49 protein-coding genes (2 of these 49 cut by a window edge) are annotated in these 56167 nt (G+C 67.0%); 26 read left to right on the top strand and 23 right to left on the bottom strand.

What is annotated here, in order from left to right; all coding sequences use genetic code 11:
* Together Herbaro_RS10830 and Herbaro_RS10825 are read right to left on the bottom strand one after the other, a co-directional pair.
* A protein-coding gene (locus tag Herbaro_RS10830) for a SurA N-terminal domain-containing protein (protein WP_275013828.1) crosses the window boundary here: on the bottom strand, positions 1-1339 show its 5' portion. 581 nt of this gene lie to the left of the window's left edge; 1339 of the gene's 1920 nt are visible here — the first part of the coding sequence; its start codon is at positions 1337-1339; the stop codon falls past the left edge of the window.
* Between the two features lie 211 nt (positions 1340-1550).
* Positions 1551-2063: a TonB C-terminal domain-containing protein gene (locus Herbaro_RS10825; RefSeq protein WP_275013827.1), complete on the bottom strand. Its 513-nt coding sequence runs from the start codon at positions 2061-2063 to the stop codon at positions 1551-1553.
* Between the two features lie 333 nt (positions 2064-2396).
* Here Herbaro_RS10825 and Herbaro_RS10820 point away from each other — a divergent pair, with 333 nt between their 5' ends.
* The 4 genes from Herbaro_RS10820 (at position 2397) to Herbaro_RS10805 (ending at position 7795) form a co-directional block, all read left to right on the top strand.
* Entirely contained in the window at positions 2397-3557 is a 1161-nt protein-coding gene (locus Herbaro_RS10820; protein WP_275013826.1) for a putative 2-aminoethylphosphonate ABC transporter ATP-binding protein, read from the top strand.
* A gap of 16 nt (positions 3558-3573) precedes the next feature.
* Positions 3574-5343, top strand: a complete 1770-nt coding sequence (locus Herbaro_RS10815) for a putative 2-aminoethylphosphonate ABC transporter permease subunit (RefSeq protein ID WP_446719319.1) — start codon at positions 3574-3576, stop codon at positions 5341-5343.
* Positions 5344-5413: 70 nt separating this feature from the next.
* Positions 5414-6448 (top strand): putative 2-aminoethylphosphonate ABC transporter substrate-binding protein, encoded by a 1035-nt coding sequence (locus Herbaro_RS10810; RefSeq protein ID WP_275013825.1) that lies wholly within the window; start codon positions 5414-5416, stop codon positions 6446-6448.
* Between the two features lie 150 nt (positions 6449-6598).
* Positions 6599-7795, top strand: coding sequence for a TIGR03364 family FAD-dependent oxidoreductase (locus tag Herbaro_RS10805; protein WP_275013824.1), 1197 nt, complete (start codon positions 6599-6601; stop codon positions 7793-7795).
* Between the two features lie 222 nt (positions 7796-8017).
* Here Herbaro_RS10805 and Herbaro_RS10800 read toward each other — a convergent pair whose 3' ends face one another.
* From Herbaro_RS10800 to leuC, 3 genes are all read right to left on the bottom strand, one after another.
* Positions 8018-9340, bottom strand: coding sequence for a 2-hydroxycarboxylate transporter family protein (locus Herbaro_RS10800; protein WP_275013823.1), 1323 nt, complete (start codon positions 9338-9340; stop codon positions 8018-8020).
* Between the two features lie 90 nt (positions 9341-9430).
* Positions 9431-10078, bottom strand: a complete 648-nt coding sequence (gene leuD / locus Herbaro_RS10795; protein WP_275013822.1) for a 3-isopropylmalate dehydratase small subunit — start codon at positions 10076-10078, stop codon at positions 9431-9433.
* Positions 10065-11504 (bottom strand): 3-isopropylmalate dehydratase large subunit, encoded by a 1440-nt coding sequence (gene leuC, locus Herbaro_RS10790; RefSeq protein ID WP_275013821.1) that lies wholly within the window; start codon positions 11502-11504, stop codon positions 10065-10067. The genes leuD and leuC overlap by 14 nt, the downstream gene beginning before the upstream one ends.
* 131 nt (positions 11505-11635) lie before the next feature.
* Here leuC and Herbaro_RS10785 point away from each other — a divergent pair, with 131 nt between their 5' ends.
* Together Herbaro_RS10785 and Herbaro_RS10780 are read left to right on the top strand one after the other, a co-directional pair.
* Complete coding sequence (locus Herbaro_RS10785) at positions 11636-12526, top strand: LysR family transcriptional regulator (protein ID WP_275013820.1); 891 nt, start codon at positions 11636-11638, stop codon at positions 12524-12526.
* A gap of 340 nt (positions 12527-12866) precedes the next feature.
* Positions 12867-14534, top strand: coding sequence for an MFS transporter (locus Herbaro_RS10780; protein WP_275013819.1), 1668 nt, complete (start codon positions 12867-12869; stop codon positions 14532-14534).
* A 101-nt stretch (positions 14535-14635) separates the two neighbouring features.
* Here Herbaro_RS10780 and Herbaro_RS10775 read toward each other — a convergent pair whose 3' ends face one another.
* Positions 14636-15592, bottom strand: coding sequence for a LysR family transcriptional regulator (locus tag Herbaro_RS10775; protein WP_275013818.1), 957 nt, complete (start codon positions 15590-15592; stop codon positions 14636-14638).
* A gap of 177 nt (positions 15593-15769) precedes the next feature.
* Here Herbaro_RS10775 and Herbaro_RS10770 point away from each other — a divergent pair, with 177 nt between their 5' ends.
* The 7 genes from Herbaro_RS10770 to Herbaro_RS10740 all read left to right on the top strand — a co-directional run bounded on the left by Herbaro_RS10770 (position 15770) and on the right by Herbaro_RS10740 (position 24921).
* On the top strand, positions 15770-17071 hold the full coding sequence (locus Herbaro_RS10770; protein ID WP_275013817.1) for a CitMHS family transporter: 1302 nt from the start codon (positions 15770-15772) through the stop codon (positions 17069-17071).
* Positions 17072-17102: 31 nt separating this feature from the next.
* Positions 17103-18482: an acyclic terpene utilization AtuA family protein gene (locus Herbaro_RS10765; protein WP_275013816.1), complete on the top strand. Its 1380-nt coding sequence runs from the start codon at positions 17103-17105 to the stop codon at positions 18480-18482.
* Positions 18469-18777, top strand: a complete 309-nt coding sequence (locus Herbaro_RS10760) for an AtuA-related protein (protein ID WP_275013815.1) — start codon at positions 18469-18471, stop codon at positions 18775-18777. The genes Herbaro_RS10765 and Herbaro_RS10760 overlap by 14 nt, the downstream gene beginning before the upstream one ends.
* A 305-nt stretch (positions 18778-19082) precedes the next feature.
* Positions 19083-20294, top strand: a complete 1212-nt coding sequence (gene purT, locus Herbaro_RS10755) for a formate-dependent phosphoribosylglycinamide formyltransferase (protein ID WP_275013814.1) — start codon at positions 19083-19085, stop codon at positions 20292-20294.
* Between the two features lie 297 nt (positions 20295-20591).
* Positions 20592-22211 (top strand): L-aspartate oxidase, encoded by a 1620-nt coding sequence (gene nadB, locus Herbaro_RS10750; RefSeq protein ID WP_275013813.1) that lies wholly within the window; start codon positions 20592-20594, stop codon positions 22209-22211.
* 94 nt (positions 22212-22305) lie between these two features.
* Positions 22306-22584 carry a putative quinol monooxygenase gene (locus tag Herbaro_RS10745; RefSeq protein ID WP_275013812.1) on the top strand — a complete coding sequence of 93 codons (279 nt, stop codon included), beginning with the start codon at positions 22306-22308 and terminating at the stop codon, positions 22582-22584.
* Between the two features lie 111 nt (positions 22585-22695).
* Entirely contained in the window at positions 22696-24921 is a 2226-nt protein-coding gene (locus tag Herbaro_RS10740; protein WP_275013811.1) for a patatin-like phospholipase family protein, read from the top strand.
* Between the two features lie 6 nt (positions 24922-24927).
* Here Herbaro_RS10740 and Herbaro_RS10735 read toward each other — a convergent pair whose 3' ends face one another.
* Together Herbaro_RS10735 and Herbaro_RS10730 are read right to left on the bottom strand one after the other, a co-directional pair.
* Positions 24928-25746 (bottom strand): alpha/beta hydrolase, encoded by an 819-nt coding sequence (locus Herbaro_RS10735; protein ID WP_275013810.1) that lies wholly within the window; start codon positions 25744-25746, stop codon positions 24928-24930.
* A complete protein-coding gene (locus Herbaro_RS10730) occupies positions 25743-27062 on the bottom strand; it encodes an MASE1 domain-containing protein (RefSeq protein ID WP_275013809.1) in 1320 nt (439 codons plus the stop codon). Before Herbaro_RS10730 ends, Herbaro_RS10735 begins: the two co-directional genes overlap by 4 nt.
* A gap of 165 nt (positions 27063-27227) precedes the next feature.
* On the opposite strand from Herbaro_RS10730, the gene Herbaro_RS10725 reads away from it, so the two are divergent.
* The 3 genes from Herbaro_RS10725 to Herbaro_RS10715 all read left to right on the top strand — a co-directional run bounded on the left by Herbaro_RS10725 (position 27228) and on the right by Herbaro_RS10715 (position 31281).
* A complete protein-coding gene (locus Herbaro_RS10725; RefSeq protein WP_275013808.1) occupies positions 27228-27734 on the top strand; it encodes a sigma-70 family RNA polymerase sigma factor in 507 nt (168 codons plus the stop codon).
* Between the two features lie 2 nt (positions 27735-27736).
* Positions 27737-28714: a FecR domain-containing protein gene (locus Herbaro_RS10720; protein ID WP_275013807.1), complete on the top strand. Its 978-nt coding sequence runs from the start codon at positions 27737-27739 to the stop codon at positions 28712-28714.
* Between the two features lie 83 nt (positions 28715-28797).
* Entirely contained in the window at positions 28798-31281 is a 2484-nt protein-coding gene (locus tag Herbaro_RS10715; protein ID WP_275013806.1) for a TonB-dependent siderophore receptor, read from the top strand.
* Positions 31282-31456: 175 nt separating this feature from the next.
* On the opposite strand, the gene nadC is transcribed toward Herbaro_RS10715, so the two are convergent.
* From nadC to Herbaro_RS10700, 3 genes are read right to left on the bottom strand one after another with little or no spacing between them, the layout of a single operon-like run.
* Complete coding sequence (gene nadC, locus Herbaro_RS10710; protein WP_275013805.1) at positions 31457-32365, bottom strand: carboxylating nicotinate-nucleotide diphosphorylase; 909 nt, start codon at positions 32363-32365, stop codon at positions 31457-31459.
* The gene (gene nadA, locus Herbaro_RS10705; protein WP_275013804.1) at positions 32362-33501 is read right to left on the bottom strand and encodes a quinolinate synthase NadA; all 1140 of its coding nucleotides are present in this window, start codon (positions 33499-33501) and stop codon (positions 32362-32364) included. The genes nadC and nadA overlap by 4 nt, the downstream gene beginning before the upstream one ends.
* A 22-nt stretch (positions 33502-33523) precedes the next feature.
* Complete coding sequence (locus Herbaro_RS10700) at positions 33524-35125, bottom strand: ABC-F family ATPase (protein ID WP_275013803.1); 1602 nt, start codon at positions 35123-35125, stop codon at positions 33524-33526.
* A 241-nt stretch (positions 35126-35366) separates the two neighbouring features.
* On the opposite strand from Herbaro_RS10700, the gene Herbaro_RS10695 reads away from it, so the two are divergent.
* Complete coding sequence (locus tag Herbaro_RS10695) at positions 35367-35933, top strand: DUF1439 domain-containing protein (RefSeq protein WP_275013802.1); 567 nt, start codon at positions 35367-35369, stop codon at positions 35931-35933.
* Between the two features lie 12 nt (positions 35934-35945).
* Here Herbaro_RS10695 and ldcA read toward each other — a convergent pair whose 3' ends face one another.
* From ldcA to queE, 4 genes are all read right to left on the bottom strand, one after another.
* A complete protein-coding gene (ldcA, locus tag Herbaro_RS10690; RefSeq protein ID WP_275013801.1) occupies positions 35946-36986 on the bottom strand; it encodes a muramoyltetrapeptide carboxypeptidase in 1041 nt (346 codons plus the stop codon).
* Positions 36983-37516: a tRNA adenosine(34) deaminase TadA gene (tadA, locus tag Herbaro_RS10685; protein WP_275013800.1), complete on the bottom strand. Its 534-nt coding sequence runs from the start codon at positions 37514-37516 to the stop codon at positions 36983-36985. The genes ldcA and tadA overlap by 4 nt, the downstream gene beginning before the upstream one ends.
* Before the next feature lie 5 nt (positions 37517-37521).
* Positions 37522-37968 (bottom strand): 6-carboxytetrahydropterin synthase QueD, encoded by a 447-nt coding sequence (queD, locus tag Herbaro_RS10680; RefSeq protein WP_275013799.1) that lies wholly within the window; start codon positions 37966-37968, stop codon positions 37522-37524.
* A 78-nt stretch (positions 37969-38046) separates the two neighbouring features.
* Positions 38047-38682, bottom strand: coding sequence for a 7-carboxy-7-deazaguanine synthase (queE, locus tag Herbaro_RS10675; protein ID WP_275013798.1), 636 nt, complete (start codon positions 38680-38682; stop codon positions 38047-38049).
* A 257-nt stretch (positions 38683-38939) separates the two neighbouring features.
* On the opposite strand from queE, the gene Herbaro_RS10670 reads away from it, so the two are divergent.
* The 5 genes from Herbaro_RS10670 (at position 38940) to Herbaro_RS10650 (ending at position 43368) form a co-directional block, all read left to right on the top strand.
* Positions 38940-39512 (top strand): TetR/AcrR family transcriptional regulator, encoded by a 573-nt coding sequence (locus tag Herbaro_RS10670; RefSeq protein WP_275013797.1) that lies wholly within the window; start codon positions 38940-38942, stop codon positions 39510-39512.
* Positions 39513-39634: 122 nt separating this feature from the next.
* Complete coding sequence (locus tag Herbaro_RS10665) at positions 39635-40498, top strand: oxidoreductase (RefSeq protein WP_275013796.1); 864 nt, start codon at positions 39635-39637, stop codon at positions 40496-40498.
* A 45-nt stretch (positions 40499-40543) separates the two neighbouring features.
* Positions 40544-41263: a Rossmann-fold NAD(P)-binding domain-containing protein gene (locus Herbaro_RS10660; RefSeq protein WP_275013795.1), complete on the top strand. Its 720-nt coding sequence runs from the start codon at positions 40544-40546 to the stop codon at positions 41261-41263.
* Between the two features lie 147 nt (positions 41264-41410).
* Positions 41411-41986, top strand: coding sequence for a TetR/AcrR family transcriptional regulator (locus Herbaro_RS10655; RefSeq protein ID WP_275013794.1), 576 nt, complete (start codon positions 41411-41413; stop codon positions 41984-41986).
* Between the two features lie 143 nt (positions 41987-42129).
* Positions 42130-43368 carry an MFS transporter gene (locus Herbaro_RS10650; protein ID WP_275013793.1) on the top strand — a complete coding sequence of 413 codons (1239 nt, stop codon included), beginning with the start codon at positions 42130-42132 and terminating at the stop codon, positions 43366-43368.
* 15 nt (positions 43369-43383) lie between these two features.
* Here Herbaro_RS10650 and Herbaro_RS10645 read toward each other — a convergent pair whose 3' ends face one another.
* The 4 genes from Herbaro_RS10645 to Herbaro_RS10630 all read right to left on the bottom strand — a co-directional run bounded on the left by Herbaro_RS10645 (position 43384) and on the right by Herbaro_RS10630 (position 48401).
* Positions 43384-44289: a DUF72 domain-containing protein gene (locus Herbaro_RS10645; RefSeq protein ID WP_275013792.1), complete on the bottom strand. Its 906-nt coding sequence runs from the start codon at positions 44287-44289 to the stop codon at positions 43384-43386.
* Positions 44290-44354: 65 nt separating this feature from the next.
* Positions 44355-46760, bottom strand: a complete 2406-nt coding sequence (locus tag Herbaro_RS10640) for a TonB-dependent siderophore receptor (protein WP_275013791.1) — start codon at positions 46758-46760, stop codon at positions 44355-44357.
* Between the two features lie 68 nt (positions 46761-46828).
* Entirely contained in the window at positions 46829-47863 is a 1035-nt protein-coding gene (locus Herbaro_RS10635) for a FecR family protein (protein WP_275013790.1), read from the bottom strand.
* Between the two features lies 1 nt (position 47864).
* Entirely contained in the window at positions 47865-48401 is a 537-nt protein-coding gene (locus tag Herbaro_RS10630) for a sigma-70 family RNA polymerase sigma factor (protein WP_275013789.1), read from the bottom strand.
* Between the two features lie 230 nt (positions 48402-48631).
* On the opposite strand from Herbaro_RS10630, the gene Herbaro_RS10625 reads away from it, so the two are divergent.
* Positions 48632-49378, top strand: a complete 747-nt coding sequence (locus Herbaro_RS10625; RefSeq protein ID WP_275013788.1) for an SDR family oxidoreductase — start codon at positions 48632-48634, stop codon at positions 49376-49378.
* Positions 49379-49395: 17 nt separating this feature from the next.
* On the opposite strand, the gene Herbaro_RS10620 is transcribed toward Herbaro_RS10625, so the two are convergent.
* Complete coding sequence (locus tag Herbaro_RS10620; protein WP_275013787.1) at positions 49396-50778, bottom strand: NAD-dependent succinate-semialdehyde dehydrogenase; 1383 nt, start codon at positions 50776-50778, stop codon at positions 49396-49398.
* A 156-nt stretch (positions 50779-50934) separates the two neighbouring features.
* Here Herbaro_RS10620 and Herbaro_RS10615 point away from each other — a divergent pair, with 156 nt between their 5' ends.
* Together Herbaro_RS10615 and Herbaro_RS10610 are read left to right on the top strand one after the other, a co-directional pair.
* Positions 50935-51843 carry an AraC family transcriptional regulator gene (locus Herbaro_RS10615; protein WP_275013786.1) on the top strand — a complete coding sequence of 303 codons (909 nt, stop codon included), beginning with the start codon at positions 50935-50937 and terminating at the stop codon, positions 51841-51843.
* Positions 51844-51908: 65 nt separating this feature from the next.
* Positions 51909-52307 (top strand): DUF1801 domain-containing protein, encoded by a 399-nt coding sequence (locus tag Herbaro_RS10610; RefSeq protein WP_275013785.1) that lies wholly within the window; start codon positions 51909-51911, stop codon positions 52305-52307.
* An 87-nt stretch (positions 52308-52394) separates the two neighbouring features.
* Here Herbaro_RS10610 and Herbaro_RS10605 read toward each other — a convergent pair whose 3' ends face one another.
* A complete protein-coding gene (locus Herbaro_RS10605; protein ID WP_275013784.1) occupies positions 52395-53297 on the bottom strand; it encodes an alpha/beta fold hydrolase in 903 nt (300 codons plus the stop codon).
* Between the two features lie 152 nt (positions 53298-53449).
* Between Herbaro_RS10605 and Herbaro_RS10600 the strand changes: the two genes are divergently transcribed.
* Positions 53450-53812, top strand: a complete 363-nt coding sequence (locus tag Herbaro_RS10600; RefSeq protein ID WP_275013783.1) for a cupin domain-containing protein — start codon at positions 53450-53452, stop codon at positions 53810-53812.
* A 213-nt stretch (positions 53813-54025) separates the two neighbouring features.
* Here the strand turns inward: Herbaro_RS10600 and Herbaro_RS10595 are convergent, their stop codons facing one another.
* Positions 54026-54952, bottom strand: coding sequence for a hypothetical protein (locus Herbaro_RS10595; protein ID WP_275013782.1), 927 nt, complete (start codon positions 54950-54952; stop codon positions 54026-54028).
* A gap of 70 nt (positions 54953-55022) precedes the next feature.
* On the bottom strand, positions 55023-56167 hold the 3' portion of the coding sequence (locus Herbaro_RS10590; protein WP_275013781.1) for an OsmC domain/YcaO domain-containing protein. It continues 1081 nt past the right edge of the window; the window shows 1145 of its 2226 coding nt (coding positions 1082-2226); its start codon lies off the right edge, out of view; its stop codon occupies positions 55023-55025.

Genomic DNA, 56167 nt, shown 5'->3' with positions numbered 1-56167 from the left:
TGTTGTACGGCGCCGCGCCGGCGGCCGGGTTGGGCACGCGCATCAGGCCGCTGGCGGTCTGGATCTTCAGCTTGAGCTTGTCGGAGACGGCCTTCAGGCTGTCGCCGTTTTCATAGACCAGGTTGCCGAACTGGTCGGCCAGCTCGGAATACTTCTTGGCCGCGATCTGCTTCTTGATCTCGCCGGCGATCTCATCCTTCACGGCTTCCAGCGGCTTGACGGCCGCGGGCTTGATGCCGGTCACCTCGATCACGTGGTAGCCGAAGTCGGACTCCACCGGATCGCTGATCTCGCCCTGCTTCAGGCTGAAGGCGGCATCCTCGAAGGACTTGACCATCGCGCCGTGGCCGAAGAAGCCGAGGTCGCCGCCGTTTTCGGCCGAGCCCGGATCCTGGGAATTGGCCTTGGCCAGCCTGGCGAAGTCCGCCGGGTTCTTGCGCAGCTGCGCCACCAGGCCATCGGCCTTGGTCTTGGCGGCGGCCTTGTCGGCTGCCGAAGCATCCTTCTTGACCGCGATCAGGATATGGCTGGCGCGACGCTGCTCGTCGGTCGAATACTGCTTCTTGTTCTGCTCGTAGTAGGACTTGACGTCGTCGTCGGTCACCGCCGACTGCGCGGCCACGGCAGCGGCGTCCAGCACCACGTATTCGATGCTGGCGGTCTCCGGCGTTTCGAAGCGGCGGCCGTTCTTGTCATAGTAGGCCTGCAGCATTTCGTCGGTCACCTTGACCTGGGCGGCATAGGCATCCGGCTTGAAGTTCAGCATCTGCACCGTGCGCTCCTGGTCGTTCAGGTCCGACAGCTTGTCGGACACCGTGCGCGGCGCGAAGGCGGTAGTCTGGATCGCGGCGTTGAGCTGCTGCAGCGCCATCTCGCGACGCAGGCCGGCTTCGTAGCTCTTGGGGGTCAGGCCTTGCGCGGCCAGCAGCACGCGGTACTGCTCGTTGTCGAACGAACCGTCCGGCTTGGTCAGGCCCGGGATCTGCAGGATGCTCTGCTGCAGCACCTGGTCGGGCACCACCAGCTTGTTGGCCACCACTTCGGCGCCCAGCGCGCGTTGCGCGATCAGGTTGTCCAGGATGGCGCGGCGCGTCTCGGCCGTGTCAAACAACTTGGCGTCGAACTGGTTGCCGTAGACCTGGCGCATGCGATCGAGCTGCTGGCGATGCGCGGCATCCCATTCTTCCTTGGTGATGGTCTGGCCGGCCACCTTGGCCACGCCGTTGTCGTCGGTCAGGCGGCTGTAGCCTTCCAGGCCGAAGAACGCGAACGACGGGAAGATGAACAGCAACAGCAGGAACTGCATCAGGCGCTGGTGGGTACGAATGAATTCAAACATGAATAGCCAATCAATAAACGATCCGGTCAATGAAGGTGCGTCCCTTCGCCGCTCCCGGTCCGATGGACGCGGGTAATAAAAAAGGCGAACTCGCGTTCGCCTCGATGCGGCGGAGCGGAAAACCGCCCAGGCAGGCACTCAGTCGTGCACGCGCGACATTATACACATGCCAATGCCTTGCGGCATCTTGCGCGGCCCGCGCGCGGCATGCTCAGCGGTCGATCTGCGCCAGCGCCACGCTGCGCAGCTGGAAGCGGCCGTCATTGTTGAACAGCCAACTCTCCGAGAGCTCGATGCGGCCATGGCTCAGCAAGGCCTCCGGCGGCTTGGGGAAAGGCGCGGTGCTCTTCAGGCTGCCCATGGCGCTGGCCTCGGCGTGCTTGTCCTTGTTGCTGCGCAGGATCTCGCTCTTGACCAGGTTGCCGTCGCGGTCGACGACGTACTTGATCACAATCACCGAGCGCAGCAAGGCCTGCGGCCGCTCCACGTAGACGCTGGTGAAATTGACCTGCGAGATGCGCTTGGCCAGGTCGACCTTGTAGCCGTCCACGGTGGTGGCGGTGGAGGTGCCGTCCTCGGTGGTCTTCTTCTGCTCGATGATGGACTTGGCCAGCTCGTCACGCTGCTCCTTGGTGCTTTCCGGCGCCGAACAGGCCGCCAGCAGCAGCGCGATGCCCAGGCCGCCGCGCGCCAGGCGGCGCGCCCCGCTTGCTTGATTGATCATTGTTGTTCTCCTCGTTACCCCGTTTCACCGACCGCCGGCGGCTTGCGCAACGGCAAGCTTGCCTTGCGTTCAATGCCTTCTTCTGCTGCTGGAAATTCGACCATTTTCCGTCCTCGCGATTCCCTCCTCGTGGCCCGCCGCGATGCGTAAAAAGCATCATCCATAACTCCAGGCTATAGATCGGATATCGCCCCGCTATTGCAGGGGGGACTGTCATCCAGCAGTCATATTTGCTACGTAACATCCGCTTGCCTTGAGACCGGCAACGCCTCGCAAATGCGCTACGGCACTGCGTTCCGGCAACAGAAGAACATTCGGCAGCGTAGCGGCGACATGCCGCGCCAACAGCGAGACCACTTCCAGATGACGCAGACCACCTCCCCCGCATCGGCCCACCGGCATCACGGCCATGAAGATGGCAACGACGCCTTCCTCTCGGTGCGCGACATCGAGAAACGCTTCGGCGCCTTCAGCGCGCTGGACCGCGTTTCGCTGGAGGTCAGGCAAGGCGAGATGGTCTGCCTGCTGGGCCCCTCCGGTTGCGGCAAGACCACCCTGCTGCGCACCATCGCCGGCCTGGAGCGCCAGGATGCAGGCCGCCTGTACGCCGGCGGACGCGACATCTCGCTGCTGCCGCCGCAGTCGCGCGACTACGGCATCCTGTTCCAGTCCTACGCGCTGTTCCCCAATCTTACCGTGGAAGACAATGTCGCCTACGGCCTGAACAGCGGCGCCGGCCAACGCAAGCTGGACCGCCGCCAAAAGCAGGCGCGCGTGGCCGAGATGCTGGGCATGGTGGGGCTATCGGGCAGCGAACGCAAGTACCCCGGCCAGTTGTCCGGCGGCCAGCAGCAGCGCGTGGCCCTGGCGCGCGCGCTGGCGGCCTCGCCTTCGCTGCTGCTGCTCGACGAGCCGCTCTCGGCGCTGGACGCCCAGGTGCGCGAGCACCTGCAGCTGGAGATCCGCCGGCTGCAAAAGGAATTCCGCATCACCACCCTGATGGTCACGCACGACCAGGAGGAAGCGATGGTGATGGCCGACCGCATCGCCGTCATGAACCGCGGCCGCATCGAGCAGTTCGGCACGCCCGGCGAGATCTATCGCCGCCCGGCCTCGCCCTTCGTGGCGGATTTCATCGGCCAATCCAACTGGCTGCCCTTCACCCGCATCTCGGGCTCGCAGGTGGCGGTCGGCTCGCTCCAGCTGGAGATCAGGCCGGAGGAAGAAGAGCTGGCCAGCGGCCGCCTGTTCTGCCGTCCGGAGGCGATCGACCTGTTCCCCGGCGAGGCCGCCGCCAACCGTTTCCGCGCCCGCGTGACCGATCGCATCTACCTCGGCAACCGCTACCGCCTGGCGCTGGCGGCCGATGCGCTGCCCGGGCACACCTTGCTGGCCGACGTCATGGGGGAGGCCCATGAGCGCATCGACGCCATGCACGGCGGCGACGGCATCTGGATCTCGCTGCCGCGCCAGGCGCTGCAGGTCTTCGTCTGAACCCGGGCGCGACATTATGAATCCTTCCGCCTCCACGCCCGCCAATGCATCCCTGCCCGCCATGACCGCCAAGGCCAGGCATGCCGATGCGCCATCACGCCCGCCGCACCGGCTGGACGGCAGCCAGCTGCTCAGTTCCGGCCTCAAGTGGCTGCTGCTGGCGGCGCTGCTGGTGGCGCTGGGCTGCCCGCTGCTGTTCATCCTCGGCCAGGCGGTATTGACGCCCGACGGCGCCTGGGCCGGCAGCGCGCCGTTCGCGCGGCTGTTCTCCAACATCAATTTCCTGCCCATGCTGGGCCGCAGCCTGTGGGTGTCCTTCGTCACCGCCGCGCTCACCGTGCCGCTGGCCTACGCCTTCGCCTATGCGCTGCAGCGCACCTGCCTCCCGTTCAAGGGCATGTGGCGCGGCATCGGCCTCTTGCCGCTGCTGGCGCCTTCGCTGCTGCCGGGCATCGCGCTGATCTACCTGTTCGGCAACCAGGGGCTGTTCAAGGAATTGATGAACGGCGGCATCTACGGCTTCTGGGGCATCCTGCTGGGCGAGGTGTTCTACACCTTCCCGCACGCGCTGATGATCCTGCTGTCGGCGCTGTCGCAGGCCGACGGCCGCCTCTACGACGCCGCCTCCGCCATGGGCGCGTCGCGCTGGCGCACCTTCGTCAGCGTCACGCTGCCGGCCACCCGCTACGGCATCTTCGGCGCCTTCTGCCTGGTCTTCACGCTCACCATCACCGACTTCGGCGTGCCCAAGATCGCCGGCGGCGCCTACAGCGTGCTGGCGGTGGAAGCCTACAAGGCGGTGGTCGGCCAGCAGCAGTTCGGACGCGGCGCGCTGATCGGCCTGCTGCTGCTGGTGCCGGCGGTGCTGACCTTCGCCGTGGACGCCTGGCTGCAGCGCCGCCAGCGGGCCCAGATGAGCAGCCGCTCCGAGGCCTACGTACCGCGCCCCGACTGGCGCCGCGACGGCTTGAACCTGCTGGCCGTGCTGCTGATCTCGGCCGCCATCGTGCTCATGATCGCCGTCGCCATGGGCGCCTCGCTGGTCAAGCTGTGGCCCTACAACCTGGCGCTGACGCTGCAGCACTACGACTTCGACAACATGGACGGCGGCGGCTGGCTGGCCTACCGGAACAGCCTGAAACTGGCCTGCGGCACCAGCGTGGCGGGCACCATCGTCATCTTCACCGGCGCCTGGCTGATGGAGAAGACGCGCGGCCCGGCGCGGCTGGGCGCGGTGCTGAGCCCGCTGCTGCGTTTCCTGTGCTTCCTGCCGATGGCCGTGCCCGGCCTGGTGCTGGGCCTGGGCAGCCTGCTGTTCTTCAACCACCCGGCCAATCCGTTCAACTTCCTGTACGGCACCATGGCCCTGCTGGTGCTGTGCTCGGTGGTGCACTTCTACACCACCGCGCACCTGACCGCGGTCACCGCGCTGAAGCAGCTCGATCCCGAGTTCGAGGCCGCCTCGCTGTCGCTGAAGGTGCCGCTGCTCAAGACCTTCGTGCGCGTCACCGTGCCGCTGTGCCTGCCCTCGCTGCTGGAGATTTTCCGCTACCTGTTCGTGTCGTCGATGACCACGGTCTCGGCAGTGATCTTCCTGTACCGCCCCGACACCGTGCTGGCCTCGGTCGCCGTGCTGAACATGGACGACGCCGGCGACGTCGGCCCGGCCGCGGCGATGTCCACGCTGATCCTGCTGACCTCGGCGGCGGCGTCGCTGCTGATGCACTTCGCCGGCAGCGGCTTTGTGGCGCGCGCCCAGGCATGGCGCCGCGGCCGCAATCATTGATCGACGACTTACCGTTTCTCCCTCCGCGTTCCACGGACGCTTTTTCAACCCAGCCCATCCAAAGGCCATCATGAAAAAAACCAAGCTGTTCACACTGCTCGCATCGGTCATCGGCGCAGGCATGCTGCTCTCGGCACAGGGCGCCCACGCCGCCACCACGCTGACGGTCTACACCGCGCTCGAAGCGGACCAGATCAAGGCCTACCAGGCGGCGTTCCAAAAGGCCAACCCGGACATCGAAATCAAGTGGGTGCGCGACTCCACCGGCATCGTCACCGCCAAGCTGATGGCCGAGAAGGCCAACCCGCAAGCCGACGTGATCTGGGGCCTGGCCGCCACCAGCCTGGCGCTGCTGGACAAGGAAGGCATGCTGACCGCCTATGCGCCCAAGGGCCTGTCGGCGATCGACGCCAAGTACCGCAGCGCCGCCAACCCGCCGGCATGGGTGGGCATGGACGTGTGGGCCTCGGCCATCTGCTTCAACACCGTGGAAGCGCAGAAGCAGGGCCTGCCCAAGCCGACCTCCTGGGCCGACCTGACCAAGCCGGTCTACGCCGGCAAGATCGTGATGCCGCATCCGGCATCAAGCGGCACCGGCTACCTGGACGTCTCGGCCTGGCTGCAGATGATGGGCGAAGACAAGGGCTGGGCCTACATGGACGCCCTGCACAAGAACATCGGCCAGTACACCCACTCCGGCTCCAAGCCCTGCAAGCAGGCCGCCACCGGCGAGTTCCCGATCGGCATCGCGTTTGAATACCGCGCCGTGAAGACCAAGAAGGAAGGCGCGCCGATAGACGTGATCCTGCCAGCCGAAGGCCTGGGCTGGGACATCGAAGCCACCGCCATCGTCAAGGGCACCAAGAACCTGGAAGCCGCCAAGAAACTGGCCGACTTCTCGGCCAGCAAGGACGCCATGGCCCTGTATGAAAAGAACTTCGCCGTGGTCGCCATCCCGGGCGTAGCCAAGCCTGACGAGCTGCTGCCGGCCGACTACGAGAAGCGCCTGGTCAAGAACGACTTCACCTGGGCCAGCACCAACCGCGACCGTATCCTGACCGAGTGGAGCAAGCGCTACGAAAGCAAGGCCGAGAAGAAGCAGTAAGCCTTCGTCTCACCTTGCAGCAATACCCATGCCGCCGCGGCGGCATGCGGGGAGGACGTGCCGGCGCGCCGGCACGCAGACGGACGACGACAGAACGTCCGCACAGAACAGGCCGTACACATCTCGCAAACAGAATCCGATGGAGCATCCATGAGCAGCAACGATTCCAATCACTTCGACCTGGCCGTCGTCGGCTCCGGCATCCTGGGCCTGGCGCACGCCTACGCCGCGGTCAAGCGCGGCCTGCGCGTGGCCGTGTTCGAGCGCACCGGCACGCCGCTGGGCGCCTCGATCCGCAACTTCGGCATGGGACTGGTCACGGGCCAGCCGCCCGGCATCATGCTCGACCTGGCGCGCGAAAGCCGCGCCCTCTGGCTGCACCTGGCCGCGCGCGCCAACTTCAGCGCGCGTGAGGCCGGCACCTTGCTGTTCGCCCGCACCGCCGCCGAACACGATGTGCTGCAGGAGTTCATGATCGTGCGCGCTCGCCAATACGAATACCGCGCCTCGCTGCTGCAGGGCGAGAAGCTGGACGCGCTCTACGGCGGCCGCTTCCGCCATCACCGTTCGGCCCTGCACGGCACCGAGGACCTGCAGCTGTATTCGCGCGAGGCGATGCCGGCGCTGGTGGCCTACCTGCATTCGCAGGGCGTGCATTTCCGTTTCAACACGCTGGTGCACGGCGCCGGCGACGGCCGCCTCTCGACCACCGCCGGCGAGTTTCGCGCCGAGCGCGTGATCGTCTGCTCGGGCCACGACTACATGACCCTGTTCGCCGACACGCTGCAGCCGATGAACCTGAAGCAGTGCCGCCTGCAGATGCTGCGCCTGAAGACCAGGGAGACGCTGCCGCTGACCCATGCGGTGCTGACCGGCCTGTCCTGCACGCACTACGGCGCCTTCTCCGACCTGCCCACCGCGCGCGCGGTGCACGCCGAGATCGAGGCTACCGCCCCGCTGCTCAACAAGCACGGCATCCACCTGCTGGTCAGCCCGACGCCGTACCAGGAGCTGATCGTGGGCGACTCGCACCACTACGGCGTCGACTCGCCGCCGTTCAACAGCGAAGAGGTCGACGAGCTGATGCTGGACCTGGTGGAGCACACGCTGGCCACCCGCGTCGACGTGGTCGAGCGCTGGCAAGGGGTGTACGGCAGCAAGGGCCCCGGCCCGTTCTCGGCGCTGGCCATCGACGACAAGACCTCGGTGGTGCTGATGCATACCGGCATCGGCATGAGCGTGGGACTGGGTCTGGGTGAGCGTGTGGTGAAAGCGTTGCTGGAGGGGGACGCGCTGCCGTCGGGCAACCCGGCGACGGCGCCCTTGCCGACCACGGCGCTGGCGTGAAGCCGGCGCGGGGGCGACAGGGAGTGGAATGACATGACTCGAACGCGCGGAGATGCAATCCCTGTCGTTCCTGCGAAAGCAGGAACCCAGCGTCGTCCAGCAGTCGTCAAAGCATGACAGACGTCACTGGATTCCGGTTTTCGCCGGGACCACAGGCGATGAGATAACTCAAAGTGAGGAGACGCAAGCCGCCTCCTCCTTGCCAGCCCCGCTGCCGCCAACTCAGTAAAAAAACTTCATCAGCACGGTCGCCACCACCACCATCGCCGCCCCGCCGATGCGCGTGGAAATCTGCGCGAACGGCATCAGCCCCATGCGGTTGGACGACGACAGGATGGCCACGTCGCCGGTGCCGCCCAAGCCGCTGTGGCAGGCGGTGACGATGGCCGACTCCACCGGATACATCTTTAGCCAGGCGCCGACGAAGAAGCCGGCCGCCACCATGGACAGCACGATCACCGCGCAAATCACGAAGTAGGCCGGCGAGAACGCCGCCACCAGCTTGTCCCACGAGACGAACAGCGTGCCCAGGCCGACCAGGATGGCGAAGGTCAGGTTGGTCGACATGAACTTGTACATCTGGTACGCGCCCACTTCCATGCTCTCGGGAATCGCGCGCCCCACCTTCAGCAGCGCCGCCGCCACGATCATCAGCACCGGGCCGGGGATGCCGGTCAGCGGCGCCAGCAGTTCACCCAGGATGAACAGCGTGCAGCCCAGCAGCAGGCCCGCGCCCATCAGCTTCAGGTCGAGCGGGGCATCGTCCTTCTTCTCGCGCAGCAGTTCCTGGTCTTCGCCGCTGCGCACCAGCACGCCCTCGCCGCTGTACTGGCGGTATTTCTCGCCGAACCGCTTGAGCAAGCCGGCCGAGAGGATGGCCACCACGTTGCCGATCAAGGCGGCGGGAACCAGCGAGGCGATCAGGTCTCCCTGCGGCGTGCCGAGGATGTGCGAATAGCCGATCGATAGCGGCAGCACGCCCTCGCCGATGCCGCCGCCCAGGATGGGCACGACGATGAAGAAGAAGGTGTGCTTGGGGTCGTAGCCGAAGGCCAGCCCCACCAGCATCCCGGCGGCCACCGCGGCGGCGGTGCCGGCCAGCAGCGGCACGAACATCTTCAGGAAGCCCTGGATCAGGATCTTGCGGTTCATGCCCAGGATGCTGCCGGCCACCAGGCAGGCGATATAGAGGTACTGCAGATTGGCCGTCTTCATCGTGGTGGTGATGGTCTTCAAGGCGGCCGGATCCATCAGCTTGCAGCCGATCAGGGCCGACGGCACGAACAGGCACAGGATGGCCGGCCCGCCGATGTGGCGCAGCAGCGGGATGCGGCGGCCGATCTCGGACAGCAGCAGCCCGGCCAGCATCAGCACGGCGAAGCCGCCGATCATGTCGTTGGGCAGGCGCCCCGTGGCAATGGCCAGCGCCGTCACCAGCGTGACGGCGGCAAACATGGTCAATGGCATGCCGCCGATACGAACCTGCGTGATTGCAAAGCGGCGGGCGAGCGCCGGCGCGTCCTGGCGGACGGTGGTGGTTTCCATCGTTGTCTCCTGTCGGTGTTGGAATGCCGGCCCGCCGTCGCGGACCGGTGTGCCGTCATGCGGCGGCTTGAAACCGGCCTCGGGCCGGCTTCAGGCGGGTGTTGCCGACGCCTGCTGGCGCGGCAGGTCAATCTGCATCCACGGGTTCTGCGCCCGGTGCCGGTCTTCGAAGGCGTCGATGGCGCCGGCGTCGGCCAGCGTCATGCCTATCATGTCCAGCCCTTCGGTGAACATGCGCTTCTGGCGCGGCGGCAACTCGAAGGCGTATTCGGCACCGTCGGCGGCCAGCACGCGCTGGCGCAGCAGGTCGATACTGAGTTCTTGCGATCCGGCGCGGCTCACCGTCGCCGCCAGCTCGGCCACGGCTGGCGCCTCCAGCGTCACCAGCAGCAGGCGATTGTTTTGCGCATTGAAGTAGAAGATCTCGCCGAAGCTGGGCGCGATCACCGCCTCGATGCCGGCCTGCATCAGCCCCCATACCGCATGCTCGCGGCTGGAACCGCAGCCGAAGTTGGCGCCGGCCACCAGGATGCGCGCCCCCTGGTATGCGGGGCGGTTGAGCACGAAGTCCGGGCGCGGCTTTCCTTCGCCGTCCATGCGCAGGTCGTACAGCACGCCGCGCGCCAGGCCGCTCTTGTCGATGCCCAGCAGGAATTGCTTGGGCATGATCTGGTCGGTGTCGAGGTTGTCGATGGTCAGCGGCGCGGCGATGCCGGCCACGGTGTCACGCTTGCTCATGGCTGAACTCCTTGCGTACGTCGACGATGCGGCCGGCCAGCGCGGCGGCGGCGGCCATCGCCGGGCTCATCAGGTGGGTGCGGGCGCCGCGTCCCTGGCGCCCCTCGAAATTGCGGTTGGTGGTGGAGGCGCAGCGCGCGCCCGGCGCAAGCACGTCGTCGTTCATGGCCAGGCACATCGAGCAGCCCGGCTGGCGCCATTCGAAGCCGGCCGCCACCAGCGCCTGCGCCACCCCTTCGCGCTCGGCCTGCTCGCGCACGCGGCCGGAGCCCGGCACCACCATGGCGCGCACGCCGGCGGCCACCTTGCGCCCACGCACCACGGCCGCGACCGCGCGCAAGTCCTCGATGCGGGCATTGGTGCAGGAGCCGATGAAGACGTGATCGACCGCCAAGCCGTCGATCGCCGCGCCCGCCTCCAAGCCCATGTAATCCAGCGCCTTGACGGCGTTGGCCTGCTCCACCGGCTGGCCCGGCAGCGCCGGGATGCGGCCGCCCACGGGTATCGCCTGGTCGGGGCTGGTGCCCCAGGTGACGTAGGGGGCGACGTCGGCGGCGTCGAAGCGGTGCTCGATATCGAACACGGCATCGGCATCCGACTTCAGGGAGAACCACGCCCGGCTCGCCGCCGCGATCGCCTCGGGCGACATGTCGCGAATGCGCTCGGCGACGTAGCGCGCGCTGACCTCGTCGGGCGCCACCAGCGCGCCGCGCGCGCCGGCTTCCACCGTCATGTTGCACAGGGTCATGCGGGCCTCGGCCGAGAGCGCCCCGATGGCCTCGCCGCAATATTCGACCGCGTAGCCGCGCGCGCCCTGGGCGCCGATGCGGGCGATGATATAGAGCACCAGGTCCTTGGCGGTGACGCCGGCGGCGAGCTTGCCATCGACGCGGATGCGCATGTCGCCGGCGACGCGGTAGATCAGCGTCTGCGTGGCCAGCACGTGCTCGACCTCTGAGGTACCGATGCCGAAACCGAGCGCGCCCAGCGCGCCGTAGGTGGTGGTGTGGCTGTCGCCGCACAGCACCACCATGCCCGGGCGGATCAGGCCGATCTCGGGCGCCACCACGTGTTCGATACCCTGCTCGCGATCCTGCACGTCGAACAGGTGGATGCCGTGCTTGATGCAGTTGCGCGTGAAGTTGGAAGCTTGCCGCGCGGCGGCGTCGATCATGATGGTGCGTTCGCCGCGCGCCACCGGATGGGTCGGGATCACGTGGTCGACGATGCCCATCTGTTTTTGCGGGCAGCGTACCGGCAGGTTCTTCTCGGCCAGCCCGGCGAAAGCCTGCGGGCTGGTGTACTCGTTCATGATGTGCAGGTCGGCATACAGGGCGACGTGCTGTTCATCGACCCGGAACACGGTGTGGCTGTCCACGATCTTCCGGTACAGGGTCTTGGGGGGCTTTGTTGCGCTTGCTGCCACGATTCCTCCTGGTGCGCCATGCGATGGAATTCATCGCTTCCTCTGGCGAAACCAGTGTAACTTCACATCCATTGCCACATAATGCATACTCATTTAAGCCATTCTTAAATTCAGCTTAACAATAAACGTCCATGGATGCGATCAGCGATCTCGAGTTCTTCACCCGCCTGGTGCGCTACGGCAGCCTATCGGCGCTGGCGCGCGACATGGGCGTGACGCCGCCGGCGGTCAGCGCGCGCCTGGCGGTGCTGGAGAAGCGATTGGGCGTGCGCCTGCTCAACCGCACCACGCGGCGGCTGGCGATGACGCAGGAGGGCGAGCTCTACCTGAAAACCGGATCGAAGCTGCTGGAAGAAGTGCAGGAACTCGAACGCATGGTCTCGAGCAGCCGCGAGGTGCCGCGCGGGCTGTTGAAGGTGAACGCCACCTTCGGCTTCGGCCGGCGCCACATCGCGCCGGCGCTGTCGGAATTCCGCCGGCGCTATCCCGAGGTCGACGTGCAGCTGGATTTGACCGACCGCCCGATGAACCTGGCCGAAGCCGCCTTCGACGTCGGCATCCGCTTCGGCGAACTGCCCGACTCGCGGCTGGTGGCGCGCCGCCTGGCTTCCAACCGGCGCTTCATCTGCGGCGCGCCGGCCTATCTCGACGGACAAGGCGAACCGCAGTCGCCGGACGACCTGCGCGGCCATCGCTGCATCGTCCTGCGCGAGAACGACACCGCCTACGGCACTTGGCATTTCAGCCGCGGCAAGCGCCAGCAGACCGTGAAGGTGCACGGCGCGATGAGCAGCAACGACGGCGAAGCCACGCTGCAATGGGCGTTGGACGGCCACGGCCTGCTGCTGCGCTCGCAATGGGACGTGCAGCAGTACATCGACGCCGGCCGCCTGCGCCGCGTGCTGCCGGAATGGGAGCTGCCGCCGGCCGACATCTACGCGGTCTATCCCGAGCGCCTGAACCTGTCGGCCAAGGTGCGCGTGTTCGTCGACTTCCTCGAGAAATCGGTCAGTTTCGCCTGAACAGGAAATGCGAGCGCAGCGCGCGGATCGCTGCGCCGCAAAACCGCGCCGCCTCCCGCAACACCGCGCCGGATGGCGATTTTTTTGCTGCGCCGCAGCTCATTTCCGCCCGTTCCCGCCTGTAAGCTTGTGTAAGTTTCAAGCAAGTCCTGCGTAAGGTTGGGGTCGCACACTCGCGCCGTGGACTAGTGGGCCATTACGCAAGCAATGCGGAGCAAATACCGCACATTTGTGTATCCGGGGATGGCTGTCGCATCGATCACATCATCTCTGCTGCGTTCTTGCATAACGCCCCATTCGGCCATGTTCCGAATACCCTATTAAAACCAAGGAGACCAGCATGACGACAGCATCAGTCAACAAGACTGCGCGCGGCATCACACCTGAAGAGCGGAAAGTCATCTTCGCTTCTTCGCTCGGCACCGTTTTCGAATGGTACGACTTCTACCTGTACGGCTCGCTCGCAGCGATCATCGCCAAACAATTCTTCGCCGGCACCGATCCCAACACCGCGTTCATCTTCGCGCTGCTGGCGTTTGCCGCAGGCTTCATCGTGCGCCCCTTCGGCGCGCTGGTGTTCGGCCGCCTGGGCGACCTGGTGGGACGCAAGTACACCTTCCTGGTGACCATCCTGATCATGGGCGCGTCGACCTTCATCGTCGGCATCCTGCCCAATTACAACTCGATCGGCATCACCGCCCCGATCATCCTGATCATCCTGCGCATCCTGCAAGGCCTGGCGCTGGGCGGCGAGTACGGCGGCGCAGCCACCTATGTGGCCGAACACGCGCCTGAGGGCCGCCGCGGCGCCTTCACCGCGTGGATCCAGACCACCGCTACCCTGGGCCTGTTCCTGTCGCTGCTGGTGATCCTGGGCGTGCGCACCTCGGTGGGCGAAGCCGCCTTCGCCGAATGGGGCTGGCGCATTCCCTTCCTGGTCTCCATCCTGCTGCTGGCCATCTCGGTGTGGATCCGCATGTCCATGAACGAGTCGCCGGCCTTCGTCAAGATGAAGTCGGAAGGCAAGGTCTCGAAGGCTCCGCTGACCGAAGCCTTCGGCCAATGGAAGAACCTGAAACTGGTGATCCTGGCGCTGGTGGGCCTGACCGCCGGCCAGGCCGTGGTGTGGTACACCGGCCAGTTCTACGCGCTGTTCTTCCTGACCCAGTCGCTCAAGGTCGACGGCGCCACCGCCAACATCCTGATCGCGGCGGCCCTGCTGCTGGCGACGCCGTTCTTCCTGTTCTTCGGCTCGCTGTCCGACAAGATCGGCCGCAAGCCCATCATCCTGGGCGGCTGCCTGATCGCCGCGGTGACCTACTTCCCGATCTTCAACGGCCTGACCCACTTCGCCAACCCGGCGCTGGAAGCCGCCCTGCAAAAGGCTCCGGTGATCGTGACCGCGGATCCGGCAAGCTGCCAGTTCCAGTTCAACCCGACCGGCACCAAGAAGTTCACGTCCTCGTGCGACATCGCCAAGGCCAAGCTGTCGGCCGCATCGGTGAACTACGAGAACGCGGTGGGTGCGCCCGGCTCGGTGGCCACCGTGAAGATCGGCGACAAGATCATCACCTCGTATGACGCCGCCGGCCTCTCGAAGGAAGATGCCGCCGCCAAGGACAAGGCCTTCTCCAAGGAACTGGCTGACGACATCAAGGCCGCCGGCTATCCGACCAAGGCCGATCCCGACCAGATCAACAAGCCCATGGTCCTGCTGCTGCTGTTCATCCTGGTGCTGTACGTGACCATGGTGTACGGCCCGATCGCCGCCGCCCTGGTGGAAATGTTCCCGACCCGCATCCGCTACACCTCGATGTCGATGCCTTACCACATTGGCAACGGCTGGTTCGGCGGCCTGCTGCCCACCACGTCCTTCGCGCTGGTGGCCTTCAAGGGCGACATCTACTACGGCCTGTGGTATCCGATCGTGATCGCCGTGATCACTGTCGTGATCGGCCTGTTCTTCGTCAAGGAAACCGTCCACAACGATATCTACGCCGCCGACTGAGCGCGCAGAAGCCCAGGTTCGCCGCCTTGCGCGGCGGCCTGCGGCAGCATGATTCCTTCAAGCTTGGACCGATCGGGACCGGATCTCCGATCGGTCCTTTTTCATTTCCGGCGCGTTTTGGACGCTGCCTGCGCGCCCCGTTTGGCCACGCGCGCGCCGTTCGCCTCGGCGTCGGCCTTCTCTTCCACCATCTCCAGCAACCCCTGCGCCGCGATCGACAGGCTGCGTTCCTTGGGCGTGACGATCAGCAAGGGCCGCACCAGCTCCGGCGCGTCCATCGGGATGGCCACCAGGTTGGGCAGGCGGAACTGGAACAGCGTCAGCTCCGGCACCACGGATACGCCCAGGCCGCTTTCGATCAGCGCCGCCACCGTGGCCAGGTGCTCCACTTCCAATCCCGTGCTGATCGTCCCGCCCGGATGCAGCGCCGCCTCCAGGTGCTGCCGCACGCTGGTGGACCGCGCCAGGTGGATCAGCTCGCAGCCGGCCAGCTGGGCCACCTTGACGCGGCGCCGGCCGGCCAGCGCATGGTCCTTGCGGCAGACCAGGTAGAACGGGTCGGAGCACAAGGGGCGGGTGTCGAACTCCAGCAGGTTGGGCCCGGGCGCGGTGAGCGCGATGTCGACCTTGCCGTGGCGCAGCAGCTCCAGGCACTGGTCGGAGATGGCGTCGAACAGCGCCACCGTCACACCGGGATGGCGCGCACGGTAGTCGGCCAGCACCGGCGGCAGCCACCCGGCGGCCAACGAGGGCAAGGCGGCGATCGCCACGCGCCCCTTGCGGCGCGCCACGTAGTCGCTCATGTCCGAGAAGGCGGCCTCGATGTCGGCCACCAGCTGGCGAGCCACTTCCACGAACAGCTCGCCCTCCGGCGTCAGGGTCACATTGCGCGTGTCACGCTCGAACAGGCGCGCGCCGGCGGCGGCTTCGAGCTTCTGGATCATCACGCTGAAGGCCGATTGCGAGACATGGCAGCGCTCGGCCGCGTGGCCGAAATGACGGCAATCCGCCAGCGCCAGGAAGGCCTGCAACAGGCGGGTGGAAATATTGGCTTGCATGCTTGGCAACAGGTTTTCAATTGATCTTAAAAACCGATCAATTGATCGGAAAAATCAACTTTACAACAAAATCAGCCGAAAACTACACTCGCCCTGCTTCCCTCGCCGCAGGCCTTCGCGCCACGCCGCCGTGGACAGCCAATAACAAATCGAACCAAGAAAATCCAGGAGACACGCATGCTCGCCTTGCTCGGCTTTGTCACGATCGTCCTTTTGTTCACGGCGATCCTCACCAAGAAAATGTCGCCGCTGGTGGCGCTGATCGCCATTCCCATCGCCGCCGCGCTGGTCGGCGGCTTCGGACTGCAAACCTCGAAGTTCATCGTCGCCGGCGTCACCGCGATCGCGCCGGTGGCCGGCATGTTCGTGTTCGCGATCCTGTTCTTCGGCATCGTCACCGACGCCGGCATGCTGGACCCGATCATCAGCCGCATCCTCAAGACCGTCGGCAGCCGCCCCACCCGCATCGTGCCCGGCACCGCCTTGCTGGCGCTCTTGATCCACCTGGACGGTTCGGGCGCGGTGACCTTCCTGATCACCATCCCGGCCATGCTGCCGCTGTACGACCGGCTGGGCATCGACAAGCGCATCCTGGCCTGCGTGGCCTCGCTGGCGGCCGGCGTCAACTTCCTGCCGTGGACCGGTCCCATGATCCGCGCCTCGGCCGCGCTGCACATCCCGGTGTCGGACATCTTCACGCCGCTGATCCCGGTGCAGCTGGTGGGCCTGGCTTTCGTCTTTATCGCCTCTTACCTGCTGGGCCTGAAGGAAGAGCGCCGCCTCGGCCTGGGCAAGGGTTCCAGCGTCAACTTCGTGCAGCAGCATGAGCTGAGCGAGGCGCAGCTGAAAATCCGCCGCCCGCGCAATTTCTGGATCAACATCGTGCTGACCGTGTTCGTGCTGGGCGTGATGATCAGCGGCAAGGTCGACCCGGTGGTGATGTTCATGATCGGCGTGGTGGCCGCGCTGATGATCAACTACCGCGACGTCAACATGCAGCGCGAGCGTATCGACGCCCATGCCAAGGCGGCCCTGCTGATGGCCAGCATCCTGTTCGCCGCCGGCGTCTTCACCGGCATCATGACCAAGTCCGGCATGCTCACCGCGATGGCCAAGACCGCCGTGGGCTTCGTGCCGCCGGAGATGGCCGGCCACATCCCGGTAGTGCTGGGCGTGCTGTCGATGCCGCTGTCGCTGCTGTTCGATCCCGACTCGTTCTACTTCGGCGTGCTGCCGGTGATCGCCGAGGTCAGCCACATGCTGGGCGTGCCGACCATCCAGGTGGCGCAGGCTGCGCTGCTGGGACAGATGACCACCGGCTTCCCGGTCAGCCCGCTGACGCCCGCCACCTTCCTGGTGTGCGGCCTGGCCGGCATCGAACTGGCGGATCACCAGAAATACACCATCCCCTTCCTGTTCGGCGCATCGCTGGTGATGACCGTCGCCTGCGTCGCACTCGGGCTGTTCCCGCTGTTCTGAGCCCGCCCGCCACAAATGATTGGATAGCAGCATGAATCGCACAACTGATCCCTCCCGCCGCGTGGTACGCATCGGCGCCGGCGCCGGCTACTCCGGCGACCGCATAGAGCCCGCCGCCGAGCTGGCTGAAAAGGGCGATCTCGACTACCTGATCTTCGAATGCCTGGCCGAGCGCACCATCGCCATCGGACAGCAGGCGCGCCTGGCCGATCCCGACAAGGGCTACGATCCGCTGCTGGCCGAGCGCATGCATGCGGTGCTCAAGACCTGCGCTCAGAAAGGCATCCGCATCGTCACCAACATGGGCGCAGCCAACCCTGAGGCGGCCGCGCGCCGCATTCGCGGGATCGCGCGGGAACTGGGACTCGCCAGCCTGAAGGTCGCCGCCGTCACCGGCGACGACGTGCTGCACATCGTCCGTGACGGCGCCTTCGCCATCGAGGACAACGGCCAGCCGGTCGCCTCGCTGGGCGAACGCCTGATTTCCGCCAATGCCTACCTCGGCATCGCTCCCATCGTGGAAGCCTTGCAGGCCGGCGCCGATGTCGTGGTCACCGGACGCGTGGCCGATCCGGCCCTGGTGCTGGCGCCGCTGGTGCATGAGTTCGGCTGGGCCGAGGACGACTGGGACAAGCTGGGCCAGGGCACGCTGGTGGGGCACCTGCTGGAATGCGCGGGCCAGGTCACCGGCGGCTACTTCGCCGATCCCGGCAAGAAGGACGTGGCCGACCTCGCGCGCCTGGGTTTCCCGATCGGCGAAGTCAGCGCCGACGGCAGCGCGGTGATCACCAAGGTGCCGGGCTCCGGCGGTCGCGTGACCGCCCGGACCTGCAAGGAACAACTGCTCTACGAACTGCACGATCCGCAACGCTACTTCACGCCGGACGTGGTGGCCGACTTCTCGCAGGTGCAGATCACCGAGGTCGGCCCGGACCGGGTGGCGGTCTCCGGTGGACGCGGTCATCCGCGCACCGCGACGCTCAAGACCACGCTGGGCTATCGCGACAGTTTCATCGGCGAAGGCCAGATTTCCTACGCCGGCCCCAACGCCAAAGCGCGCGCGCAGCTGGCGCTGGACATCGTGCGCGAACGCCTGCAATTGACCGGCGTCGAGACCGAGGAGCTGCGCTTCGACCTGATCGGCGTCAACGCGATCTGCGGCGCCGAGATGTCGCAGGCGGCGGCCGAGCCCTTCGAGGTACGCGCGCGCGTGGCCGGCCGCACCGCATCCATGGGCCAGGCGGTGCGCATCGGCAACGAAGTCGAGACCCTCTACACCAACGGCCCGGCCGGCGGCGGCGGCGCCACCAAGTCGGCGCGCGAGGTGATCGCGGTACTGTCGCTGCTGCTGCCGCGCGCGCTGGTCAAGACATTCGTCCATATCGAGGAGAGCGGCCATGCTGCTGCGTGACATCGCCCATTCCCGCGCCGGCGACAAAGGCGACATTTCCAACATCTCGGTCATCGCCTATCGCCAGGAAGACTATGCGCTGCTGGCGCGCGAACTCACCGCCGAGCGCGTGCGCGCGCATTTCGCCGGCGTAGTGCACGGCGAGGTGGCGCGCTACGAACTGCCGCACCTGGGCGCGCTCAACTTCGTCATGCGCAGCGCGCTGGGCGGCGGCGTGACGCGTTCGCTGGCGCTGGACGCCCACGGCAAATCCTTGTCGGGGGCGATGCTGGACCTGGAACTGGACGAAAAATAATTCCGATGGAAGGCCGGTCATCGATAGCGACGCCAAACCGGCCTTGCATGCCCGTGCGCTGCCGCCGATCAGGATTGACTGATGTTGCCGGCCGTTGAGCGGCTTTAGAGAGAACTTAGCTCTTTCGCCCCGGCCGGGCGCATCCGCAAAATTTCATCGGGGAAACATCGCCCCTCGTCGCGCGTTCTCGCAGGCTGCGACTGCGGACATTGCGTCTGTCCAAACCGGGCAAGATTTGGTATCGTCCGCCCGGTATTTATTTCTCGCATCGCATCGGCGCCCTGCCGATCCTTCTCTCCCCCGTTATGAAAAAACCAACTCGACTCGGCACCCCGCTTTCTCCAACGGCTACCAAGGTCATGCTGCTCGGCTCCGGCGAGCTCGGCAAGGAAGTCATCATCGCGCTGCAGCGCCTGGGCGTGGAAGTGATCGCGGTGGATCGCTATGAGAACGCCCCCGGCCATCAGGTCGCGCACCGCGCCCACGTCATCAACATGACCGACGGCGCCGCGCTGGCCGCGCTGATCGAGAAGGAACAGCCGGACCTGATCGTGCCCGAGATCGAGGCCATCGCCACCGAGACCCTGGTCAAGCTGGAAGACGCCGGCAAGGCGCGCGTCATCCCCACCGCCCGCGCCGCATGGCTGACCATGAACCGAGAAGGCATCCGCCGCCTGGCCGGCGAGACCCTTGCCCTGGCGACGTCGCCCTACCGCTTCGCCGACAGCCTGGACGAGCTCAAGGCCGCCATCGCGCAGATCGGCTTCCCTTGCGTGATCAAGCCGGTGATGTCGTCCTCCGGCAAGGGCCAATCCAAGATCGATGGCCCCGATGAGATCGAAACCGCCTGGAACTACGCCGCCGCCGGCGGCCGCGTCGACGCCGGCCGCGTGATCGTGGAAGGCTTCATCGACTTCGACTACGAAATCACGCTGCTGACGGTGCGCTCGCTCAACGAAAACGGCGAGGCCATCACCAGCTTCTGCGACCCGATCGGCCACGTCCAGGTCAAGGGCGACTACGTCGAATCCTGGCAGCCGCACCCGATGCCGCCGGCCGCGCTGGAAAAGGCGCGCGACATCGCCCGCAAGGTCACCGAGAACCTCGGCGGCCTGGGCCTGTTCGGCGTCGAGCTGTTCGTCAAGGGCGACATGGTCTGGTTCTCGGAGGTCAGCCCGCGCCCGCACGACACCGGCATGGTGACCATGGTCAGCCAGGTGCAGAGCGAGTTCGAACTGCACGCCAAGGCCATCCTCGGCTTGCCCATCAACACCGCCTTGAAGACTCCCGGCGCCTCGGCCGTGATTTACGGCCAGCACGACGCCCGCGCCATCGCCTTCGAGGGCGTGGCCGAGGCGCTGCGCATCCCGGGCGCGGACATCCGCCTGTTCGGCAAGCCGGAATCCTTCCAGCGCCGCCGCATGGGCGTGGCCCTGGCCTCGGGCGAGAACGTCGACGCCGCGCGCATCCGCGCCAAGCAGGCGGCCGCCAAGGTCAAGCCGGTGCTGCCGGAGTAAGCAGGCGGCGCGTCATTCAGGAGCCGGGTCCCGATGCAAGTCGGGGCCCGGTTTTTTTTTTTGCGTGTTTGCTTTTCCTGGGCCATGACGAACGACACTGGGTCCCTGCTTTCGCAGGGACGACAGGGAGGAGAGAACCTGCCCCCTCGGCTGCGCGAGTCCCTCCCTTGCTTGTCGTCCCGGCGCAGGCCGGGACCCAGCGTCGTTCAGCATCCAGCCAAACGATATAAACAATATCTCCCCCAACGCTGGTTATAATCAGCCCCTCCCCCCACAACAGCAGTGTTGCTCACGATCATGAAGTTCGATGTCGCCATCATCGGCAGCGGTCTGGCCGGTCTTTCCGTAGCACTCCATCTTGCCGAACGGCACAAGGTCGTCGTCATCTCCAAGGGCGAGCTGCTCGACGGCGCCAGCAACTGGGCCCAGGGCGGCATCGCCGCGGTACTGGATTCGGGCGACAGCCACGCCCAGCACATCGACGACACGCTGGTGGCCGGCGCCGGCCTGTGCGACGAGGCCGCCACCCGCTTCATCGTGGAGCATGGGCGCGAAGCCATCGAATGGCTGATCGCCCAGGGCGTGCCCTTCACCCGCGACGCCAGCGCCGAGCTGGGCTATCACCTCACCCGCGAGGGCGGCCACAGCCAGCGCCGCATCATCCACGCCGCCGACGCCACCGGCCACGCGGTGCAGGTGACGCTGGAGCAGCGCGTGCGCGCCCATCCCAACATCACGCTGCTGGAACACCATTGCGCGATCGACCTGATCCACGCCCGCAAGCTGGATGCCAAGGCCGAGCCGCGCTGCCTGGGCCTGTACGTGCAAGACACCCGCGACGGCCGGGTGCATTCGGTGGCGGCCCCGCACACGGTGCTGGCCACCGGCGGCGCCGGCAAGGTCTACCTCTACACCTCCAACCCCGACTCGGCCACCGGCGACGGCATCGCCATGGCCTGGCGCGCCGGCTGCCGGGTGGCCAACATGGAATTCATCCAGTTCCATCCGACCTGCCTGTACCACCCTTACGCCAAGTCCTTCCTCATCAGCGAGGCGCTGCGCGGCGAAGGCGCGCACCTGAAGCTGCCGCCGTCGGCCGGCGCTGCGGCCGGCATGCGTTTCATGCCGGAGCACGACGAACGCGCCGAACTGGCGCCGCGCGACATCGTGGCGCGCGCCATCGACTTCGAGATGAAGAAGCGCGGACTGGATCACGTCGATCTCGACATCAGCCATCAGAGCCCGGAATTCATCGGCGAGCATTTCCCCACCATCCAGGCGCGTTGCCTGGAGTTCGGCATCGACATCACCCGCCAGCCCATCCCCGTGGTGCCGGCCGCGCACTATACCTGCGGCGGCGTGGTCACCGACATGGCCGGACGCACCGACCTGCCGGGCCTGTACGCGGTGGGCGAGACGGCCTACACCGGCCTGCACGGCGCCAACCGCTTGGCCAGCAATTCGTTGCTGGAGTGCCTGGTGCTGGGCCGCTCGACGGCCGAGGGCATCGCGCAGGCGCTGGCCGGCGGCGGCCCCGCGGCGGCCGACGTGCCGCAATGGGATGAGAGCCGCGTCACCGACGCCGACGAGGAAGTGGTGATCGCCCACAACTGGGACGAGCTGCGCCGCTTCATGTGGAATTACGTCAGCATCGTGCGCACCGACAAGCGCCTGGAGCGCGCCCAGCACCGCATCCGCCTGCTCAAGGAAGAGATCGACGAGTACTACGCCAACTTCCGCATCTCGCGCGACCTGCTGGAGCTGCGCAACCTGGTCGACGTGGCGCAACTGATCGTCAACAGCGCGCTGATGCGCAAGGAGAGCCGCGGCCTGCACTTCAGCCAGGATTACCCGCGCACGCTGCCGCGCGCCACCCCGACCATCCTCCCCGGCCACGACGGCAAGAGCGCCCGCTGACGCCTTGCAGCATGGATTTCCCTTGCCATGCGGCGGGCCGGGCGGCTAGCATTTGCCCGAGGGCCAGGGCCGGCATCGGCCGAGGGAGAGCGTCATGAGCATCACCCGCATCAACCATTTCCACGCGCGCGAGCACTGCGCGGCCGAACTGAAGAGCTTCCTCACCGGCATCCTGCCGGCCATCCGCGCATCGGACGGCTGCCTGTCATGCGAACTGCTGCAGGATCACGCCGACCCGAGGCGCATCGTCATCGTCGAGATCTGGGACAGCATCGAGGCCCACCGCGCGTCGCTCTCGCAGGTGCCGCCGGACAGCATCCGCCAGGCCAAGCAATTCCTGGCCGAGGCGCCCAGCGGCGGCTACTACTCCTGAGGCCGGCGGCTGTAGCGTGGCGCTGGTGTAATATCCGCCATCCATTTCACCTGCGGAACGCCTGCCGTGCACCGGTTCATCTCGACGCCCCTGCGCCTCCTTTGCTGTCTTTTGCCGCTGGCCGCCTGGCCGCTCTCCCCCGCCACGGCCGCCGCGCCTGAACCGGCGGGCGCCCCGGGGCGCCCGCGCGTATGCCTGGTGCTGTCGGGCGGCGGCGCGCGTGGCTATGCCCACCTGGGCGTGCTGCAATACCTGGAAAAGCTGCACATCCCGGTCGATTGCATTGCCGGCACCAGCATGGGCGCGCTGATCGGCGGCCTGTACGCCAGCGGCATCCCGGCAGACGAGCTGGAACGACGCCTGGCCGCGACCAACCTCTCCGACATCGCCTTCGACCGCAGCGAGCGCGCCGGCCTGCCGCAATCGCAGCGCGAGGACGATTTCCAGTACCCCATCTCGCTGGCCGCAGGCCTCGACGGCGGCAAGCTCAAGCTGGCCTCCGGCCTGGTGCAGGGCAACAGCCTCCTGGCCCTGCTGCAGAACTGGACCGCCCAGTTGCCGGCCAACATCGACTTCGCGCGTCTGCCGATTCCCTTCCGCGCCGTGGCCACCGACCTCAGCGAAGGCAGCGAGGTGGTGCTGGATCAAGGCTCGCTGCCGCGCGCCATGCGCGCCAGCATGGCGGTGCCGGGCCTGTTCGCCCCTTTCCGCATCGGCGCGCGCACCTTGGTGGATGGCGGCCTGGTCAGCAACCTGCCGGTGCAGACCGCGCGCGACATGGGCGCCGACGTGGTGATCGCGGTCAACATCGCCACCCCGCTGCAGGACGCGGCGCAGTTGCAATCGCCCACCGCGGTGGCGCAGCAGATGGTGGGCATCCTGATCCAGCAAAACGTGAAGGCGCAGAAGGTCTTGCTGGGCAGCGGCGACGTGCTGATCGAACCGGAGCTGGGCGGCATCTCCTTCACCGACTTCGCGCGCGGCAAGGACGGCGTCAACGCCGGCTGGGAAGCGGCGCAGCGGCAGAACGAGCGGCTGCTGAAGCTGTCGCTGCCGCCGCAGCAATGGCAGGCCTGGCTGGAGGCGCGCGAGCGCACCGGCATCGCGCTGGCGGCCGGCGCCCGCATCGACGCCATCGAGATCCGCAGCGGCGAGCATATCCCGGCGGCCTATGTGCGCGGCAAGCTGGGCGTGCGGGAAGGCGACGTCTACGACGGCCAGCGCCTGAACCGCCAATTGGCGGAGCTGTCCACCAATGGCGATTTCAATGTGGTGAACCAGGAGCTGGTGACGCGCGCCGACGGCCGCAACGTGCTGGTGGTAGATGCCGAGGAAAAACCGTGGGGACCGCAATACCTGCTGTTCGGACTGGGACTGTCCAACAACTTCAACGGCCGCGGCGGCTTCAACCTGCAGGTCGGCCACCGCTATCCGTGGATGACCTCCGGCGGCCTGGAGTGGCGCAACGACCTGGTGCTGGGCAACAAGCTGGCCAGCATCCAGAGCGAACTGCGCCAGCCGGTTTGGGGCGCTTCCGGCGTGTACCTGGCGCCCTATGTGGAGATCAGCCGCCGCTACGTGGATCTCTATCCCGACGGCAGCGACGCCAAGGCGACGCCGCTCAACGAGTACCGCATCGATTCGGCCGTGGGCGGGCTGGACCTGGGCGTGCCCATCGCACGCCTGGGCGAATTGCGGCTGGGCATGAGCTACCAGCACGTGAAGTACACGCCTTCGTACAACGTCGCCACCGGGGCTGGCGACCTCTTCCCCAGCGTGCAGAGCAACCAGCCTGTGGCGCGCCTGCGCCTGACCGTCGACCAGCTCGACGACGCCCTGTTCCCGCGCCGCGGCTACTACATCTCGGCCGAGGCCAATCGCGGCTTCGGCGGCGAGGAGCGGCGTTTTTCGGATGTCCAGGCCAAGACGCTGTGGGCCTTCAGCCGCGGCCGCGACACCGTCAACCTGGCGCTCGAAGGCGCCAGCAGCCTGTCTTCCAACAGCGCCGGAATCGGCTTCACGCTGGGCGGGTTCCAGCATCTGTCGGCCTATGCGCCGGACCAGTTCTTCGGCAATTACCTGCTCTACGGCCGCCTGACCTACCTGCGCGACCTCAACGAATACAGCCTGCCCGGCCTGCGCAATCCGGTGCTGGGCAGCAGCCTGGAGGCGGGCAACGTGTGGCAGAGCCGGGAAGCCTTCGGCGACGGTCCGTACAAGAAGAGCATCAGCCTGTTCCTGGGCGGCACCAGCCCGATCGGCCCGCTCTACTTCGGCGTGGCGCTGGGCCAGCAGGGCGTGTGGAACGCCTACCTGCAGCTGGGTCGCGTCTTCTGAACGCCGCTACCGGGCGGCATCGGCGCCGCGTTCGCGGCGGCGGGCCTTGAACTCCTGCGGCGGCAAGCCGAAGAACTCCAGGATGCTGTTGGCGACCAGGTCGCGGTCGTTGTCCACGCAGATCATGTGATAGCTGTTTTCCAGCACCACCACGCGGCTGCCGGCGATCCGGTCCCGGAGGAACTCGGCCGAGCGCAGGCTGGTCAGCTCGTCCTCGCGCGCATGCACCACCAGCGTCGGCGCCTTGATGTTCTTCGCGCCGGCCATGGCCCAGGCGCGCAGGCGGTCGACCTGCTTCACGCAGATCAGCGGCACCCAGCGGTAATGGAAATTGTCGCCGCGCTCGAACTTGGCCTTGACCACCGCGCGCACCAGCGTGTTCTTGATGCCGAAGGGCTCGCCCTCCTCCACCTTCATGCGCGTGGCCAGGCCCGGGATCAGGTAGAACAGCGGGCGCAGCCGGCTGTACCAGGGCGTGGACCAGCCGTCGATGTAGATCGGCGGCGCCAGCGTCACCAGCTTGCCGCGCGCGGCGTCGTGCCCCACGCGCTCGGCCAGCGCCAGGGCCACCAGCGATCCCATGCACATGCCCATGATGTGCAACTGGTCGTATTGCGGCTGCAGCGCCTCGTATTGCGCCGTCACCGCCTCCACCCACTGCTCCGCGCGCACGTCCACCAGGTCCTCGGGCGTGGTGCCGTGGCCGGCCAGGGTGATGGCGTGCGTCTCCACCCCGGCCTTGGCCAGGATCTTGTGCATCGAGCCGAGATCGTATTGCGTACCGCCCAGACCATGGATCAGGATGGCGCCTGTGCGCGCGCTCATGCGCGCTCCCCGGCGCCGTCGGTCGTCGTGAAGTGCCAGGCGCCGGCGACGATGGCCAGGGTGTCGTCCGGGTCCAGCATGCTGCGGCTCATGTCGGTGACCTGGCTGACCTGGCCGGCCGGCAGCAACAGGCGGAACGCCATGGCGGGGCGGCTGTCGTCGCTGTCGTCGTCCAGCCAGCGCTGGCGCAGCCGCGCCTGGTCCATCGGATGCACCCGCGCCAGCACTTGCTCCAGCGTGCCCAGTTCGGATTCGGCCACGCCCAGCATGCCGTGCACGTCGCCCGACCAGGTCAGCCTGCCGCGCACCGGATCGAGGCAATACACCAGCTGGCGGCTGACGGTGAGCGCCAGCTCGACGTCGCTGCGCCATTGCGCGGCCTGCTCATGCAATTGCTCGCGGGTGGTCTTCAGGGTGCTGACAAGCAGCGACAGCAAGGACGCCACCGCCAGGTAGACCTGCAGCTCCAGCAAGGCATTGCTCGAATGCAGCCTGACCAGCTCGGCGAACGGGCCCAGCCCCAGCGAGTTGTAGACGAAGGCGATCAGCGCCAGTGCCACCACCGCCAGCGAGCCGCCGCGCCCGCCCCAGAGGATCGTCACCAGCGCCACGAAGAACAGCGGCAGGTAGGTGGTGGCGAAATTGATGTCGAACAGCACCCGGTCGATCTCGCTGCCGAAGGCCAGGTAGGCGGTGACCAGCACGCCGCCGAAGGACGCCAGCCCGAGCAGGAACTCGGTGCGCGCGATGCCGCCCGAGCGCACCGCCCGGAAGCGCGACCAGCCGGCCAGCACCGGCGTGACGATCAGGATGCCGACCAGGTCGGAAGACGACCATACGCGCAGCGTCGGCCAGAACGGCAGGTTCTGCGTGGAGCTGAACCACAGCGCGCCGAAGAAACCGCTGGCCACGCTGGCGCCCACGCCCACCAGCAACAGCGCGCGCACGAAATACAGGCCCTCCAGCGGGAACGGCGCGCGCCGCACCAGCCATACCGCCGCCGCCGCCACGCCGATCTCGTCGATGGCCAGCAATGCCATGCGCCACAGCTCGCGCTCGGCGATCCCGCCCAGCAGCAGCTGGGCCGCGAACAGCAGCGCCAGCAGCGGCCCCCAGCGCTCGGTGCGGGTCAGCATCAGCGCGCCCACCGTGACGCCGGCCGGCAGCCACAGGTAGCCGGAAGCGACGAAGGCGCCGTTGAGCTTGTAGGAAAGGAAACCCAGGGCGAAGTACAGCGCGGCCCAGGCGAGCGGCGCGAAGAAGGCGCTGGCGTTGCCGGCGGCGCCGGCCGTGCGGCGGGAGCTGTTCGATGTCACGGTGCGGGGCCCCGATGGATGAGTGTGCGCGTGCGCCGTGCGGCGCCAGCAAGGAAGGCGCATTGTAGCAGCGCTCCCCCGCGGCGATTCACGCAAGATCTCCCCTGCGGCCGCAACTGCGCTAGAATGCGAACAATTCTCATTATTAAATCGTACATCCGCGCCATGAACGCCTCCTCGCCCGGCACCGACCGCGATTTCAGCCGCCTCTACGCCGAGCACCACGGCTGGCTGCAGCAGTGGCTGCGCACGCGGCTCGACAGCGCCTTCGACGCCGCCGACCTGGCGCAGGACACCTTCGTGCGCGTACTGGCCGGGCGCGAAGTACGAGCGATCCAGGAGCCGCGCGCCTACCTGACCGTCATCGCCAAGGGCATCCTGGTCAACTGGTACCGCCGCCGCGCGCTGGAGAGCAGTTTCCTCGACGCGCTGGCGCTGCTGCCGGAACCGGAGGCGCCGTCGCCCGAACAGCGGCACCTCATCCTGGAGACCCTGATGCAGGTCGACGCGGTGCTGGACGCGCTGCCGGCCAAGGCCAAGCGCGCCTTCCTGCTGTCGCAGCTGGAGGGCCTGAAGTACGAAGAGATCGCAAGCCTGCTCGGCTGCTCGCTCATCAGCGTCAAGCGCTACATGAAGCAAGCCTTCCTGGCCTGCCTGACGTTGATGGAGTGAGCATGACCATCCCCGTTCCCCGCACCGCCGGCATCGACGCCAGGTCCCTCGACCAGGCGGCCGATTGGCTGATGCGCCTGCACCATGGCGACGCTACCGATGCCGATCGCCAGGCCTGCCGCCAATGGCAGAACGCCAGCGCCGACAACGCCCGCGCCTGGGCGCGCGCCGAGGCGCTGATGAACAAGCTGGGCGGCTTGCCGCCGGCGCTGGCGCTGCCGGTGCTGCAGCGTCCCTCCTCGCGCCGCGCCGCCGTCGCCAAGCTGGCCTGCCTGTTGGCCGCGGCGCCTGCCGCGTGGCTCGGGTGGCGCGGCTACAGCCATGGCAACTGGAGCGCCGACCATCACACTGCCACCGGCCGGCGCCAGGACATTCGGCTGGCCGACGGCACCCGGATCACCTTGAATACCGCCAGCGCCATCGACGTGCGCTTCGACGCGCAGCGCCGCCTGGTGCGCCTGCGCAGCGGCGAGATCATGATCGCCACCGCTGCCGACAGCGCCGCCCTGGCCCGCCCTTTCTACGTGGAAACCGCCGAAGGCCTGCTGCAGGCGCTGGGCACGCGCTTCTCGGTGCGCCAGGAAGACGGCCGCAGCCGGCTGGCCGTATTCGAGCACGCGGTGCGCATCGAACCGCGCCGCGTGCCGGCAGCCGGCTGGCTGACGGTGGACGCCGGCAGCAAGGCCAGCTTCTCGGCTGACGCCATCGAGGCGCCGCAGCCTGCAGGTCCGGCCGACGATGCCTGGACGCACGGCATGCTGCTGGCCGACGGCATGCGCCTGGGCGACTTCAGCGCCGAGCTGGGCCGCTACCTGCCCGGCCTGCTGCGCTGCGAGCCCGCCGTGGCGAACCTCCGCATCTCCGGCGCCTTCCCGCTGGACCATCCCGAGCGGATCCTCAGCATGCTGGTCTCCACCTACCCGGTGCAGGCCTTGCGGCGCTTCGGCAGCTACTGGGTCACGCTGGCGCCCCTGTCCTGAAAAAAATTTCCGTTCCCTGATACTTTTTCCGATCCTGGCTGGCAAGGGAGATGAAACCCATCGCCTTGAAAGGATCGCCGCCCATGCATCGCCCGCACCACCGCGCACCCGCCCCGCTTCGCTTCCGCCCCCCCGTCGCCGCCGCGCTGCTGGCATGCGCGCTTTCCGGCACGGCCTGGCACGCCGGCGCGCGCGCCGCCGAAGCGCTCAGCCTGAGCGACGCCGCCCCGCGCCAATACGACATCCCCGCGGGTCCGCTGGGCCGCAGCCTGTCGGCCTTCGCGCTGGCCTCCGGAATCGCGCTGTCGTTCGAGCCGTCGCTGACCGACGGCAAGACCGGTCCGGCCCTGAACGGCCGCATGGGCGCGCGCGAAGCGGCATCCCGGCTGCTGGCCGGGAGCGGGCTGGAAGTGATCGGCCGCGAGGACGGCAGCTTCACCCTGCGCCGCGCGGCCGCCGGCGCCGAGGCGCTGCAGGCGCTGCCGGCGGTGACCGTGAGCGCCGCCGCCGAGCGCAGCACGGTCACCGAAGGCAGCGGCTCCTACACCACTCGCGCCACCGGCGCGGCCACGCGCATGGCGCTGTCGCTGCGCGAAACGCCGCAATCGGTCAGCGTGATCGGCCGCCAGCAGATCGAGGAGCAAAACCTGCTGACGCTCAACGACGTGCTGCGGCAGACGCCGGGTATCGTGGCCGACCGGCTGGACGAGCGCGTCAGCTTTTCCTCGCGCGGCTTCGCCCTCAACACCATGATCGACGGCGTGCCCACGCTGTCGTTTTCCAGCGCGGCCGGGGAAGCCAGCATGGTCAGCATGCAGGTGTACGACCGCATCGAGGTGGTGCGCGGCGCCGCCGGCCTGCTCAACGGATCGGGCTCGCCGGGTGGCTCCATCAACCTGGTGCGCAAGCGTCCGACCACGGAATTCTCCGGCCACGTCGGCGCCGGCGTAGGTTCCTGGAACCGCTACAGCGCGGAGGTCGATCTCAGCGGCAAGCTCAACGAGACCGGCACGCTGCGCGGGCGCGTGGTGGCCTCGCACGCCGACGGCAACAGCTTCACCGACAGCAAGAAACAGAGCGAAGACGTGTTCTACGGCATCGTCGAGGCCGACCTCACGCGCGACACCCTGCTGACGGCCGGCGTGGAATACCAGCGCACCGCGATCAAGGGCGCCAACTTCGGCCAGAGCCCGCTGTTCTACGGCAACGGCGCGCCCACCAGCCTGCCGCGTTCATTGAGCTCCAGCGCGCCCTGGAGCACCTGGAACATGGAAACCCAACGCTACTTCGTCAACCTCGAACACCATTTCGACAACGACTGGCGCGTGAAGGTGGACGCCGCGCTCATCACCAACGACCGTGAACGCTACAGCGCCGACATCTGGCTCTATCCGGGCAACATCAATCCCGTCACCAACATGGGCACGGTGCAGGTGTCCAACAATCCGGCCACCTCGGTCACGCGGGCGCTGGACGTCTACGCCACCGGTCCGTTCTCGCTGTTCGGGCGCACCCACAGCGCCGTGCTGGGCGCCAATTTCAACCGCTACGCCTACGACTACGGCAACTACAGCCGGCTGCTCAACACGGTCGATCGCCAGGCCGCCAACATCCTCAACCTGGGCGCGGTGGCGCAACCCGACTTCCGCTATCCGGTCAACCAGTTCAGCGGCGTGACCGAGGAGAAGGCGCTCTACGGCGCGCTGCGCTTCAAGCCGACCGACGCCCTGTCGCTCATCGTCGGCAGCCGCTTCTCGTGGTACGACAACGACCTGGTCAGCCGTACTTGGCAAGGCGGCGCCAACGGCCGCGCGGTCGCCAGCAGCGCGGGGCACGAGCGCGCCGTCTTCACGCCTTATGGCGGTCTCGTCTACGACCTCGACGAGGCCTGGTCGGCCTATGCCAGCTACACCAACATCTTCCAGCCCAACACGGTGCGCGACGCCAGCAACCAGGTCATCGCGCCCCGGCGCGGCACCAATGCCGAGTTCGGCGTCAAGGGCGAGCACATGGGCGGCAAGCTCAACAGCAGCTTCGCCGTGTTCGAGGTGAACGAGGACAATGCCACCGAGCTGGACCCCGGCGCCGCGCTGCTGCCCGACGGCTCCGCCGCCTATCGCGCCGTCAGCGGCGCCAAGACGCGCGGCTTCGAGACCACCCTCTCGGGCGAGCTGGCGCGCGGCTGGCAGCTCATGGCCGGCTACACCTACAGCGCCAAGTTCAGCAACAAGAATGCGCTGATGAACACCAACTATCCGCAGCGCATGCTGCGGCTGGCGACCAGCTATCGCCTGCCCGGCGCCCTGAGCAAGCTGACCGTGGGCGGCAACCTGTCCTACCAGAGCGGCACTTCCTACCTGGAGACCTACAGCAACAAGACCGCCTACCAGGGCGGGCTGACGCTGATCGGCCTGATGGCCCGCTACGACGTGTCGTCGCAACTGAGCCTGTCGCTGAACGTGGAGAACCTGACCGACAAGTACTACTACACCGGCTTCGGCGGCTACAACGGCTATACCTACGGCAATCCGCGCAACGCCTGGTTCAAGGCCAACTACAAGTTCTGACAGGGGAATGGGAAGGCAGGAAGCGGCGGCACTCGTGATGCGCCCGGGAGCGCATGCACGGCGCCGGGCCCCTGCTTGCGCAGGGGCGACGGCGTTCGATTCATGGGAAACCTGTCGTTCCTGCGAGCGCAGGAACCCAGTGGCGTAGCGCCGGCCGCAATCGCGGCCGGATTGATCAGCCCACCACGCGCAGCGAAAAGTCCGCCGCCTGGATGTCCTTGGTCAGGCTGCCGATGGAGATGCGGTCCACGCCGGTCTCGGCGATGGCGCGCACGGTGTCCAGGTTGATGCCGCCCGAGGCTTCCAGCAGCGCCCGCCCGGCGTTGGCGGCAACGGCTGCGCGCATCATCTCCAGCGAGAAATTGTCCAGCAGCACCGAGACCGCGCCGGCGGCCAGCGCCTCGTCGAGTTCGGCGAGGTCTTCCACCTCGACCTGGATGGTGACGCCGGCATTGAGCTTGTGCGCCGCGTTCATGGCGGCGGTGATGCCGCCGGCGGCGGCGATATGGTTTTCCTTGATCAGGATGCCGTCATACAGCGCCAGGCGCTGGTTGACGCCGCCGCCCACGCGCACCGCGTACTTCTGCGCCAGGCGCAGGCCGGGCAGCGTCTTGCGGGTGTCCAGAATGCGCGCGGCGGTGCCGGCCACCACGTCGACGTAGCGGCGGGTGGCGGTGGCCACGCCCGAGAGCAGTTGCAGGAAATTCAGCGCGCCGCGCTCGGCGGTCAGCAAGGCGCGCGCCGGGCCGTCGATGGTGCAAACCTCGGTATCGGCGGCCATCAGGTCGCCCTCGGCGTAACGCCAGGTGACCTGCAGGCGCGGATCGAGCCGGGTCATCACTGCCTCGAACCACGGCGCGCCGCACAGCACGGAGGTTTCGCGCACGATCACGCGCGCCTTGACATGTTCATTTTCCGGCACCAGGAAACCGGTGAAGTCGCCGTCGCCCACGTCCTCGGCGATGGCCTGGTTGACGTTGGCGTCGAAGGCCGCGTGCAGCGCGGCGTCGAACGGCGCATAGGGATTCTTCAGGTTGCTGGTGGCGCTGATGCTGGCGCCGGTCTTGAGGGCGTGGAGTGTCATGCGGGGCCGATTCCTGCAAACAGTTGCTGTTCGTCTTCAAGGCGGCCGGTGGGCAGCGCCTTGGCTTTTTTCCTGGCTGCGAAATCCAGCATTCGGTCGATGCACACCACGGCCTTGCGGCCGACGGCGGGATCGACGTGAATCTCGTTGGCTCCGGTTTCCAATACGTGAAGCAGGTTCTGCAAGCCGTTCATCGCCATCCAGGGGCAATGCGCGCAGCTCTTGCAGGTGGCGCTGTTGCCGGCGGTGGGGGCGTCGATGAAGAGCTTGCCGGGGGCTGCCGCGCGCATCTTGTGCAGGATGCCGTTGTCGGTGGCGACGATGAAGGACGGCGCGCTGGAGGCTTGCACCGCCGCGATCAGCTGCGAGGTGGAGCCGATCACGTCGGCCTGCGCCACCACCGCCTCGGGCGACTCCGGGTGCACCAGCACCAGGGCCTCGGGATGCTCGGCGCGCATCAGCTCCAGCTCGGCGCCCTTGAACTCGTCGTGCACCAGGCAGGAGCCCTGCCACAGCAGCATGTCGGCGCCGGTCTGCTTCTGGATGTAGCCGCCCAGGTGCTTGTCGGGCGCCCACAGGATCTTCTTGCCCTGGGCGTGCAGGTGCTGCACGATCTCCAGCCCGATGGAAGACGTCACCATCCAGTCGGCGCGCGCCTTCACGGCGGCGCTGGTATTGGCGTAGACCACCACGGTGCGGTCCGGGTGCTGGTCGCAGAAGGCGGCGAATTCGTCGGCCGCGCAGCCCAGGTCGAGCGAGCAGGTGGCGTCGAGGTCCGGCATCAGGATGCGCTTTTCCGGGCTCAGGATCTTGGCGGTCTCGCCCATGAAGCGCACGCCGGCCACGACCAGGGTCTTGGCCGGGTGGTCGCGCCCGAAGCGCGCCATCTCCAGCGAGTCGGAGACGCAGCCGCCGGTTTCCTCGGCCAGGTCCTGCAGGTCGGCGTCGACGTAATAGTGCGACACCAGCACCGCTTGCTTTTCCTTCAACAGCTGGCGGATGCGCGCCTTGAGGCTGGCGCGCTCCTGCGCGCCGGGCGTCGGCGGCACCTTGGCCCAGGCGTTGGCGGTGCAGCTGCCGCCGGTCTCCATTTGCGGCCGCTCGAATTCGACGACCTTTGTTGTGATGGCTTGCATGGCTGAGAGCTGGCTCCGCGGGTTATTCGATGCCCTGGCTGGACAGGTAGTCTTCGTAGTTGCCCTGGAAGTCGATGATCCGGCCGTCCTTCACTTCCAGGATGCGCGTGGCCAGCGAGGACACGAACTCGCGGTCGTGCGACACGAAGATCAGCGTGCCGGCGTACTTCTCCAGCGCGATGTTGAGCGATTCGATGGACTCCATGTCCATGTGGTTGGTCGGCTCGTCCATCAGCAGCACGTTGTGACGGCCCAGCATCAGCTTGCCGTACATCATGCGGCCCTTCTCGCCTCCGGACAGCACCTTGACCGATTTCTTCACATCGTCGCCCGAGAACAGCAGGCGGCCCAGGATGCCGCGCACGGCCTGGTCGTCGTCGCCCTCCTGGGTCCACATTCCCATCCAGTCGGTCAGGGTCTCGCCCTTGGCGAACTCTTCGGTCGGATCCTGCGGCATGTAGCCGGGGTTGGCGTTCTCCGCCCACTTCACCTGGCCATGGTCGGGACGCACGTCGCCGGCCACTTCGCCGCCGATGGTGCGCAGCAGGGTCGTCTTGCCGGCGCCGTTGGCGCCGATGATGGCGATCTTCTCGCCGGCTTCGACCATGATGTTGAAGTTCTTGAAGATGTCGCGGTCGTAGGTCTTGGTGATGCCCACGGTCTCGACGGCCAGGCGATGCAGCTTCTTCTCGCCTTCGAAACGCACGAAGGGGTTCACGCGCGAAGACGGCTTGACGTCCTCGACCTTGATCTTCTCGATCTGCTTGGCGCGCGAAGTAGCCTGGCGCGCCTTGGACTTGTTGGCCGAGAAGCGGCGCACGAAGTCCTGCAGTTCGGCGACCTTTTCCTTGGCCTTGGCGTTGACCGCCAGCTGCTGCGCGCGCGCCTGCGACGAGGCCAGCATGTATTCGTCGTAGTTGCCCGGATAGATCTTCAGCGTGCCGTAGTCCATGTCGGCCATGTGGGTGCAGACCTGGTTGAGGAAGTGGCGATCGTGGGAAATGATGATCATGGTGGAGTTGCGCTCGTTGAGCACGTTCTCCAGCCAGCGGATGGTGTCGATGTCCAGGTTGTTGGTCGGTTCGTCCAGCAGCAGGATGTCGGGGTTCGAGAACAGCGCCTGCGCCAGCAGCACGCGCAGCTTCCAGCCGGGCGCGACGTTGCTCATCGGGCCCTGGTGCTGTTCGATGGGCACGCCCACGCCCAGCAGCAGCTCGCCGGCGCGCGCTTCGGCGGTGTAGCCGTCGTACTCGGCGAACTTGGCCTCCAGGTCGGCGGCCTTCATGTAGTCGTCGTCTGTGGCGTCCGGGTTGGCGTAGATCGCGTCCCGCTCGGACATCGCGGCCCACATCTCGACGTGGCCCATCATCACCACGTCCAGCACGCGCATTTCCTCGTAGGCGAACTGGTCCTGGCGCAGCTTGCCCAGGCGCTCGTTGGTGTCGAGGCTGACGTTGCCGGCCGAAGGCTCCAGGTCGCCGCCCAGGATCTTCATGAAGGTCGACTTGCCGCAGCCGTTGGCGCCGATCAGGCCGTAGCGGTTGCCGTCGCCGAACTTGACGGAAATGTTCTCGAACAACGGCTTGGCGCCGAACTGCATGGTGATGTTAGCGGTGGATAGCACTGCGAAAACCTTTTCTAAAATGAAACACGCGTGCGCAAGATGAGGCGAATGCGGCGGCACGCGAAACCATCGATTTTACCACTGAGAGCCCGCTGCGGCTTGACCTGCGGCCTGTGCGGGCGATGAATTGTTGCCGGCCGACAAGCACCGGTGCCAGCGCTTGCCCGCCTGAAATACGATGCCGGGGATTTTTAGCGCCGCGACGGCGCTCCAAACCCCTTTGCAGCCACGACAGGAAGACATGACACCTACCAAGAAACTGGCCAGCGCCGCGCTGCTGGCGCTGGCGCTGGACATGGCGCCCGGCGCCCATGCGGCCTACAACCTCTGGACCAACGAATACAGCCTGTCGAAACAGGAATTGGAAGCCGCGATCGCGCCGCAGTTTCCGCGCAAGTTGCGCTACATGGAGATTTTCGATGTCACGCTGAGCAATCCGCGCATCGGCATGGATCCCGAGCGCAACCGCCTGACCACCGTGGTCGATGCGCAGATCGCCAACCAGTTGCTGCTGGCGCGGCCGGTCAACGCGGCCCTGACCATGAGCAGCGGCTTCAAGTACGACGCCGCCACGCGCTCCCTGCGGCTGGACGCGCCCAAGGTGGACAATGTCGATTCCAAGGACCTGCCGCCGCAGTACGCCCAGCAATTGACCGCCCTGGGCAATGCCGCCGCCGACCAGTTGCTGCGCGAGTACGCGGTCTATACCTTCAAGCCCGAGCAGCTGGAAATGAACGGCAAGCGCTTCGAACCGGGCAAGATCACCGTTGAAAAGGATGCGGTGAAGGTCGAGATCAAGGAGCAGTGAGCCAGGGCGCGGTCAATCCCTGCGCAGGCGCAGGGTCGGGTAGTCCGACAGCGCCAGCGTGAAGCCCTCGGCGCCGCGCGAATCGAGTACGGCATGCGCGCCCACCGGCAGCGTCACCAGGTCGCGCACGTGGCCGAACGGCAGGCCGGTGACGATCGGTGTGCCGATGCGGCCGCGCAGGAAGGCCAGCATCTCGCCGAAGTTGTAGCCGTTGTCGATCTCGGCCAGCCGGTAGCTGGCGAAGTCGCCCAGCACGATGGCCTTCTGCCGCGCCAGGATGCCGGCATGCTCCAGCTGGAGCATCATGCGCTCGACCCGGAACGGATGTTCGTTGACGTCTTCCAGGAACAGGATGCCGCCCTCCACCTGCGGCAACCACGGGCTGCCGACCAGGTGCGCCACCATCGCCAGGTTGCCGCCCCAGAGCCGGCCTTCGCAGCGCAGCGCGGGGCTGTCGGCGTCGGTCAGGCGGTCGCCGCAGCGCGGGTCCAGGGATTCGCGGCCGTCGTCCTCGCTGGGATGATGCTGGTGCACGCTCGTGCGCGGCGAGGCCAGCGTGCCCCAGAACGCATGCAGGGCAGCCCAGTTCGGCTCGGCGGCGCCGAAGTCGCCGTTGAGCATGGGGCCGGCGAAGCTGGCGCAGCCGGCCTGCAGCAGCGCCAGGTGCAAGGCCGTGATGTCGCTGTAGCCGACGAACAGCTTGCCGCTGGCGGCCAACTTGCCCATGTCCAGCATCGGCAGGATGCGCGAGACGCCATACGAGCCGCGCAGCGCCAGCACCACCTCCACCTCGGGATCGGCGGCCGCCTGCATCAGTTGCGCGGCGCGCGCCTCGTCGCTGGCGCCGAAGCGCTGGAAGCGCTCCTCGTGGCGATAGAAATTCTTGACCCCGCAACCCAGCGCCTCCAGCAGCGCCACGCCGCGCTCGACCGCCGAAGGGTCGGGCGCGTAGCCGCCCGGGGCCACTACGGCCACGCAGGTCCCCGCCGGCACCAGCGCCTTCACGCCGGCCGGCGTCGTGTCCTTGTCTGCCTGGGTTGCCGCTAGCGTCATGCTGTCCCGCCTTCCTGGTTATCGTCCTGCAGCGCCGCGCGCTGCCGCTTCACCTGCTCGCGCCGCATGGCGAAAAAGTCCTTGAGCAGCTGGCCGCACTCTTCGGCCATCACGCCGCCCAGCAGTTGCGTGTGGTGGTTCAGCTGCTCCTGTTCGAACAGGTTCACCACCGAGCCGCAGGCGCCGGTCTTGGGATCGGCCGCGCCGTAGACCACCCGCGCCAGGCGCGCGTGCATCATGGCGCCGGAACACATCACGCAGGGTTCCAGCGTCACGTAAAGTTCGCAGCCCGGCAAGCGGTAATTGCCCAGCTTCTCGGCCGCGCGGCGCAGCGCCATGATCTCGGCGTGCGCGGTCGGATCGTGCCGGCCGATGGGCTGGTTGAAGCCGGCGGCGATCACCTCGCCGTCCTTCACCACCACCGCGCCCACCGGGATCTCGCCCAGCGCCCACGCATTGTTGGCCTGCTCCAGCGCCAGGCGCATGTAGCGCAGGTCGGCGGCGCCCGTGGTCTCGATGGCCTCGCTCATGGGCATCAGTCGGCGCTGACTTCGGCCCAGCAGTTGGGCGTTTCGTGCAGCACGATCTTTTGCAGGTGCAGGCCGGTGCCGTAGCGGTCCTTGTAGGCGGCCTTCAGGATGTCGAAGGCTTCGCGCGCCAGGTTTTCCACGGTCGGGATGCTGCCGATCACCACCGTCTTGTGGCCCGGCAGGCTGGCCAGGAAGTCGCGCACCGGCGTGTCCTTTTCATAGACCAGGAAGGCGTGATCCCAGACGTCGACCAGGTGCTCCTTGGCCAGCGCCTTGATGTCGGAGAAATCCATGATCATGCCGTTGTCGGAATTGCCCTCGATGTCGATGACCGCGCCGGTCAGCGTGATCTCCAGCGTGTAGCGGTGGCCGTGCAGGTTGCGGCACTGGCTCTTGTGGTCCGGAATGCGGTGGCCGGCGTCGAATTCGAGTTTGCGGGTGATGGTCAGCATGAATCTGTATGTTCTGTGGAAGCCGGCCCCGGGTGCGCGGGCCGGCGATAAGGAATTGTAATCAAACGCGCCGGGCGCTCAGGGAATATTGAGCAGCTTGTGGGTCTGGATGCTCAGTTTCCACTTCGGATTGTTCTTGACCATCTCGATGGCCAGCCTGGTGTTGGCGGCGGCATCCGGGCCGTCCATCGGCTGCAGCAGGAAATTCTGGAACTCCAGTTGCTCGTACTCCTCCAGCGGCTGGCCGGCCTGCGGCACCACCACCTTGAGCTCACTGCCCTTCTTCACCTTCAGCTCCGAACCCATCTTGGGGCTGACGCAGATCCAGTCCACCCCGGCCGGCACCTCGATGGTGCCGTTGGTCTCGATGGCGATCTCGAAGCCGGCCGCATGCATGGCCTCGATCAGCGGGCCGTCCAGCTGCAGCAGCGGCTCGCCGCCGGTAAACACCACGTACTTGCTGGGCGCGTAGCTGGCCGGCCACAGGCTGTCGATCACCGCGGCCAGCTCGGCGCCCGACTTGAACTTGCCGCCGTTCTCGCCGTCGGTGCCGACGAAGTCGGTGTCGCAGAACCGGCAGACGGCGCGGCTGCGGTCTTCCTCGCGGCCGGTCCACAGGTTGCAGCCGGAAAAGCGGCAAAACACCGCCGGGCGGCCGGCGTGGGCGCCCTCGCCTTGCAAGGTATAGAAGATCTCTTTGATGCTGTAGGTCACGATGTCGATGCGGGGATGCCGCGCGTAGAGCGTTGAAGCGGATGCTGCCAGGGGAATGCTCGCTAACTGCCTGATATTTCGGGGGAATTTCCCCGACGGCCGAGGGCGGCATTATAGCCGTTCGGGCGCCAGGCCGCACCCGCCGGGCCGCCTGGCAAGCATGGCGGCGTTCATCCCTGCAACAAAACAAGACTTGAAATTCCCTGGCATCGCCCATAAAATGAGTGCGTACTCATTCATTTTATTGAAAGCACCGCATGGCCCGCCCCAAGAGCGAAGACAAACGCAACGCCATCCTGGCCGCCGCCGTCAAGGTGATGGCCGAGCTCGGCGCGGGCGCCCCGACGTCGAAGATCGCGCGCGAGGCCGGCATCGCCGAGGGCACGCTGTTCACTTACTTCGCCACCAAGGACGAGCTGTTGAACCAGCTCTACCTGGAAGTGAAGGCCACGCTGCACGAGGCCATGATGCAAGGTTTCCCCCACGGCGCGGCGCTGCGCGAACGGGTGCGCCACGTATGGCATGCCTACGTGCACTGGGGCGCGCAGGATGTGGCGCGGCGCCGCGTCATGCAACAGCTGACGGTCTCGGCGGCGATCCTGCCGGCCACCCGGGCCAAGGGGGCCGAGGCCTTCTGCCAGATCAGCGAACTGATCGCCGAAAGCGTGTCGGTGGGCATGCTGCGCGACCAGTCGCCGGATTTCGCCGGTGCCATCATGAGCTCGCTGGCGGACATGACGATCGACTTCATGCTGCGCCAGCCGGAGCAGCAGGAAAATTATTGCGAGGCAGGCTTCATCGCCTTCTGGAACGCCATCGGCGGCAAATAGGGCCAGCACAGAAGCAGTGAGAAAAAGCGGGGAGGAAGCGAATTTTTCCGCTCTCATTCACACCAATAAATGAGTGATTACACACTCAAATACATATTCAACATCAACCGAAAGGAAACATCATGTCCCAACAAGTCTGGTTCATCACAGGCGGCGCCAACGGCCTCGGCCGCGACATCACCGAAACCGCCCTGGCGGCCGGCCACCAGGTGGTCGCCGCGGCGCGCACGCCGGCGCAGCTGGACGAGCTGGCGCAGCGCCATCCCGGCCGCTTGCTGCCGGTGGCGCTGGACGTCACCGATCGCGCCGCCATCGGCGCGGCCGTCGCCCAGGCGATCGACGTCTTCGGCCGCATCGACGTGCTGGTCAACAACGCCGGCTACGGCCAGATGCTGCCCTTCGAGCAGATGGAAGACAGCGATTTCCGCGCCCAGATCGACACCAACCTCTACGGCGTGGTCGATGTTACCCGCGCCGTGTTGCCCTTCATGCGCGAGCGCCGCAGCGGCCACATCATCAACGTCTCCTCGGTGGGCGGCCGCATCGGCGTGCCCGGCATGAGCGCCTACCAGGCGGCCAAGTGGGCGGTGGGCGGCTTCACCGAAGTGCTGGCGATGGAAACCGCGCCGCTGGGCATCAAGGTCACCGCGATCGAACCGGGCGGCATGCGCACCAACTGGGCCCAGCGCGCCCGCGGCGACATGCCGGCGGTGATGCCGGATTACGAGGAGTCGGTCGGCGCCTGGATGAAGCAGCTGGGCCAGATCGCCGGCCAGGAGCACAGCGATCCGGCGCGCGTGGCGCAAGTGGTGCTCAAGCTGGCCCGCCATCCGGCGCCGCCGATGCACCTGATGCTGGGCGAGGACGCCCTGCACTACTTCAGCATGGTCGAGCAACAGCGTGTGGACACGGCCGAGCGCTGGAAGCCGGTCACAGTGTCCACCGGATATTCTGAACAGCCGGTGCCGGAACTGCCGGCGCAGTGAGCCGACCGCGACAACCCTTGCGATGAAAAACGGAAAGGAAACACGATGAAAGTGCTGATCTTCGGCGCCAGCGGCATGGTCGGGCTGGGCGTGCTGCGCGAATGCCTGGTGGCGGCCGACGTCACCCAGGTGACCACGGTGGGCCGCAGCGCGGCCGACACCAGCCTGTTCCGCCGCGACCGCGAGGACGCCGGCTTCAACCGCGCGGTGGCCGGCAAGCTGCGCCAGCTGGCGCATGCCGACATGTTCGACTACGCCGCCATCGAATCGCAGCTGGCCGGCTACGACGCCTGCTTCTTCTGCCTGGGCGTGTCGTCGCTGGGCATGCCGGAAGCCGAGTACGCGCGCATCACCTACGACCTGACCCTGGCTGCCGCGCGCACCTTGCGACGCTTGAATCCGACGATGGCCTTCGTCTACGTCTCCGGCGCCGGCACCGACAGCAGCGAGCAAGGTCGCAGCATGTGGGCGCGGGTCAAGGGCCGCACCGAGAACGCGCTGCTGGCCATGGGCTTCGCCGGCGCCTTCATGTTTCGCCCGGGCGCCATGATCGCCATGCACGGCGCGCGCTCCAAGACGCTTGCCTACCGCCTGCTCTATCCGCTGCTGGGGCCCTTGCTGCCATTGCTGCGCGCGATCTGGCCGGATCGCATCCTGAGCACCGAGATCATCGGGCTGGCCATGCTGGAGGCGGCCCGCCGCGGCGCCGCCAAGGGCGTGCTGGAAAGCCCCGACATCCGGCGGCTGGCGCTGCGCGGGGCCTGAGTCATTCCGCGCCCAAGGCGGCGACCGGATCCGGCCGCGCCGCCTTGCTGGCCGGCATGGGCGGGATTCCCGTGCGCAACGTCCGATCCGGGCAACATCCGCAAACTTCGCCTTGAATTTTAAGACGACTGGTCATATTATCCTTGCATGAGCAAACCCAACACCCGCGACCAGATCTTCGACGCCGCCCTCAAGCTGCTGTCGGAGCGCAGCTTCAACGCCTGCAGCGTGCAGGACATCACCACCGAGGCCGGCGTGCCCAAGGGCTCGTTCTACAACCATTTCGAGAGCAAGGAAGCGCTGGCCGCCGAGATCGTCACCCACTACGGCGTGCTCGGCAAATGGCGCGAGATGCTGCTGGACGACGCCATCCCGCCGCTGGAGCGCCTGCGGCGCTATTTCACGATCGTCAACGGCAAGATGGCCGAAAGCGGTTATCAGCATGGCTGCATGGTGGGCAACATGAGCGCCGAGCTGGCCGAGCAAAGCCCGGTGATCCGCGCCCAGCTGGGCGAGGTCTACGAACGCTGGACCGACAAGCTGGAATACGCGGTGGCCGCCGGCCAGAAGCTGGGCCAGATTCCCGGCAAGACCAGCGCCCGGGTGTTGGCCAGCTTCCTGCTCAATGCCTGGGAAGGCACCATCCTGCGGGTGCGCGTGGAACGCAGCAGCGTGCCCTTCGAGCAGTTCATGGACCTGGCGTTCAACAAGATCCTGGCCTGAGGCGATCCTCCGGCCGCAGCAGCAAGGCATTTCGCAGCAAGCCGCCTGAAGCGCGACATTTCAGGCGGCGTTTTTTTAAACCATTTTAAGACGACCGGTCATATCAGACCGCAACCGCATACTCCAAGGACAAGGATTCCGCCATGAACACCGCAGATACCCCCGCTCCCAGCCCTGCCGCTCCCGCCGCAGCCGTGGGCGCCGCCCCGCTCTACTGGATGGCACTGGGCACCTTCGCCATCGGCACCGAAGGCTTCATGATCGCCGGCATGCTGCCCACGGTCGCCGGCGACCTGCACGTCAGCCCGGCCATCGCCGGCCAGCTGGTGGTGGCGTTCACCGCCGCCTATGCCATCAGCTCGCCGATCCTGACCGCCCTCACCGGTGCGCTCAATCGCCGCCTGCTGCTGATCGCCACCATGGGCCTGTTCGCCCTGGCCAACCTCCTGGCCTGGCGCGCGCCGGGCTATGAAGCGCTGCTGCTGGCGCGCATCGTGCTGGCGATGGCGGCGGGCCTGTACGTGCCCAACGCGATGGCGCTGGCCGGCGCCTTAGTGGCGCCCGACAAGCGCGGCGGCGCGCTGGCCATCGTCAGCGGCGGCCTGACCGTCGCCGTGGCGCTGGGCGCGCCGCTGGGCGTGCTGATCGCCGACCGCCTCGACTGGCGCATGACCTTCGCCGGCGTCGCCGTCCTGTCGGCGCTGGCCATGCTGGGGCTCATGCGCGGCCTGCCGCGCGGCATCGGCGACCACCTGCCGGTGGCCAGCCTGCGCGAGCGCATCAATGCCGCGCGCAACGGCCGCGTGCTGCACGGCTTGCTGACCACGCTGCTGTGGGCCACCGGCGCCTACACCATGTACACCTACTTCGCGATCTACCTCAATGAAGTGGCCGAGGTGCGCGGCGCGCATGTGGGCTACGGTTTGCTGCTGTGGGGCGTGTCGGCCGCGGTTGGCGTGATGGCCGGCGGCAAGCTGTCGGACCGCCTGGGATTTGCGCGCGTCTCGGGGCCGTCGCTGATGTTCATGATGCTGTCCTTCCTGGCGCTGGCGGCCATCGCCTACACGCTCTCGCCGGGCTATGCATTGCTGCCGGTGTACCTGGCCATGATCGTCTGGGGCGTGTCGGCCTGGGCCTTCCACCCGGCGCAGCAGGCGCGCCTGATGAACATCGCCGGCGTGAAGCTGGCCTCGATCGTGCTGTCGCTCAACGCTTCGTTCATGTACCTGGGATTCTCGCTGGGCGCGGCCGTCGGCGCGCTGACGGTGGCTACCGGTTCGGTGCGCGAAGTGGGATTGGTGGCGGCCGCCTTCGTGGCCGGCGCCCTGCTCCTGCTGCGCGGCGCGATCCGCCGGGAAGCGGCATCCCCCGCCGCGGCCTGATGGCCGGCCGGCGCCCTATTCCGGCAACCGGCCCGGCGCCAGCAGGTCCAGCTTCAAGCCCAGCCGTTCGATCAGGCGGCGGGCGTCGAACGGCGCCTTCACCTTGATGTCGTTGTCGAAATAGCAGTAGACGTCGCGCCCGGCCCTCCCGGGCGGCGCGACATCCGAGATGCGCGGCCCTTCCCGGGGCTGTCCTCCCGCCGCCCACGCGGCGATGCGCGCGGCCCATGCGTCGATGGCCTCATCGCTGTAGCCGCTCTCATAGAGGCGCTTGTCGCCATGCAGGCGCAGGTACATGAAATCGGCGGTGACGTCCTCCTGGTAGGGCCATTTCTTCGGCGCATCCGCCACCACCAGCGCCACCTTGTATTTGCGCAGCAGCCTGATGAAGGACTCATCCACGAAGCTGGCGTTGCGGATCTCCATTGCGTGGCGCAGCTTGCGCTTCTTGTCGATCTCCAGCTGCACCCGGCCCTTCATGCGCGGCTCGTGCCGCCCGGCCAGCGCCTGCGCGGCCTCGGTGTCGTGCGGCAGCAGGCTCAGGAAATGCTCCAGCGCCTGCGGCTCATAGGCGAAGCTGGGCGGAAATTGCCAGAGGAAGGGACCGAGCTTCTCCTTCAGGTTGAACACCCCCGAGGCAAACACGTTGGCCAGCGAGCCGTCGATCTCGTTCAAGCGCAGCGTGTGGGTGATGTAGCGGTTGCCCTTGTGGCTGAAGACGAAGCCGGGCGGCGTGGCGTCGTACCAGCTGGCGTAGCTTTCCGGCCGTTGCAGCGCATAGAAGGAGCCGTTGAGCTCGATGCTCGGCAAGGCGCGCGAAGCGTACCAGAGCTCATCGGCCTGGCGCAGCCCCTCGGGATAGAAGCCGCCGCGCCAGGGCGGGTAGCGCCAGCCTGAAATGCCGATCAGGATCTTGCCCATGTCCAGCCCTCCGGGTTCGTGTCGGAACCGGTGTGACCGGCCGCAGCCGCATTAGTGCCGGCTTCTCAGAAGCCGTAGCGCGCCGTCAGCACGACATTGCGCTCGGCGCCGCGGTACCAGCTGCCGTAGCCGTGCCCGGCGTAATAGCGGCGGTCGAACAGGTTGGCGGCGCTCACCGAGAACTTCCACGGACCGGTCTCATAGCGGATGGCCGCGTCGGCCAGCGTATAGCCGGGCTGTGCGCTGGTGTTGGCGGCGTCGTCCCAATTCCTGCCGATGTAGCGCAGCCCGCCGCCCACCGACAGGCCCGGCAGCCAGGCGTCGGCCGCGTAGTCGAGCCACAGCGAGGCGCTGCGCTGCGGCGTGAGCATCGGAGTGCGGCCGACCTCGGAGGGATCGGCGCCGGCCTGCACCTTGATGTCGAGGGCGGTGAAGCCGGCGGTCATCTTCAGCCTGCGCGTCAACGCCGCCTTGGCTTCCAGCTCCAGCCCGCGCGAGCGCACGCGGCCGATCTGGCGCGCCTCGAAGGTGTCCGGGTCGTAGCTGACCACGGCGGTCTTGGTCAGGTCGAACAGCGCCGCCGCGAACGACACCGAACCGTCGGCCGGCATGTACTTCAGCCCCACTTCGTTCTGGCGCGCGCGGCTGGGCGTGAAGGCGCGCCCGGCGGCATCCGCGCCGATGTTGGGAAGGAAGGATTCGGAATGGCTCACATAGGGCGACCAGCCGCCGCCGAGCAGGTAGTTGATCCCGATGCGCCCGCTGAAGGCTTCATCCTTCTGGGTCGTGCGGACGGCATTGAAGCGGTCGTCGTTGTCGGACTTGACGTGGTCGTAGCGGCCGCCGATGGTGAGCCGCCAGGCTTGGCCGAACGCCACCTGGTCCTGCGCGTAGGCACCCAGTTGGGTGCTGGTCAAGCGCAGGTTGGCGGCCGGCGTCTGCGGCTCGGGGATAAGCACGCCGTAGACCGGGTTGTTCATGTCCAGGCTGGGCGCGGCGCCGGTGTTGCGCCACCAGTTGGCGCGGGAACGGTTGTAGTCGACCCCGAACAGCAGTCGATGGCGCGTCGCCCCCAGTCCGATCTCGCCCGACAGCGAGGTGTCGACCGCGAGGTCGTTGACCGACTCGACGTCGTGCCGCGCCTGGCGCAACAGCGTGACCTCGTCGGTATCGAGGGACGACTGGATGTGATGCTTGTCCATGCTGCGGTAGGCATAGCGCGCCTTCTGGCTCAGCGTCCAGCCGCCGTCGAGCAGGTGCTCGAACTGGTAGCCGAAGGCGTCGGTGTCGGTCTTGATGCGGCTGTAGCCAGGATCGCCCTCCTTGACTGCAGTGGGCAGACCGTTGGCGCCGGTGACGAACTGCACGTCGTCGGAGGCGTCATCGCGCAGCATCTCGGCCTGCAGCACCAGCGAGGTCTGCGGCGAGATCTGCCAGCGCAGCGAGGGCGCCAGGTATTGCCGCTTGCGCTTCATGCGCTCGCCGCCGGGGTAGCGCTCCTGGGTGCCGGTATCGAGATCCAGGCCGACCACGCGAAACAGCAGCTTGCCATCCTCGTCGATCTTGCCGCCGACGTCGGCCGCCACCTGGCGCCGGTCGAAGCTGCCCAGCTGCAGCGCGATCTCGCGCGGCGCATCGGCCGACGGCAGCTTGCTGACGCGGTTGACCACGCCGCCGGCGTCGCCCTTGCCGAACATCACGGAAGACGGCCCGCGCAGCACCTCGATGCGTTCCAGGCCATACACCTCGGTCTGCACGCCCAGGAAGGTCACGCCGACGTTCTGGATCAGGCCGTCGCGGTAGCTGCCGGTGTACCAGCTGTCGAAACCGCGCAGCGTGACCCAGTCCGGCGCGCGGGCATCGAAGCCGTAGGGGTTCACCATCACCCCTGGCGTCTGCGCCAGGATGTCGGTGAGCGTGGTGGCGCCCTTGTCTTCCACTTCCTGCGCAGTGATCACCGACACCGATTGCGGCACCTCCAGCAGGGGCGTATCGGTCTTGGTGGCGGTCGCGCTGCGGCGCGCCACATAGCTGCCGGCGGCCTCCGCCAGGGCGTCCGCGCTCACCCGCACCTCGGGCAATGGCGCGTCGCCGCCGGCCGGCACTGCGGACTGGGGGCGCAGCACATAACCTGCCGGCGTGCGCGCGACGGTGTGGCCGCTGCCCTTGAGCAGGCTGCCGAATCCCTCCTCGACGGTATAGCTGCCCTTGAGCCCCGGCGACTGCAACCCCTTGAGGCTGGCCGCATCCATCACGATCGACACCCGCGCCTGCTGCGCGAAGCGGTTCAGGGCATCGGCCAGCGCGCCGGCGGGAATGTCGTAGGACGCCACCTGGCGCTCGGCGCGCTGGTTCTGCGCCTGGGCGGCGGGCAGGACGGCGGCGCAGGCCAGCCAGCCGAGGCAGGCGGCGCGCACCGCGCGGGAAAGCGGACGAGAAAGCGGATGAGAATGAAGCGTGAAATCGGACATGGCGGCGGTTCCTTTGGTTTGCTCTTGCCTGCTTGACGGATGACTTCGCCAAACCGGAACCGCCCGCGCTAATTTTTTTCAGCCGGCTTGCCGCCGGGCGCATCGACCCACACCAGCCACGATGAGAAGCTCCGGATGCGCAATCCGGGGAAATTGTTTTTCAGCAATTGCAGCGCGCGGTCGGTGTCATCCAGCGGCAGCACCGCCGACACGCGGATGCCCTCGATCTGCGCGCGATCGTAGCGGATCACGCCGGGCCGGTTGCGCGCCAGCTGGTCCAGCACCTCGCCCAGCGGCTGGTCGCCCACCACCAGTTGCCGGTAGCGCCAGGCGTCCTCGATGCCCGCGGCGTCCACCGCCTCGACCGCGCCCACGCCGGCGGCGGTGATGCGCACACGCTGCCCGGCGCCGACGGTGACGCCGCCGTCGGACGCGTCGGCCACGCCGCGCACGCGCACCTTGGACTCCAGCATCGACAAGGTGGTCACGGCGGCGGCCTCCTGCACCACGAAGCGCGTTCCCAGCGCACGGATGCTGCCCTGCGCGGTCTCGACCAGGAACGGGCGCGCCGCATCCCGGGCGACCTGCACCAGGATCTCGCCGCGCAGCAGTTGCACGGCGCGGCGCCGGGCGTCGTAACGCAAGTTGACGGCGCTGCCGCCCTGCAAGGTGATGCGGGTGCCGTCTTCCAGCGTGTGGGTCTGCCAGGCGCCGTCGGCGGTACGCAGGTCCGCCATCAGCAACGCCGGCGGATAAGCCTGCAGCACCGAGTATGCCGGCACCCCCATCGCCAGCGCCAGGCACAGCGCGGCCACCGCGCGCCGCACCCGGTTGCCGCCGCGCTTGGGACGGGCGGCCTCCAGCGCCATGCGCGCCGCGCGGCCGTCGTCGTCGCCCGGCTGGCGCGCCTGTTCGAACTGCGCCAGGAAGCGCTCCATGCCGGCGGCGGCGCGGGCATGGCGCGGGTCGGCCTGCTTCCAGGCGGCAAAGGCCTCGGCCGCGCGGCGGCGTTCGACGGCCGTGCCGGCGCCCAGGCGCACCAGCCATTCGGCGGCCTGCCGTTCCAGCGATTCGGTGTCGGACTGTCCGTGCGCCTGGTTCATTTCAGCTTGCCGCTCCGTCCAGCGCCGGGCAGGCGTGGCGGCAATGCAGCAGCGCCTTGACCAGGTGCTTGTGCACCATCCGCGCCGACACGCCCAGCGCCGCCGCCACCTCGGCCTGCGACATGCCTTCGAGGTAATGCAGCAGGAAGGCCTCGCGCGGCTTCCCGGGCAGGCCCTCCAGCGCGGCGCCGATCTGCTGCAAGGCCTGCACCGCCAGCAAGATCTCTTCCGGCGAGGGATAACCCGGCAGGCGGTCGGCCAGCGCCGCCAGTTCGGCCAGGTAGGCCTGTTCGATGTTCTGGCGGCGCGCCTGGTCGATCAGCAAGCGCTTGGCAGTGGTGGTCAGGAAGGCGCGCGGCTCGCGCATGCCCAGCAAGGCATCGCGCGAGGCGACGATGCGCAGGAAGGTATCGTGCGCGACATCGGCCGCATGGTGGCCGCAGCCCAGCTTCTTGCGCAACCAGCCGTGCAGCCACCCATGGTGGCTGCGATAGAGCGAACTCAGTTGCTGCTGCAAGGCCGATTCTGCACCGGGCATGGCTGCTCCCTGCCGGCGTTGCGGGACGCCGATCGTTATAGTCGTCGATGGATGGAAATGCGAATTATTTTCAATTGTAAGCCCGGATCGCCCCCGCCGACAACCGCCGCCCGAAATGCAGGAATAGGCTGAAATGGCGGAACCCCGTGCATGTTCGCGGCAGCCGGCGCTTCCTATCATGCCTGCATCGCCGCCACATCCGGCGCGGCGCATGACAAAGGAGCAATGCCATGACTACCCCCACCGCGACTTCCCCCAAGGTCATCCTCGTCACCGGCGCCAGCAGCGGTATCGGCCTGGCGGCCGCCCGCCTGCTGGCCGCGCGCGGCCACGCGCTGATGATAGGCGCGCGCCGCACCGAACGCCTCGAACAGCTGGCCGCCGGGATCCGCGCCGCCGGCGGCACGGTCGAGCCGCGCGCGCTGGACGTGACCGACATGGCCGACGTCCAGGCCTTCGCCGACGCGGCCGTCGCCCGCTTCGGCCGCGTCGACGTGATCGTCAACAACGCCGGCGTGATGCCGCTCTCGCCCCTGGCCGCGCTCAAGCTCGATGAGTGGAACCGCATGATCGACGTCAACATCCGCGGCGTGCTGCACGGCATCGCCGCCGTGCTGCCGCGCATGCGCGAGCAAGGACACGGCCAGGTGATCAACGTCTCCTCGATCGGCGGCCTGGCGGTCTCGCCCACCGCCGCCGTCTACTGCGCCACCAAGTTCGCGGTGCGCGCAATCTCCGACGGCCTGCGCCAGGAGAACGACAAGATCCGCGTCACCAGCATCTGCCCGGGCGTGGTCGAGTCGGAACTGGCCGACACCATCACCGACGAGGCGACCCAGGCCCTGATGCGCGACTACCGTCGCATCGCGCTGGACGGCGAGGCCATCGCGCGCGCCATCGCCTACGCGGTGGAGCAGCCGGACGAGGTCGACGTCAACGAGATCGTGGTGCGGCCGACCGCGACCGTGGGACGCTGAACGGCGCCGGCCTCGGCTCAATGCTGCAGGCCGGCCATCAGCACGTACTTGACGTCGAGGTACTCTTCGATGCCGTGGTGGCTGCCCTCGCGGCCGTAACCCGACTGCTTGACGCCGCCGAACGGCACCGAGGCCGTGCCCACCGAACCGGAATTGAGGATCACCATGCCGGCCTCGATGCGCTGCGACAAGCGGAAGGCGCGGCCGAGGTCGCGCGTGTAGGCATAGGCCACCAGTCCGTATTCGGTATCGTTGGCGCGGCGGATCGCCTCGGCCTCGTCCTCGAAGGAATAGATCGCGAACACCGGCCCGAAGATCTCGGTGTGCGCCAGCCGCATGCCGTCATGCAGGCCGGTGAGGATGGTCGGCTCATGGAACAGGCCGCCCTTGGCATGCGGGCGCCCGCCCAGCGCCACCCGCGCGCCCTGCTCCCGGGCCTCCGCCACCAGTTGCGCCACCTTGTCGAAACCGGCCTGGTTGATCATCGGCCCGACCACGAATTCGTCCTGCATCCCCTGGTCGACCCGGATCTGCGCCACCTTTTCGGCCAGCGCGGCGACAAAGCGGTCGTGCAGGCCTTCCTGCACGAAGATCCGGTTGGGCGAAATGCAGACCTGCCCCGAGTTGCGCAGCTTGGCCGCCACCAGCCCCGCTACCGCGTCCTCGACATGCGCATCGTCAAAGACCATGAACGGCGCGTTGCCGCCCAGCTCCAGCGTCATCTTCTTCAATCCCTGGCCGCAGGCCGAGGCCAACAGCTTGCCCACCGCGGTCGAGCCGGTGAAGGAGATCTTGCGGATGCGCTCGTCGCCGGTAAACAGCGCGCCGATCTCCTTGGGGTCGCCGGTCACCATCTCGAAGACGCCCTCGGGGATGCCGGCGCGACGGGCATAGTCCAGCAGCAGGTAGGCCGTCAGCGGCGTCTCTTCCGAAGGCTTGATGATCATGGTGCAGCCGGCCGCCAGGGCGGTCGCCACCTTGCGCGTGATCATCATGAAAGGGAAATTCCACGGGGTGATGGCCGCAGTGGGGCCGACCGGCTGCTTGATCACCATCACCGCCGCGTCGGCGGCATGGCTGGGAATGGTGTCGCCATAGACGCGCCGGGCCTCTTCGGCATACCACTCGATGAAACCCAGGCCGTAGTCGATCTCGCCCAGCGCTTCGGACAGGCACTTGCCGTTCTCGCGCACCATGGTCTCGGCAAAGAGCCGCCGGTCGGCGCGCACCAGCTCGAACCAGCGCCGCAGCAGTTCGCCGCGCTCCCTGGCCAGCATGCGCGACCAGCGCGGGAACGCCGCGCTGGTGCGGTCGATGGCGGCGCCGACCTCGGCCGCGGACAGATGGGGAGCGTGGCCGGCGACCGAGGCGTCGGCGGGGTTGATGACAGTAATGGTCATGGTTCAATCCTTTGAAGTTGACGGGAAGCTGCAACGAGGATTGAATGATAGGATTCACAGGATCATTAATCGATGGCCAGGCGTCTCACATCCTTGCCTAATCATATGAAAAATAGTATTTCCACAAACACATCGACGCTGCCGCAGCCAAGCCCCATGGCCGCCCTGCTGGCCAAGCTGGCGCCGCAAGAAGGTTATAACCTGAGCCCCTTGCCCGATGTGCGCTTCCTGCGCTCCAACCGGCCCCTGGCGGTGACGCCGGTGCTGTACGACCCGGGCATCGTGATCGTTTGCCAGGGCCGCAAGCGTGGCTACTTCGGCGGCGAGGTGTATCGCTACGACGCCAGCCACTACCTGGCGGTATCGGTGCCGGTGCCCTTCACCATGGAGACCGACGCCAGCGCCGGGGAGCCGCTGCTGGCGATCTACCTGCATCTGGATTTCAGGCTGGCGGCCGACCTCATGCTGGAGATCGACCGCCATGGCGGGGTCGCGCCTTCCGAGCCGCGCGGCATGTTTTCCACGCCGATGGGCGAACCGATGGCGGCCGCCGTGCAGCGCTTCCTGGAAGCCATGACGCGCCCGATGGAGGCGGCCATCCTGGGGCCGGCCCTGGTGCGCGAGATCTACTTCCATGTGCTGGCCGGCGAACAGGGCCACTCGATGCGGGCGGCGCTGGCCATGCAGGGCCAGTTCGGCAAGATCGCGCGCGCCCTGCGGCGCATCCACGCTTCCTACCCGCAAGCGCTGGACGTGGACCTCCTGGCCAGGGAGTCCGGCATGAGCGTGCCCAGCTTCCACACGCACTTTCGCACCGTCACCCGCACCTCGCCCATGCAATACCTGAAGTCCACGCGCCTGCACCAGGCGCGGCTGCTGATGCTCAGGAACGGCATCACCGCGGCCGCGGCCAGCGGCGAAGTCGGCTATGAAAGCCCGTCGCAGTTCAGCCGGGAATTCAAGCGCCTGTTCGGGCGCAGCCCGGTGGAGGAAGTCAGGCGCATGAAGGAGGAATTCGCCGTGCCGCCGCCGCACGCGGGATCGCCTTTCGTCGCTTCGCATTGACGGGCGATATGGCTAAAATCTGTGCTGCGCATGCCTCCCGGCCTGCCTTTGAGGAGAATCTGCCGATGACCGACACCAAACCCCAGGCGTCCCCCGCCGAGCTGATCGATGCGCGTATCGCAGAACTGGGCGGCTGGCGCGGTCAACAGCTGGCCCGGGTGCGCTCGCTTATCCGGCAAGCCCTGCCCGACGTAAGCGAGCAATGGAAGTGGCGCGGCGTACCTGTGTGGGAGTCGGCCGGCATCATCTGCACCGGCGAGAGTTACAAGGACTACATCAAGCTGACCTTCGCCAAGGGCGCGGCGCTGGAGGATCCTGCCGGGCTGTTCAATGCATCTCTGGACGGCAACACCCGCCGCGCCATCGACGTCCATGAGGGAGAACAGCTGGATGCCGACGCCTTCAAGGCGCTGGTGAGGGCCGCTGCCGACCTGAACAAGGCCGGCAAGCCGAAACGCACCTGAGCCGCGCCCTTGCCTCCCTAAAAAAGCCCGCTGCATCGCGGGCTTTGTCGTTTGCGGCTGTCGTTTTCGGCTGTATGCGGCCGCTTGTCAGCGGTCCTCCAGCAGGAACGGCAAGACCGCATCCAGCAAGGCATCCGGCGCTTCCTCGGCGATGTAATGGCCGCAAGGCAGCGGATGGCCGCGCACATCGGCCGCCACGCGTTGCCACTCCTGCAACGGCTTGAAGCACTTGTGCACCACGCCCTGCTCGCCCCACAGCGCCAGCAGCGGCATGGCCAGCTTGCGGCCGGCCTCGCGGTCGGCGCGGTCATGCTCGAGGTCGATGCCGGCGGCGGCGCGGTAGTCCTCGCAGATGCCGCGCGCGGCGCCCGGCAGCGACAGGCAGCGCACATACTCGGCCAGGGCGCGCGGATCGAACGGCGCCAGCCCGGCGCTGCGCCGGCCCATCACGTCGCGCGCGTAGGCGGCCGGGTCGGCCTCGATCAGGCGTTCGGGCAGCGGCGCCGGCTGGATCAGGAAGAACCAGTGCCAGTAGGCGCGGGCGAAGTCGTTATTGGCCTGTTCGTACATGGCCAGCGTCGGCGCGATATCCAGCAGCGCCAGGCGCCGCACCGCGCGCGGATGGTCGGCCGCCAGCCGATGCGCCACGCGCGCGCCGCGGTCGTGCGCCAGCACGGTGAACTCCTCATGACCGAGCGCCCGCATCGCCTCCAGCATGTCGGCGGCCATGGTGCGCTTGCTATACGCGGCATGGTCGGCGCTGCCAGGCGGCTTGGCCGAATCGCCATAGCCGCGCAGGTCGGCCAGCACCAGCGTGAAGTGCCTGGCCAACGCCGGCGCCACTTTGTGCCAGATGGCCGAGGTCTGCGGATGGCCATGCAGCATCAGCAAGGGCGGGCCTTCGCCGCCGGTGAGCGCATGGATGTGCTGGCCGTCGGGCGTAGCCAGGCGATGGGCCGCGAAGCCGGGGAACAGTGAGGAGATCGTCATGCGGCTATGTTATACCGCGCCTGAAAACACACATAGCCAGTTGGATTTACTGCATGAGTAAATCCAATTTACGAATCGGCGGGCCGGTCACATCATGCGCGACGGCCACCTGTTAAACTGCCCGCCTGTCCCGTTGCGCCTCACCCACGATCATGCCCGCCATCACCGAATTCCGCCTGCAGTCCCCCGCTCCCGAAGTCGACCATCCGCGCGAGGAGCGCCGGCTGGAAGGCAACCCGACCCGCACCACCTGGAACCACTTCACCAATGCCAGCGGCGAAGTCTGCGCCGGCATCTGGGCCTGCGAGAAAGGCAGCTGGCGCATCGCCTTCGCGCCCGACAAGGATGAATACTTCTACGTGCTGGAAGGCCGCTGCCGCGTCATCGACGAACAGGGCTACGCCGCCGAGGCCGGCCCGGGCGATGCGCTGGTGATTCCCGCCGGCTTCAAGGGTGTGTTCGAGGTGGTGGAGCCGATGCGCAAGCATTATGTGATCGTCGAGCGAGCTGCCTGAAAATCACGGAGGCCCGGTGAACGGCACGGACGCAACCTGAAGCAACAGGCCCAGAAAAAGAAGGCCCCTCCTCGCACACCCGGCGCAGCCCACATATCGGTGCATAGGGAACCGATCAAATAAAAATGCCGTTCGGCTTCTGACCGAACGGCATAGTTTCACATCTCTCATCGGCACTCCGCAAGAACTCACGTTCCCGGTGCCGCGGAGTTTTCAGGCGCTGCCCTTGAAACGCTTGCTCCACTCTTTCTTGAGCCAAATCCTGATGTTGTATTGTCGCTTCTTGCTCATGAATGGATAGCGCAAGGTCAGGCCCATAAGGCCAGTCAACGTTCCGAACCGCGTCCCATTTGCCGGGATTGCATCACAGCGTACCGAAATGCGGTCGCAGCCAGCATCATTAGTACGATGAATGACGTCGGCCCGCATGATCAAAAGATCGCGAACGTTCAACTCCGGAACGACCTTGTGCTTCTCCAGGTCGACCTTGATCTTCCATCCAGGCGTCTCGTCGTGCATATCCTCGATGGCATACCAGTCCCCGATGACAATATCTTCGCCGGGAAAACGCAATTTGAACCACTCCAGCGTATCGGCCTCGACACAACGAAAACGCAGGGCTCCGCGCCCCTGGATACGGCGGTGCAGCTCCGGGTCGAGCTCCCTGACGACGTCATCGCCTACGATGGCAACGTTTGCCAGACTGGATTCGGGCTTGAACACCGGAACATAGCAGATCAGAAAATTCTTGTGATCTTCGTGCAAGAAATAACTGAAATGATCCAGATGCCAATTGAGCGCGCCGCCCGGCGCGATCTTGGGGTCGCGGTTCTTGTCGAACGGCATGCGCAACGTGGGCGCGCCGTGGCTTTCCTTGATGCGGATGGCGCAATACCCGAAACGGTCCCGCGCAATGGATAAACCCATCAGATCGGCAACTTCCGGGATCGTACTCTCGATGCGCGCCTTGAGATGAAGCATGCCTTCCGCAGGAAAATCCATGATCACGCCATCATGAAACTTTTCAGCGCCGGCCAGGAATTTCAGCAGGCCGTCCGGGATGTCCGCTTCCGACAGAAAATCCCGCACCACCGTGTACCCACGATGACGCAACTCATCAGCAATTTGCTTCGCTTGCATTGTAATGCCGCTCCCCCCGTTGTGATAGGCCTATTCTGCCTGCATTTCATCTCATGCGCACGTCGCCAGATCAAGCGATTACATCGTCAACCGCCGGAGCTGCCAAGGCCGCCCTGGCGCGCGCCTGGTGCAGCTTGCGGTAGCTGTCGAGCAGGCGCTGGTGGCGCTCCAGCCCTTCCAGCTTCGTGCTGGTGGGCGTCAACCCGAAGAAGCGCACGCTGCCGTCCAGCGCGCCCATCGCCGCGTCCATCCGGGCGTTGCCGAACATGCGGCGGAAGTTGGGCTCGTAGTCGTCCAGCGCCAGCTCGTCGTCCAGCAGCACTTCCAGCACCACGTTCATGGCCTGGTAGAACAGGCCGCGCTCGACGGTATTGTCGTTGTACTGCAGGAAGGCGCCCACCAGCTCGTGCGCCTCGTCGAACTGCTTCAGGGCCAGGTTGATCAGCAGCTTGAGCTCCAGCACCGTCAGTTGGCCCCATTCGGTGTTCTCGTCGAACTCGATGCCGATCAGGGTGGCGATGTCGGAGTAATCGTCCAGTTCGTTGTTCTCCAGGCGATCGAGCAGCGCGGCCAGCGCGGCGTCGTCCAGGCGATGCAGGTTCAGGATGTCGTCGCGGAACAGCAGCGCCTTGTTGGTGTTGTCCCAGATCAGGTCTTCCACCGGATAGACCTCGGAATAGCCAGGCACCAGGATGCGGCAGGCGACCGCGCCGAGCTGGTCGTACACCGCGACGTAGGCCTGCCGGCCCATCTCCTCGAGAATCCCGAACAGGGCGGCGGCTTCCTCGGCATTGGCGTTGTCGCCCTGGCTGGAGAAGTCCCACTCGACGAACTCGTAGTCCGCCTTGGCGCTGAAGAAACGCCAGGAGACGATGCCGCTGGAATCGATGAAATGCTCGACGAAGTTGTTAGGCTCGGTGACCGCGTTGCTCTCGAAGGTCGGCTGCGGCAGGTCGTTCAGGCCTTCGAAGCTGCGCCCTTGCAGCAGCTCGGTCAGGCTGCGCTCCAGCGCCACCTCGAAGCTCGGGTGCGCGCCGAACGAGGCGAACACGCCGCCGGTGCGCGGATTCATCAGGGTTACGCACATCACCGGATAGGCGCCGCCCAGCGACGCGTCCTTCACCAGCACCGGGAAGCCCTGCTCTTCCAGTCCCTTGATCCCTTCCAGGATGCCCGGGTACTTCGCCAGCACCTCCTGCGGCACGTCGGGCAAGG

Origin of the sequence: Herbaspirillum sp. WKF16 (assembly GCF_028993615.1) — a bacterium.
Classification (GTDB): Bacteria; Pseudomonadota; Gammaproteobacteria; order Burkholderiales; family Burkholderiaceae_D; genus Herbaspirillum.
This window is presented reverse-complemented; position numbering and strand designations above follow the sequence as displayed.

What these genes read in the sequence shown, in the direction of transcription:
- Herbaro_RS10760 (WP_275013815.1), top strand. Translation starts at nt 18,469, where the DNA reads ATGCTGCTGCGTGACATCGCCCATTCCCGCGCCGGCGACAAAGGCGAC.
- Herbaro_RS10745 (WP_275013812.1), top strand. Translation starts at nt 22,306, where the DNA reads ATGAGCATCACCCGCATCAACCATTTCCACGCGCGCGAGCACTGCGCG.
- nadA (WP_275013804.1), bottom strand. Translation starts at nt 33,501, where the DNA reads ATGCAAGCCATCACAACAAAGGTCGTCGAATTCGAGCGGCCGCAAATG.
- Herbaro_RS10595 (WP_275013782.1), bottom strand. Translation starts at nt 54,952, where the DNA reads ATGCAAGCGAAGCAAATTGCTGATGAGTTGCGTCATCGTGGGTACACG.
- Herbaro_RS10775 (WP_275013818.1), bottom strand. Translation starts at nt 15,592, where the DNA reads ATGCAAGCCAATATTTCCACCCGCCTGTTGCAGGCCTTCCTGGCGCTG.
- Herbaro_RS10670 (WP_275013797.1), top strand. Translation starts at nt 38,940, where the DNA reads ATGGCCCGCCCCAAGAGCGAAGACAAACGCAACGCCATCCTGGCCGCC.
- Herbaro_RS10630 (WP_275013789.1), bottom strand. Translation starts at nt 48,401, where the DNA reads ATGCCCGGTGCAGAATCGGCCTTGCAGCAGCAACTGAGTTCGCTCTAT.
- Herbaro_RS10735 (WP_275013810.1), bottom strand. Translation starts at nt 25,746, where the DNA reads ATGAGCGCGCGCACAGGCGCCATCCTGATCCATGGTCTGGGCGGTACG.
- Herbaro_RS10625 (WP_275013788.1), top strand. Translation starts at nt 48,632, where the DNA reads ATGACTACCCCCACCGCGACTTCCCCCAAGGTCATCCTCGTCACCGGC.
- Herbaro_RS10635 (WP_275013790.1), bottom strand. Translation starts at nt 47,863, where the DNA reads ATGAACCAGGCGCACGGACAGTCCGACACCGAATCGCTGGAACGGCAG.
- Herbaro_RS10695 (WP_275013802.1), top strand. Translation starts at nt 35,367, where the DNA reads ATGACACCTACCAAGAAACTGGCCAGCGCCGCGCTGCTGGCGCTGGCG.
- Herbaro_RS10765 (WP_275013816.1), top strand. Translation starts at nt 17,103, where the DNA reads ATGAATCGCACAACTGATCCCTCCCGCCGCGTGGTACGCATCGGCGCC.
- Herbaro_RS10660 (WP_275013795.1), top strand. Translation starts at nt 40,544, where the DNA reads ATGAAAGTGCTGATCTTCGGCGCCAGCGGCATGGTCGGGCTGGGCGTG.
- Herbaro_RS10665 (WP_275013796.1), top strand. Translation starts at nt 39,635, where the DNA reads ATGTCCCAACAAGTCTGGTTCATCACAGGCGGCGCCAACGGCCTCGGC.
- Herbaro_RS10645 (WP_275013792.1), bottom strand. Translation starts at nt 44,289, where the DNA reads ATGGGCAAGATCCTGATCGGCATTTCAGGCTGGCGCTACCCGCCCTGG.
- queD (WP_275013799.1), bottom strand. Translation starts at nt 37,968, where the DNA reads ATGCTGACCATCACCCGCAAACTCGAATTCGACGCCGGCCACCGCATT.
- Herbaro_RS10815 (WP_446719319.1), top strand. Translation starts at nt 3,574, where the DNA reads ATGAATCCTTCCGCCTCCACGCCCGCCAATGCATCCCTGCCCGCCATG.
- nadC (WP_275013805.1), bottom strand. Translation starts at nt 32,365, where the DNA reads ATGACACTCCACGCCCTCAAGACCGGCGCCAGCATCAGCGCCACCAGC.
- Herbaro_RS10810 (WP_275013825.1), top strand. Translation starts at nt 5,414, where the DNA reads ATGAAAAAAACCAAGCTGTTCACACTGCTCGCATCGGTCATCGGCGCA.
- Herbaro_RS10720 (WP_275013807.1), top strand. Translation starts at nt 27,737, where the DNA reads ATGACCATCCCCGTTCCCCGCACCGCCGGCATCGACGCCAGGTCCCTC.
- Herbaro_RS10640 (WP_275013791.1), bottom strand. Translation starts at nt 46,760, where the DNA reads ATGTCCGATTTCACGCTTCATTCTCATCCGCTTTCTCGTCCGCTTTCC.
- Herbaro_RS10610 (WP_275013785.1), top strand. Translation starts at nt 51,909, where the DNA reads ATGACCGACACCAAACCCCAGGCGTCCCCCGCCGAGCTGATCGATGCG.
- Herbaro_RS10715 (WP_275013806.1), top strand. Translation starts at nt 28,798, where the DNA reads ATGCATCGCCCGCACCACCGCGCACCCGCCCCGCTTCGCTTCCGCCCC.
- tadA (WP_275013800.1), bottom strand. Translation starts at nt 37,516, where the DNA reads ATGAGCGAGGCCATCGAGACCACGGGCGCCGCCGACCTGCGCTACATG.
- Herbaro_RS10805 (WP_275013824.1), top strand. Translation starts at nt 6,599, where the DNA reads ATGAGCAGCAACGATTCCAATCACTTCGACCTGGCCGTCGTCGGCTCC.
- Herbaro_RS10770 (WP_275013817.1), top strand. Translation starts at nt 15,770, where the DNA reads ATGCTCGCCTTGCTCGGCTTTGTCACGATCGTCCTTTTGTTCACGGCG.
- Herbaro_RS10780 (WP_275013819.1), top strand. Translation starts at nt 12,867, where the DNA reads ATGACGACAGCATCAGTCAACAAGACTGCGCGCGGCATCACACCTGAA.
- Herbaro_RS10825 (WP_275013827.1), bottom strand. Translation starts at nt 2,063, where the DNA reads ATGATCAATCAAGCAAGCGGGGCGCGCCGCCTGGCGCGCGGCGGCCTG.
- Herbaro_RS10620 (WP_275013787.1), bottom strand. Translation starts at nt 50,778, where the DNA reads ATGACCATTACTGTCATCAACCCCGCCGACGCCTCGGTCGCCGGCCAC.
- nadB (WP_275013813.1), top strand. Translation starts at nt 20,592, where the DNA reads ATGAAGTTCGATGTCGCCATCATCGGCAGCGGTCTGGCCGGTCTTTCC.
- Herbaro_RS10600 (WP_275013783.1), top strand. Translation starts at nt 53,450, where the DNA reads ATGCCCGCCATCACCGAATTCCGCCTGCAGTCCCCCGCTCCCGAAGTC.
- leuD (WP_275013822.1), bottom strand. Translation starts at nt 10,078, where the DNA reads ATGAGCAAGCGTGACACCGTGGCCGGCATCGCCGCGCCGCTGACCATC.
- Herbaro_RS10725 (WP_275013808.1), top strand. Translation starts at nt 27,228, where the DNA reads ATGAACGCCTCCTCGCCCGGCACCGACCGCGATTTCAGCCGCCTCTAC.
- Herbaro_RS10820 (WP_275013826.1), top strand. Translation starts at nt 2,397, where the DNA reads ATGCCGCGCCAACAGCGAGACCACTTCCAGATGACGCAGACCACCTCC.
- Herbaro_RS10655 (WP_275013794.1), top strand. Translation starts at nt 41,411, where the DNA reads ATGAGCAAACCCAACACCCGCGACCAGATCTTCGACGCCGCCCTCAAG.
- Herbaro_RS10615 (WP_275013786.1), top strand. Translation starts at nt 50,935, where the DNA reads ATGGCCGCCCTGCTGGCCAAGCTGGCGCCGCAAGAAGGTTATAACCTG.
- Herbaro_RS10605 (WP_275013784.1), bottom strand. Translation starts at nt 53,297, where the DNA reads ATGACGATCTCCTCACTGTTCCCCGGCTTCGCGGCCCATCGCCTGGCT.
- Herbaro_RS10800 (WP_275013823.1), bottom strand. Translation starts at nt 9,340, where the DNA reads ATGGAAACCACCACCGTCCGCCAGGACGCGCCGGCGCTCGCCCGCCGC.
- Herbaro_RS10785 (WP_275013820.1), top strand. Translation starts at nt 11,636, where the DNA reads ATGGATGCGATCAGCGATCTCGAGTTCTTCACCCGCCTGGTGCGCTAC.
- Herbaro_RS10650 (WP_275013793.1), top strand. Translation starts at nt 42,130, where the DNA reads ATGAACACCGCAGATACCCCCGCTCCCAGCCCTGCCGCTCCCGCCGCA.
- ldcA (WP_275013801.1), bottom strand. Translation starts at nt 36,986, where the DNA reads ATGACGCTAGCGGCAACCCAGGCAGACAAGGACACGACGCCGGCCGGC.
- purT (WP_275013814.1), top strand. Translation starts at nt 19,083, where the DNA reads ATGAAAAAACCAACTCGACTCGGCACCCCGCTTTCTCCAACGGCTACC.